General features: G+C 40.3%; 44 protein-coding genes, 25 tRNA genes, 2 rRNA genes, 1 riboswitch and 1 other annotated feature (2 of these 73 only partly in view). Of the genes, 13 read left to right on the forward strand and 58 right to left on the reverse strand.

Features of this window, described 5'->3' with window-relative positions:
• The 4 genes in view from rhaM to rhaB are tightly spaced (at most 54 nt apart) and all read right to left on the reverse strand, a layout consistent with a single transcriptional unit that may run on beyond the window.
• On the reverse strand, positions 1-56 hold the 5' end (the start) of the coding sequence (rhaM, locus tag IGI44_RS14100; protein ID WP_438788393.1) for an L-rhamnose mutarotase. Its footprint begins 256 nt before the window's first position; only the first 56 of its 312 coding nucleotides appear in the window; it begins with the start codon at positions 54-56; the stop codon falls past the left edge of the window.
• Positions 53-886: a rhamnulose-1-phosphate aldolase gene (gene rhaD, locus IGI44_RS14105; protein WP_438788395.1), complete on the reverse strand. Its 834-nt coding sequence runs from the start codon at positions 884-886 to the stop codon at positions 53-55. The genes rhaM and rhaD overlap by 4 nt, the downstream gene beginning before the upstream one ends.
• 54 nt (positions 887-940) lie before the next feature.
• Positions 941-2224 (reverse strand): L-rhamnose isomerase, encoded by a 1284-nt coding sequence (gene rhaA / locus IGI44_RS14110; RefSeq protein WP_438788397.1) that lies wholly within the window; start codon positions 2222-2224, stop codon positions 941-943.
• A gap of 17 nt (positions 2225-2241) precedes the next feature.
• On the reverse strand, positions 2242-3699 hold the full coding sequence (gene rhaB, locus IGI44_RS14115) for a rhamnulokinase (RefSeq protein ID WP_438788398.1): 1458 nt from the start codon (positions 3697-3699) through the stop codon (positions 2242-2244).
• A 301-nt stretch (positions 3700-4000) separates the two neighbouring features.
• Between rhaB and IGI44_RS14120 the strand changes: the two genes are divergently transcribed.
• The gene (locus IGI44_RS14120; protein ID WP_438788399.1) at positions 4001-4996 is read left to right on the forward strand and encodes an AraC family transcriptional regulator; all 996 of its coding nucleotides are present in this window, start codon (positions 4001-4003) and stop codon (positions 4994-4996) included.
• 23 nt (positions 4997-5019) lie between these two features.
• Here IGI44_RS14120 and IGI44_RS14125 read toward each other — a convergent pair whose 3' ends face one another.
• Together IGI44_RS14125 and crcB are read right to left on the reverse strand one after the other, a co-directional pair.
• Complete coding sequence (locus tag IGI44_RS14125) at positions 5020-5373, reverse strand: fluoride efflux transporter FluC (protein WP_438788400.1); 354 nt, start codon at positions 5371-5373, stop codon at positions 5020-5022.
• Positions 5370-5750 carry a fluoride efflux transporter CrcB gene (crcB, locus tag IGI44_RS14130; RefSeq protein ID WP_438788401.1) on the reverse strand — a complete coding sequence of 127 codons (381 nt, stop codon included), beginning with the start codon at positions 5748-5750 and terminating at the stop codon, positions 5370-5372. Before crcB ends, IGI44_RS14125 begins: the two co-directional genes overlap by 4 nt.
• Positions 5751-5886: 136 nt before the next feature.
• On the opposite strand from crcB, the gene IGI44_RS14135 reads away from it, so the two are divergent.
• Complete coding sequence (locus IGI44_RS14135; protein WP_438788402.1) at positions 5887-6561, forward strand: HAD family hydrolase; 675 nt, start codon at positions 5887-5889, stop codon at positions 6559-6561.
• A gap of 49 nt (positions 6562-6610) precedes the next feature.
• Here the strand turns inward: IGI44_RS14135 and IGI44_RS14140 are convergent, their stop codons facing one another.
• From IGI44_RS14140 to IGI44_RS14155, 4 genes are all read right to left on the reverse strand, one after another.
• The gene (locus IGI44_RS14140; protein WP_438788403.1) at positions 6611-7156 is read right to left on the reverse strand and encodes a cysteine hydrolase family protein; all 546 of its coding nucleotides are present in this window, start codon (positions 7154-7156) and stop codon (positions 6611-6613) included.
• A 67-nt stretch (positions 7157-7223) separates the two neighbouring features.
• Positions 7224-7916 carry a 5'-methylthioadenosine/adenosylhomocysteine nucleosidase gene (locus tag IGI44_RS14145; RefSeq protein WP_438788404.1) on the reverse strand — a complete coding sequence of 231 codons (693 nt, stop codon included), beginning with the start codon at positions 7914-7916 and terminating at the stop codon, positions 7224-7226.
• 40 nt (positions 7917-7956) lie between these two features.
• Positions 7957-8241, reverse strand: coding sequence for a cell wall synthase accessory phosphoprotein MacP (gene macP / locus IGI44_RS14150; RefSeq protein WP_438788405.1), 285 nt, complete (start codon positions 8239-8241; stop codon positions 7957-7959).
• Complete coding sequence (locus IGI44_RS14155) at positions 8238-8813, reverse strand: NUDIX hydrolase (RefSeq protein ID WP_438788406.1); 576 nt, start codon at positions 8811-8813, stop codon at positions 8238-8240. The genes macP and IGI44_RS14155 overlap by 4 nt, the downstream gene beginning before the upstream one ends.
• 206 nt (positions 8814-9019) lie before the next feature.
• Here IGI44_RS14155 and IGI44_RS14160 point away from each other — a divergent pair, with 206 nt between their 5' ends.
• Positions 9020-9673: a 5-bromo-4-chloroindolyl phosphate hydrolysis family protein gene (locus IGI44_RS14160; RefSeq protein WP_438788407.1), complete on the forward strand. Its 654-nt coding sequence runs from the start codon at positions 9020-9022 to the stop codon at positions 9671-9673.
• A gap of 184 nt (positions 9674-9857) precedes the next feature.
• Entirely contained in the window at positions 9858-11048 is a 1191-nt protein-coding gene (locus IGI44_RS14165) for a toxic anion resistance protein (RefSeq protein WP_438788408.1), read from the forward strand.
• Between the two features lie 84 nt (positions 11049-11132).
• Here the strand turns inward: IGI44_RS14165 and IGI44_RS14170 are convergent, their stop codons facing one another.
• The 11 genes from IGI44_RS14170 to IGI44_RS14220 form a co-directional block, all read right to left on the reverse strand.
• A complete protein-coding gene (locus IGI44_RS14170; RefSeq protein WP_438787416.1) occupies positions 11133-12578 on the reverse strand; it encodes an IS1182 family transposase in 1446 nt (481 codons plus the stop codon).
• A 149-nt stretch (positions 12579-12727) separates the two neighbouring features.
• Positions 12728-13591 carry a GRP family sugar transporter gene (locus IGI44_RS14175; RefSeq protein ID WP_438788409.1) on the reverse strand — a complete coding sequence of 288 codons (864 nt, stop codon included), beginning with the start codon at positions 13589-13591 and terminating at the stop codon, positions 12728-12730.
• Between the two features lie 75 nt (positions 13592-13666).
• A complete protein-coding gene (gene sapS / locus IGI44_RS14180) occupies positions 13667-14689 on the reverse strand; it encodes a two-component system sensor histidine kinase SapS (protein ID WP_438788410.1) in 1023 nt (340 codons plus the stop codon).
• Positions 14690-14702: 13 nt separating this feature from the next.
• Entirely contained in the window at positions 14703-15374 is a 672-nt protein-coding gene (gene sapR, locus IGI44_RS14185; protein ID WP_438788411.1) for a two-component system response regulator SapR, read from the reverse strand.
• A 97-nt stretch (positions 15375-15471) separates the two neighbouring features.
• Positions 15472-15825, reverse strand: a complete 354-nt coding sequence (locus tag IGI44_RS14190) for an iron-sulfur cluster biosynthesis family protein (protein ID WP_438788412.1) — start codon at positions 15823-15825, stop codon at positions 15472-15474.
• A 94-nt stretch (positions 15826-15919) separates the two neighbouring features.
• Positions 15920-17410 carry a phosphomannomutase/phosphoglucomutase gene (locus IGI44_RS14195; RefSeq protein ID WP_438788413.1) on the reverse strand — a complete coding sequence of 497 codons (1491 nt, stop codon included), beginning with the start codon at positions 17408-17410 and terminating at the stop codon, positions 15920-15922.
• 230 nt (positions 17411-17640) lie between these two features.
• Positions 17641-20061: an HAD-IC family P-type ATPase gene (locus IGI44_RS14200; protein ID WP_438788414.1), complete on the reverse strand. Its 2421-nt coding sequence runs from the start codon at positions 20059-20061 to the stop codon at positions 17641-17643.
• Between the two features lie 305 nt (positions 20062-20366).
• Positions 20367-20876: a GNAT family N-acetyltransferase gene (locus tag IGI44_RS14205; protein ID WP_438788415.1), complete on the reverse strand. Its 510-nt coding sequence runs from the start codon at positions 20874-20876 to the stop codon at positions 20367-20369.
• Positions 20877-20998: 122 nt separating this feature from the next.
• Positions 20999-21943, reverse strand: coding sequence for a 3'-5' exoribonuclease YhaM family protein (locus tag IGI44_RS14210; protein ID WP_438788416.1), 945 nt, complete (start codon positions 21941-21943; stop codon positions 20999-21001).
• On the reverse strand, positions 21940-24570 hold the full coding sequence (locus IGI44_RS14215; protein ID WP_438788417.1) for an AAA family ATPase: 2631 nt from the start codon (positions 24568-24570) through the stop codon (positions 21940-21942). The genes IGI44_RS14210 and IGI44_RS14215 overlap by 4 nt, the downstream gene beginning before the upstream one ends.
• Positions 24560-25741: a metallophosphoesterase family protein gene (locus IGI44_RS14220; RefSeq protein ID WP_438788418.1), complete on the reverse strand. Its 1182-nt coding sequence runs from the start codon at positions 25739-25741 to the stop codon at positions 24560-24562. The genes IGI44_RS14215 and IGI44_RS14220 overlap by 11 nt, the downstream gene beginning before the upstream one ends.
• 274 nt (positions 25742-26015) lie before the next feature.
• Between IGI44_RS14220 and IGI44_RS14225 the strand changes: the two genes are divergently transcribed.
• The 4 genes from IGI44_RS14225 to IGI44_RS14240 all read left to right on the forward strand — a co-directional run bounded on the left by IGI44_RS14225 (position 26016) and on the right by IGI44_RS14240 (position 29859).
• Positions 26016-26720, forward strand: coding sequence for an ABC transporter ATP-binding protein (locus IGI44_RS14225; RefSeq protein WP_438788419.1), 705 nt, complete (start codon positions 26016-26018; stop codon positions 26718-26720).
• Positions 26714-28924, forward strand: coding sequence for an ABC transporter permease (locus IGI44_RS14230; RefSeq protein ID WP_438788420.1), 2211 nt, complete (start codon positions 26714-26716; stop codon positions 28922-28924). Before IGI44_RS14225 ends, IGI44_RS14230 begins: the two co-directional genes overlap by 7 nt.
• A gap of 77 nt (positions 28925-29001) precedes the next feature.
• Complete coding sequence (locus tag IGI44_RS14235; protein ID WP_438788421.1) at positions 29002-29592, forward strand: TetR/AcrR family transcriptional regulator; 591 nt, start codon at positions 29002-29004, stop codon at positions 29590-29592.
• 84 nt (positions 29593-29676) lie between these two features.
• Positions 29677-29859, forward strand: a complete 183-nt coding sequence (locus IGI44_RS14240) for a hypothetical protein (RefSeq protein WP_438788422.1) — start codon at positions 29677-29679, stop codon at positions 29857-29859.
• A 50-nt stretch (positions 29860-29909) separates the two neighbouring features.
• Here IGI44_RS14240 and IGI44_RS14245 read toward each other — a convergent pair whose 3' ends face one another.
• The 3 genes from IGI44_RS14245 to IGI44_RS14255 form a co-directional block, all read right to left on the reverse strand.
• The gene (locus IGI44_RS14245; RefSeq protein ID WP_438788423.1) at positions 29910-31049 is read right to left on the reverse strand and encodes a serine hydrolase domain-containing protein; all 1140 of its coding nucleotides are present in this window, start codon (positions 31047-31049) and stop codon (positions 29910-29912) included.
• 168 nt (positions 31050-31217) lie between these two features.
• Positions 31218-31559 (reverse strand): YlbF family regulator, encoded by a 342-nt coding sequence (locus tag IGI44_RS14250; protein ID WP_438788424.1) that lies wholly within the window; start codon positions 31557-31559, stop codon positions 31218-31220.
• A 68-nt stretch (positions 31560-31627) separates the two neighbouring features.
• Positions 31628-33829, reverse strand: a complete 2202-nt coding sequence (locus tag IGI44_RS14255; protein WP_438788425.1) for a PBP1A family penicillin-binding protein — start codon at positions 33827-33829, stop codon at positions 31628-31630.
• Between the two features lie 282 nt (positions 33830-34111).
• On the opposite strand from IGI44_RS14255, the gene IGI44_RS14260 reads away from it, so the two are divergent.
• Positions 34112-34966: an RluA family pseudouridine synthase gene (locus tag IGI44_RS14260; RefSeq protein ID WP_438788426.1), complete on the forward strand. Its 855-nt coding sequence runs from the start codon at positions 34112-34114 to the stop codon at positions 34964-34966.
• Between the two features lie 124 nt (positions 34967-35090).
• Here the strand turns inward: IGI44_RS14260 and IGI44_RS14265 are convergent, their stop codons facing one another.
• Together IGI44_RS14265 and IGI44_RS14270 are read right to left on the reverse strand one after the other, a co-directional pair.
• Positions 35091-35723 (reverse strand): LysM peptidoglycan-binding domain-containing protein, encoded by a 633-nt coding sequence (locus IGI44_RS14265; protein WP_438788427.1) that lies wholly within the window; start codon positions 35721-35723, stop codon positions 35091-35093.
• A 412-nt stretch (positions 35724-36135) separates the two neighbouring features.
• The gene (locus IGI44_RS14270; RefSeq protein ID WP_438788428.1) at positions 36136-37773 is read right to left on the reverse strand and encodes a putative polysaccharide biosynthesis protein; all 1638 of its coding nucleotides are present in this window, start codon (positions 37771-37773) and stop codon (positions 36136-36138) included.
• 127 nt (positions 37774-37900) lie between these two features.
• Between IGI44_RS14270 and IGI44_RS14275 the strand changes: the two genes are divergently transcribed.
• Positions 37901-39397, forward strand: coding sequence for a UDP-N-acetylmuramoyl-L-alanyl-D-glutamate--L-lysine ligase (locus IGI44_RS14275; protein ID WP_438788430.1), 1497 nt, complete (start codon positions 37901-37903; stop codon positions 39395-39397).
• A 13-nt stretch (positions 39398-39410) separates the two neighbouring features.
• Here the strand turns inward: IGI44_RS14275 and IGI44_RS14280 are convergent, their stop codons facing one another.
• Both IGI44_RS14280 and leuS read right to left on the reverse strand, forming a co-directional pair.
• Positions 39411-40313, reverse strand: coding sequence for a DUF561 domain-containing protein (locus IGI44_RS14280; RefSeq protein WP_438788431.1), 903 nt, complete (start codon positions 40311-40313; stop codon positions 39411-39413).
• Between the two features lie 114 nt (positions 40314-40427).
• Positions 40428-42941, reverse strand: a complete 2514-nt coding sequence (leuS, locus tag IGI44_RS14285) for a leucine--tRNA ligase (protein ID WP_438788432.1) — start codon at positions 42939-42941, stop codon at positions 40428-40430.
• A gap of 67 nt (positions 42942-43008) precedes the next feature.
• Positions 43009-43200: a binding site (T-box leader), on the reverse strand.
• A gap of 137 nt (positions 43201-43337) precedes the next feature.
• Here leuS and IGI44_RS14290 point away from each other — a divergent pair.
• The 3 genes from IGI44_RS14290 to IGI44_RS14300 are packed head-to-tail and all read left to right on the forward strand — an operon-like array spanning position 43338 to position 45513.
• The gene (locus IGI44_RS14290) at positions 43338-43994 is read left to right on the forward strand and encodes a phosphatase PAP2 family protein (RefSeq protein ID WP_438788433.1); all 657 of its coding nucleotides are present in this window, start codon (positions 43338-43340) and stop codon (positions 43992-43994) included.
• Positions 43995-44975, forward strand: coding sequence for a TIGR01212 family radical SAM protein (locus IGI44_RS14295; RefSeq protein WP_438788434.1), 981 nt, complete (start codon positions 43995-43997; stop codon positions 44973-44975). It abuts the gene before it with no gap.
• Positions 44950-45513 carry a class I SAM-dependent methyltransferase gene (locus tag IGI44_RS14300; protein WP_438788435.1) on the forward strand — a complete coding sequence of 188 codons (564 nt, stop codon included), beginning with the start codon at positions 44950-44952 and terminating at the stop codon, positions 45511-45513. The genes IGI44_RS14295 and IGI44_RS14300 overlap by 26 nt, the downstream gene beginning before the upstream one ends.
• 47 nt (positions 45514-45560) lie before the next feature.
• Here the strand turns inward: IGI44_RS14300 and IGI44_RS14305 are convergent, their stop codons facing one another.
• From IGI44_RS14305 to IGI44_RS14450, 30 genes are all read right to left on the reverse strand, one after another.
• Positions 45561-46349 carry an alpha/beta hydrolase gene (locus tag IGI44_RS14305; protein WP_438788436.1) on the reverse strand — a complete coding sequence of 263 codons (789 nt, stop codon included), beginning with the start codon at positions 46347-46349 and terminating at the stop codon, positions 45561-45563.
• Between the two features lie 21 nt (positions 46350-46370).
• Positions 46371-47849 carry an MDR family MFS transporter gene (locus IGI44_RS14310; protein ID WP_438788438.1) on the reverse strand — a complete coding sequence of 493 codons (1479 nt, stop codon included), beginning with the start codon at positions 47847-47849 and terminating at the stop codon, positions 46371-46373.
• Between the two features lie 164 nt (positions 47850-48013).
• Entirely contained in the window at positions 48014-49204 is a 1191-nt protein-coding gene (metK, locus tag IGI44_RS14315; RefSeq protein ID WP_438788439.1) for a methionine adenosyltransferase, read from the reverse strand.
• A riboswitch (SMK box riboswitch) is annotated at positions 49202-49285 on the reverse strand. It overlaps the preceding gene by 3 nt.
• A 110-nt stretch (positions 49286-49395) precedes the next feature.
• Positions 49396-49467: transfer RNA gene (locus tag IGI44_RS14320), tRNA-Glu, on the reverse strand.
• A 13-nt stretch (positions 49468-49480) separates the two neighbouring features.
• Positions 49481-49568, reverse strand: a tRNA-Ser gene (locus IGI44_RS14325).
• A 20-nt stretch (positions 49569-49588) separates the two neighbouring features.
• Positions 49589-49662, reverse strand: a tRNA-Ile gene (locus tag IGI44_RS14330).
• Between the two features lie 14 nt (positions 49663-49676).
• A tRNA-Gly gene (locus IGI44_RS14335) sits at positions 49677-49747 on the reverse strand.
• 1 nt (position 49748) lies between these two features.
• Positions 49749-49824: transfer RNA gene (locus IGI44_RS14340), tRNA-Asp, on the reverse strand.
• 18 nt (positions 49825-49842) lie between these two features.
• Positions 49843-49916, reverse strand: a tRNA-Met gene (locus IGI44_RS14345).
• 15 nt (positions 49917-49931) lie between these two features.
• Positions 49932-50021 (reverse strand) — tRNA-Ser (locus tag IGI44_RS14350).
• Between the two features lie 12 nt (positions 50022-50033).
• Positions 50034-50105: transfer RNA gene (locus IGI44_RS14355), tRNA-Glu, on the reverse strand.
• A gap of 10 nt (positions 50106-50115) precedes the next feature.
• Positions 50116-50189: transfer RNA gene (locus IGI44_RS14360), tRNA-Ile, on the reverse strand.
• A 14-nt stretch (positions 50190-50203) separates the two neighbouring features.
• Positions 50204-50274 (reverse strand) — tRNA-Gly (locus IGI44_RS14365).
• 8 nt (positions 50275-50282) lie between these two features.
• Positions 50283-50355, reverse strand: a tRNA-Phe gene (locus tag IGI44_RS14370).
• Between the two features lie 5 nt (positions 50356-50360).
• A tRNA-Asp gene (locus IGI44_RS14375) sits at positions 50361-50433 on the reverse strand.
• Between the two features lie 18 nt (positions 50434-50451).
• Positions 50452-50525: transfer RNA gene (locus IGI44_RS14380), tRNA-Met, on the reverse strand.
• Positions 50526-50540: 15 nt separating this feature from the next.
• A tRNA-Ser gene (locus tag IGI44_RS14385) sits at positions 50541-50630 on the reverse strand.
• A 15-nt stretch (positions 50631-50645) separates the two neighbouring features.
• Positions 50646-50719 (reverse strand) — tRNA-Ile (locus IGI44_RS14390).
• A gap of 14 nt (positions 50720-50733) precedes the next feature.
• Positions 50734-50807 (reverse strand) — tRNA-Met (locus tag IGI44_RS14395).
• A gap of 14 nt (positions 50808-50821) precedes the next feature.
• A tRNA-Ala gene (locus tag IGI44_RS14400) sits at positions 50822-50894 on the reverse strand.
• 15 nt (positions 50895-50909) lie between these two features.
• A tRNA-Pro gene (locus IGI44_RS14405) sits at positions 50910-50983 on the reverse strand.
• 3 nt (positions 50984-50986) lie between these two features.
• A tRNA-Arg gene (locus IGI44_RS14410) sits at positions 50987-51060 on the reverse strand.
• 13 nt (positions 51061-51073) lie between these two features.
• Positions 51074-51159 (reverse strand) — tRNA-Leu (locus IGI44_RS14415).
• Positions 51160-51181: 22 nt separating this feature from the next.
• Positions 51182-51253: transfer RNA gene (locus tag IGI44_RS14420), tRNA-Gly, on the reverse strand.
• Positions 51254-51257: 4 nt separating this feature from the next.
• Positions 51258-51330, reverse strand: a tRNA-Thr gene (locus tag IGI44_RS14425).
• A gap of 18 nt (positions 51331-51348) precedes the next feature.
• Positions 51349-51430, reverse strand: a tRNA-Leu gene (locus tag IGI44_RS14430).
• 9 nt (positions 51431-51439) lie between these two features.
• Positions 51440-51512, reverse strand: a tRNA-Lys gene (locus IGI44_RS14435).
• A 3-nt stretch (positions 51513-51515) separates the two neighbouring features.
• Positions 51516-51588 (reverse strand) — tRNA-Val (locus IGI44_RS14440).
• An 8-nt stretch (positions 51589-51596) separates the two neighbouring features.
• Positions 51597-51712 (reverse strand): 5S ribosomal RNA (gene rrf, locus IGI44_RS14445).
• Between the two features lie 74 nt (positions 51713-51786).
• Positions 51787-52084 (reverse strand): 23S ribosomal RNA (locus IGI44_RS14450); it runs 2614 nt beyond the window's last position.

The raw sequence follows: 52084 nt of genomic DNA on the forward strand, positions 1-52084 counted from the left end.
GCATAATCCTCTTTTAATCCTGAATAAAGTTTCATTCGTATAGCCTTTTTTATCATACAGTTGGCACCTGCGCTTCAAAAAATTCTGGATTTGGTGTGATGCCAAATTGTTTTGCTAAAGCGATGAAGTTTTCATCGCTAATCGTTTGTCTGATACCGCCTTGGGCCTGCACATAAGTATAGACCTGTGCTGCTTTTTCAGCCGTTTCGATCAAGCCAAAGGTTTCATCCATGGTGCGGCCTGCCCCATAAACGCCATGGAAAGACCAAAGAACCAAACGAGCTTCTCGCATTTTTTCCGCTGTTGCTTCACCGATCTCATTGGACCCAGGAATCAGCCAAGGCAAGACCTGCACCCCTTCAGGGAAAACGACCAGACATTCTGTACACATTTCCCATAGCGTCCGTGTGATTGCCTTTGAGGTCAGTTCGTGGCTGAAAGTCATCGCTAGTAAATGAGTGGCATGACAATGCATCACGACACGATTCTCAGGGTCGACCGTCAATCGAGAGATGTGACTCATTAAATGGGCAGGTAATTCACTCGTTGGCACGCCGCCATCCGTATAGCCCCATAACAAATCCACACTTTGACCATCATCCGCCACTCGTAGCACACCTAAATTATTGGCAGGGGCTTTTGCAACATTTTTAAAATATTTTCCCGACCCAGTAACAATGAAATATCTCCCCTTCAAAGCCGTCCCATCGAAAGCCATGGGAATATTCCGCAACACGTTTGTCGTGTCCAAATATTCACTGACGTCTGCTTCATCTAATAAATAAGAGATGTTGCCGCCATTTCTTTCATCCCAGCCTAAACGATAAAGATTGCTGGTTACTTCCACCATTTCTTCTACAAATGAAGCTTCTAAAATATTTTTCACGATTGATTCCTCCAAAGTTTTATCTAGCAAGGCGGGAAATATCCCGCCAAATCATTAGCCGATTGATGCGATCAATTCTTTTTCACGAGTAGAAAGTACGTCTCTTTCATAATTCATTACTTCGTCATACCAGTTCATACCCACGGGCGTGTTGTTTTGTTCACAGAAGTAGTTCCACACATCGGCATATGGGAAATCCTTCAATTCTTCGGTCAGTGCTAAGCGTTTCGTATAATCGGACGCCAATTCCATTTCTTTTAGGTCAGTGATTGGTTCAAGCATCGCTTTCAATAAAGCTTTTTGTGTATTGCGCGTACCAACGACCCAAGCCGCTATCCGGTTAATGGTTGCATCAAAAAAGTCTAAGCCAATATTGGTTTTACCTAATAGATCATTCCGAACGATTTCTTTGCCGATTTCCTGCAATTCATCGTCCATAATCACTACATGGTCAGAATCCCAACGAACAGGGCGTGAAACATGCAGCATGATGCCTTTAGAAAATAGCGCTAATGAAGACAGTTTGTTCGAAATGACTTCCGTTGGATGAAAATGTCCCGCATCTAAACAAATCAATTTGTCGCGCGTTAGCCCATAACCCATATAAAACTCATGGGAACCAACGGTGTAAGCTTCTGCACCTAGACCGAATAACTTACTTTCAACTGCTTCTTGGGTATATTCTTCGTTTAAATCCTCCGCAAAAATCGCATCTAATGACTCCAGCATACGTTTACGCGGACTGTAACGATCGATGGGATTGTCCTTCATGCCATCTGGCATCCAGAAATTGTTGATACATGTTTGACCTGTTTCTTTTCCTAGATATTCAGCAATCTTGCGGCTGCGTTTGCCATGTTCGATCCAGAAGTCGCGTACAGCTTGATCTGGATGAGCCAAAGTCATGCCGTCTTTCATCATTGGATGAGAGAAGAAGGTTGGGTTGAAGTCCAGACCAACTCCTTGTTCATTTGCCCAGCTAGCCCATTTTTCAAAGTGTTTAGGTTCTATTTCATTCAAATCAACTGCTTCATCCGTATCAAGATAGATCGCATGCAGATTAATTTTGTGACTCCCTGGAATCAATGACAAGGCTTTTTCAATGTCTTGACGTAATTGATCTGGTGTCTGAGCAGCTCCAGGATAATCGCCAGTAGCCATGATCCCGCCGGTCAATTCTCCATCTGGATTTAAGAAGCCTTTTACATCATCACCTTGCCAGCAATGCATCGAGATTTTTACATCCTGTAATTTCTTCAAAGCCGCATCGGTATCGACACCAATCGCTGCGTAGCGTGCTTTTGCTTCTGCGTAGCGTTCCTCAACTGTTTTTGTCATTTTAGTTATCTCCTTTTTCATACAAATAATTTGGTCAATGCTTGATACTTTTCAATTGCCCCATGAGTGTTTGTTTGCGGATGGAACGCTTTCAAGGAGAAGGATTTCTTGATTCCTTCACGTCCTTCTGCAAGTGTTCCGAAGCCCTTTGTCGCCACCATCTGAACGATGATATTGCCGATCGCTGTCGCTTCGCCTGGTCCAGCCAGAACATTGATGCCGCATGCATCAGCGGTTAGTTGGTTCAATAAATCGTTGTTAGATCCCCCGCCAACAATGTGAAGCTGTGTGATCGTGCGTCCAGTGATTCTCTCAAGCTTCTCAAGCTCCACTGCGTAGCATAATGCCAAGCTGTCGTATATGCAGCGAGCTATTTCTCCTGGCGTCTCCGGCACTTTCTGAGTTGTCTCACGACAATAATTTTGAATTTCTGTAATCATATTCTCTGGATTCATAAAACGTTGCTCATTTACATCGATCAGACTGACAAAGGCTTCTTCCTGACTTGCCAATTCAGCAAGCTCAGGATAAGAGTATTGATAATCCTGCATTCGAGCGACTTCTTGGATCAACCACATGCCCATGATGTTCTTCAAGAAACGGATCGTTCCTTGAACGCCCCACTCATTAGTGAAATTGGCATCATAGGCCTCTGAAGTTGAGATGCCTCTCTCAATCTCCACACCCATCAATGACCAAGTTCCTGAACTAATGTATGCCCAATGATCGCCTTCCCCGGGTGTTCCCACGACAGCCGAAGCAGTATCGTGAGACGCAACTGCAATAACTGTGGCATTCGGCAGATCATATTCAGAGAATTTCGATTTAAGAATCGGACCTAAAATCGTCCCCGGTTCAACAGATTTTTGAAACAGGTCTTTATCCACATCAATCGCCGCCAACACAGCTTCATCAATTTTTCGTGTCTCCAAATTCATCAATTGCATAGTTGAAGCGTTGGTTTTTTCTAAGACAGCCTTTCCTGTAAGAACATAGCCTAGGTAATCTGGTATTAGTAACAATTGCTTGGCTTTAGCTAATTTCTCACGATTCTCTCTTAGTAATTGGAAAACCGTGTTGAATGGTTGAAGTTGGATCCCAGTCTTTTCATATAACTGTTGCAATGAAAAGAGTTGGTCAAATTCTTCCATCGCCTGCTCTGTTCGATTATCTCGATAACTAACCGGCTGACTCAATGGCTGGCCTTGTTCGTCGATCAAACAATAATCTACTCCCCAAGTATCAATCCCAACAAAGCATTCTTCTACGCCGCTTTGTTTGATTTTCTCTAAACCAATCAATATTTCTTTGATTAGATGATCCGCATTCCAATAATCCGTCCCATCCATATTTGTAAAACCATTTTTAAAGCGATGAATTTCTTCCAATCCGATTTTACCGCTAGAATCCTTTTCGGAGAGAATCAATCGGCCGCTTGACGCGCCAATGTCTACTGCAATGTATGTTTCCGTCATGTTCAAGCTCCTTGTCTTTGAAAATACTCCAATTGCTACCAAACAAATTTATCAATCATTATTGTGCCAAAATTACATCTAGCAAAAAGAACGAAGATGGTCCCCCATTCAAATAAATCGCTAATAGGTATAAGGACTGCCATTATAAATATTGACTCTTTATGCAGCAGACTTTTTTGGCTATATCATAGCTGGAAACCGCTGCTTTTTTTGTTTACAGACCTATTATCGTAATTTTTGGTTGCGTTCTCAATGACGGGAAGATAGAATGATTGTAACGAATTTACAGGGATGTGTGATTATGCATAAAATTGTCGAAGAGTATCTTCGCCATCATAACCAAATCGAAGAAGCGCAATTAAACAAAAAAGAATTCGTAATGGATATCCCATCCATCTCTTTTCAGACTGCTGAAGAAAGTATGATCTTACTCAAAGAGTATTTTCTAAAAAATAATTCTATTTACATCAGTAAGCATCCTAGGTTTGCATCTTACCCAGAACACAGTCATCATTTCTTAGAATTGAATTATGTTTACTCTGGAAAATCTATCCAATATATAAATGGCCGCCGCGAGATCATTCGTCAAGGCGAAGTATTACTAATGGATCGTGGTTCTTCCCATAGTTTAGGCGAGCATGGTGAAGATGATATCCTCATTAATATTATTTTTCCGAATGACAAAGTCGATATTGATTGGCTCTCTAGTCTGAATGATAAGAATAGCGTGCTCTTTAACTTCTTAGCCCAAACGATGGCCACACGTTCCCGCAAAGAATATCTGATTTTCCGCTGCTCCGAAAACGAGCATGTACAAATGATCCTCGATCAAATGATCGATAAATATTTCATCGAACCCGTCTTCGCTAATGAGATCATCTCCTTATACATTCCAATTCTATTTACGGAGCTGATCGGCAACTGTAAATATGACTTCTATGAGGAGAAAAAAGATAAGACCAACCATCAGGTCGTGATTGATACCTTAAAACTAATTGAGAGGGATTATGCAAATCTGTCTCTGGAAAGTGCCGCTCAACAGCTTGGCTACAATAAAAATTATCTAAGCAATATCATCAAGAAAAAGACCAATGAGACGTTTTCGGAGCTACTAACCAAACAGCGCATGAAGCAAGCGAAATTTTTGATTGAAGGTTCCACGCTTTCGATCAGTTCCATTATTGAAATGGTCGGCCTGAAAAACCGCAGTCATTTCTATAAGCAATTTAAAGAAGCATACGATGCTCTGCCGAATGCTTTCAGAAAAAACAAAAAAGAAGCAGCACCAAAAGTCTAAAAGACTTTTGCGTTGCTTCTTTTCTATAATTTTGAACCAATCACGATGCCGATAAAACTTAACAGCAAGCCTAATCCGTAGGAACCAAAAAAATAGCGGTAAAACATGGAGCGGTCATTTTTCCATAAGACAAACAATTCAAAATTGTAGGTAGAAAATGTGGTATAGCCGCCCATGATTCCTGTACCTAAAAATAAATAGACTGGATCAGATAAGTGCACTCCGAAAAAAATTCCTAATAGAAGACTACCTGTTAAATTAATAAAGAAAGTCGATCTTGGCAGCCGTTTAGTTTGCGGTTCAAAATAATTATTCAGAGTAAAACGCAGCATCGCACCGATCGCTGCACCGCTGCCGACTAATAGTGTTTCGATCATTGATCGGCCACCTTTCTGTGGTAGATCGCTTCACCTAGTACGGTCATAGCTAATCCGCCGATAAACGATAGTATCAAATAAAGAAAAGCCAATCCGATTTTTCCTGACTGCACTAATTTCATCGTATCCAAGGCAAATGATGAAAAGGTCGTCAAAGCACCACAAAAACCAACACCTATCCCTAAAACCAAACGCGCAGAAACATCAATATCACTTAGGATATGCTTGACAATCCAGCTAAAAATAAAGCACCCCAATAAATTTACCAGCAGCGTCCCTAATGGAAAACCACTTACAGCAGGAATCCACACGCCTAACCAATAGCGCGCTGTTCCGCCGATAAAAGCAAAGAGTGCAATGACTAAGTAGTCCAACATGCTTTTCATCTCCATCTTTTTATTCTTACCTACTATAAAACGATTGATTTGAAGTTGCAAATAAACCTATCTTTTTCATCCACAATTTGCAAAACATGCTAAACTAAGGTTATCTTGGAAAAAGTGAGGGTTATTTATGAAAGGCATTATTTTTGATTTTAACGGGACGATGTTCTTGGATTCCGATTTACATGAAGCCGCTTGGCTGAAATTGATCCAGAAATATGCGAATAAAGAAGTGACTGAAGAAGAAATTATGAAAAATTTCCATGGCAAAACCAACGATGTAATTTTGCGTAAGTTCGTCTCGTCGGAGCTGACAAACGAAGAGGTTCAAAAATTATCGGATGAGAAAGAGAGCTATTATCGCGAAGCGCTCATAGCGACTCCCGATCGTAAGCATTTTACGAAAGGCCTCGAGGAAGTCTTGGACTATTTGAAGGTGGAAAAAATCCCAACGACGATCGCGACAGCATCGCCAAAGGTCAATCTGGATTTCTACTATGACTATCTGGACTTAGGGAGATGGTTTGATTATGAAAAAATCGTTTACTTTAATGGAGAATTTCCAGGCAAACCTGCGCCGGATATGTTCTTGATTGCGGCAGAAAAAATCAATACGAAGCCAGAAAATTGTCTCGTGATCGAAGATTCTTATTCAGGCTTGCAGGCAGCTCATAATGCCAAGATCGGCACGATCATAGCGATTGATCCAGATAGGAAAAACCGTGGGGTCTTTGAAGCAGAGGCTTTAGCACAGGATGGGATCATTGAGGATTTCACCACCTTTATAGCAGATTATTTAAAATAGAAAAAAGCCGTAAGAGTAAGATTACAAAATCGAACTCTTGCGGCTTTTATTAAACGATTTTTGCGCCCAAGGTATTTTTGAAATGGCTCAGCGCCCATGTATGCCCCGTTGCATCGAAGCTGGCAACGGCTTTTTCTGGGATCACTAACTGATACCCCAGATTATAAGCATCTACCGCGGTATGCAGGACACAAATATCCGTGCAGACACCTGTTAAACAAAGCTCCGTAATCCCACGTTCCCGCAGACGAATATCCAAATCGGTACCGCTGAAGGCTGAATAATGTCGTTTGTCGATCCAATAGACATTTTTTTCTGCTTTATTTGCTTGATAAAAATCTGCTAACGATCCATATAAATCACGACCACTTGTACCAATCACATTATGAGGTGGAAAAAGCTGGTTTTCAGGATGGTACTGATCACTCGGGTCATGACCATCAATAGCAAAAACAATAAAGTCGCCTTGATCAAAATAATCTTTTGTTACAGACACTAACTCTTTTTCAATCACCTGACCAGCTTTTCCAGTCGTTAATTTCCCGTCAGTGGCAACAAAATCATTCGTATAATCAATCGAAAGTAATGCACGCATAGAACGTTCCCCCTTTAATCCTGGTAGTTCAATTCATTTATATCGTTCTTATAGTCTCATTTTCTTGTTAAACTAAATGATTTACAAATTCAATCACTAATTTCGCTGACAATGTTCCTGTTCGGTTTACAAACTCTTCGTGTGTTTCTGTTGCTTCACTATCAGCAGTATCACTGATAGCTCGGACAATCAAGAAAGGAATACCAAATTGAGCCGCTGTGTGTCCAATCGCAGCACCTTCCATTTCCACCGCTAAAGCATCAGGAAAAGCCGCTTTGATCTCATAAATTTTTGAAGGGCTGCTGACAAAAGTATCCCCTGAAACAATCAAACCAACATGTGCCGTTTGATTCATTTTTTTACTAGCTTCCAGCATTTCACTTTTTAGATACGTCGAGCTTTCAAAATACAATGGCATTCCAGGTACTTGACCAATTTTGTAGCCAAAAGTAGTCGCATCAACATCGAAGTAGGCAACATTATCCGCAATAACCAAATCACCAATTGCTAAGCCAGCACCGATTCCGCCTGCAGTACCGGTATTGATCACCATATTGACTTTATATTGTTGAATCAAAACCGATGTTGTAATCGACGCTAAAACTTTACCGATTCCTGATTGAACAACGATTACTTCATGGTTTCCTAGACTCCCCGAAATAAACAATGCTCCTGATTGCTCCCAAGATAATGGATGTTCAAGACTTTCTCGTAATGCTTTTACTTCTGGTTCCATTGCACCGATAATACCGATTTTCATAATCATTCCTCTATTTCTTAAGAATTTTTTCTTCAATCTGTTAAACAAAAAATACTAACAGCATGACCACGATCAATAGTAATAATACTATAATAATCGCTTTATTCAAAAAGCTGCTGCGCTCTTTCTGTTTTACCCGCTCACTACTTCGAGATTTCGTGACTGGCTTATTCTTTTTTAATTCCTTACGATAAACATTGCTGATTTCTTTTTCTCTTTTCTCATAGGCCCGTTCAGCAGCCTTACGCTGTTCTTCTGCCAAACGTTCCTGCTCTTCTTTTCGCTTCCTTAATTCGCTGCGCGTCACCAAGGGTGATTGGCTCATGCGTGATCTCTCCTTCTAAGTTGCAGCAACTCCCAATAATTGACTGCAAAAATTGTTTTCGCATCACAAATTGATCCGTCTTGGATCGCTTGTTTTGCTTCTTCCATCGTTAGTTCATAAAGTTCTAAAACTTCATCTTCGTCCTGCGGTAGTGGATTTTCAACCTTGACCAGATCAGTTGCAGCGTAGATATACAATTTCTCGTTAGAAAAGCCAGGGGATAGATACATTTCATTTATGTACGATAGTTTTTCAGTGTGATACCCAGTCTCTTCTTCTAACTCTCTTAAAGCCGTTTTTTCTGGATGCTGTCCTTCACCGGGATCTATTTTCCCAGCCGGAATTTCCAGAACAACTTTTTCTAATGGTTTACGGAATTGTTTGACCATAATGATTTTGTTTTCTTTTGTGATTGGAATAATTCCTACGCCACCATGATGGAAAACTAGTTCCCGTTTTGCTGTTCCACCCATCGGTAAAGCAACCTCATCTAAATAGACATCAATGATCTTTCCCTTAAACAATTCTTTACGTTTTATCGTCTTCTCTTCAAAATCTTTATACTCTAACATAGCGACACCTTTCCTCCGAATAGCTTCAATCCAACGGTTCTGCTTTATTGTATCACAGAAAATTCTTATGTTTTTTCTAAATCTGAAAAATCCATCTTTAGTCCGATACTATTTCTATAGAAATTCATGCTATGATGAGCGTGTAAAGAAATCAAGTAATTTGAATAAATAATGTGAAGGGTTATTACTAGACTAGGAGGATTATTATGCGAAGGAAAATATTCCCTATCATCATCGCGGCAATCGGTATTCTCTCCTTTTTTGAAGGAGATTTTGGCGACTATATCGTCTTTTTAATGCTGGTCGTTGGTTTTTGGCTAATCTATCGTGGATTTAAGGGACGAAAGATTAAGCCCCAAAAAGAGGAATTACCATTTCTAACGAAAGAAAAAGAAGCTTACTATAAAAAACTGGGTATGAGCGAACGTGAGATCGAATTGTTCCGTGAAACGATGAATCTCTCTAAACAACAAGTTTTACGTTTGCAACAAAATATCCAAAAAAATGCCAAGCTCAAAGCGATTGACTTACGTCATGAAACATTGAAGGCAGCGAAGGCTTTGTTTAAAGAATTGGTGAAAGATCCAAAACGTTTGCCTGAAGCGAGTCAATTTCTTTATACACACTTACCAAATATCGTAGATTTGACCGACAATTATGTTGAAATCAACGGACATGAGGTCAAGTCAAAAGAAGTTTATGGTAAACTAGAGGAAAGCGCTCAAATCATTGATCAGATGGCAGATTTAATCGTGAAAGACTACCAACAATTCGTTGCCGAAGACTTAGAGGACATGGATGTTGAGCTCTCGATCGCAAGAAAAAATCTTGACCAAGATCCTGATTTGACCACAAAATAAAAAAAAAAGCTAAATAGGAACGGTTAAACGAACTCACTCAGCTTTTGAGCAATAAGACCAACATATTTCTAAATTGCTTTTCAAATTTCGAGATATTTTTGCTTATTGTCGAGAAAGCTAGTTCGTGAAACCAGACAAAAAAATCTAGCTTAAGCTAGATTTTTTTCGAACAGGAGGACACAAAATGGAACCGGAAAATAAACCAGAGACCCAATCGGTCGACAGCACTTTAGATGATCTACTTAGTAATCCCTTTGGCACCGATGCTTTAACCCCCGTTCAACAACAAGAAATTTCTCATTTGCAGTCTCAAGAACAAGCAGACCGCTTAGTTGATAAATTACCCAAAGAACGTCAGGTACAAGCACAAGAACTTGCCAAAAAAATTGATGTAAATGACTCACAGGCCGTAATTAGTTATGGTGCTACAGCGCAAACAAAATTGAGTGAATTCTCGCAATCCATGTTGAACACTGTTTCTTCACAAGACATCGGCCCGATCGGTGATTCATTGAACCAATTAATGTATCGCTTAAACGAAGCCAATCCTGATGAATTACGTGTCGGTGAAGGCAATATTTTCCAAAAAATGTTTGGTAAAGTCAAACAATCGATTTACGAAATTACAACAAAGTACCAAAAAATCGGTGCTCAGATTGATAAGATTGCAACGAAATTAAACGTGGAAAAAGATGGCCTGTTGAGAGACAACCAAATGCTAGAAACTCTTTACAATAAAAATAAAGATTACTTTGATGCGTTAAATATTTATATTGCTGCGGCTGAATTGAAGATGGAAGAAATGAAGCTTACCACCATTCCTGCCGCAACCGAAAAGGCGCAAGCTTCTGGCGATCAAATGGATGTCCAAGTCGTTAATGACTATACACAATTTTTAGATCGTTTAGACAAACGTACTTATGATTTAAAACTTGCCCGTCAAATCACGATTCAACAAGCGCCACAAATTCGTTTGATTCAAAATACGAACCAAGCATTAGCAGAAAAAATTCAGGCTTCGATCAATACCGCTATTCCATTATGGAAAAATCAAGTAGCGATCGCTTTGACATTATTACGCCAAAAAGATGCCGCTACTGCACAACGTCAAGTTTCTGAAACAACCAACGATCTATTGAAGAAAAATTCAGAGATGCTGAAGATTTCAACCATCGAAACCGCCAAAGAAAACGAACGCGGTATCGTCGATCTAGATACGTTGCAACAGACACAAAACGATTTAGTCGAAACCTTAGAAGAAACCTTACGCATCCAAAAAGAAGGACGCGAACGCCGGCAAGCAGCCGAAATCGAGATTGGTCATATGGAAAGCGACTTAAAACAAAAATTAATGGAATTGAATTCTGGACAATAAAAACGTTATCGGATACTTCTTCTGAGGTATCCGATTTTTTTGTCTTTTCGAATAAAAAAGCTTACCCATGTCAATGAGTAAGCTTCAGACTGTAGACAAAAGACGTTCCAAACTCGAAATTTGAGTTTGGGACGTCTTTTTATCTGATTTCTTTCGACATTCAGGACAAAAAAATAAAGGCTTCTTGCCTTTCCATAGCCAAGTGGCTAATTTCTTTAAATTCATTGCAGCAAACACCAGCATCGTATGCGTCGCGACTTTTTCCAAGCCTCGATACTTGGTCCAACGCATCCCATGCTTCTCTTTTGCATCCGCAAATATTCGTTCAATCGTTTGTTTTCGTTTTTTATAAATCGATTTATTCCGATCCGTTAAACGAAGATGTTCCGCTTCATCCATTAAGTCTCCCCAAACATGTCTCGTGATGACTCGTTGATGATTTTTACTTTTGGTACATTGGTTTAGCAGAGGGCAGTGGACACACTCTTTTGGATCAGATTTGTATTCACGATACCCGTCTCGAGTGACTGTTGAAAAATCGAGCATTTGATCCTGCGGACAAATGTAACAATCATAATACTCGTCATAGAGAAACTCGTTTTTTGATAATAGTCCCTTTTTCCCTTTGGGCCTTGAATAAGGCAAACAAGGTCGAAGGTTCAAATGAGTCAAAAAGTGAACAAACTTAGGTGTCTTATACCCGGCATCAGCGACAACACAATTGATTTCAGGAAAAAGTCTCTTCGATTGTTTGACGAGTTGAAAGGCGACTTGACTGTCATGAATATTTCCAGGAGTTATGATGGTGCTGAGAACAAATCCGTTGTCGTCGCATGAAGTATGGGCAGAATAAGCAAATTGTTTTTCTCGTTCACCTTTGACGTAGTAGCCACTTTCCGGATCAGTCTTACTTATTTTTCTTTCTTTCAGCTTCACTTCCTTTTCTAGGTCCAAAGTAAAAGGGCGTTTTCCGGCCTCTATTCGTTGACGATTGATCTCATCTTCTAATTCATCTTGATAGGCTTTCGCTTCATCATGGGTCATTTCCTTCGTAAACTTATGTTTATTGGCGTTGGCTTTGATGTGGGTAGAATCCAGATACAAATTATCCTCTGTTACGAAACCTGCTTTAACTGCTTGTTCTAAAATATAGGCAAAGATATCCTCAAACAACGTCGTTTCTCTAAATCGGCGGACATAATTCTTTCCAAAAGTTGAGAAATGGGGGATTTTCTCCTCGAAGGAATAGCCTAAAAACCAGCGGTAAGCGACATTGGTGTCGACTTCCTTAATGGTTTGGCGCATGGAACGGATGCCGAATAAATACTGGATAAACACTAATTTAATCAGAATGACTGGATCGATACTTGGTCGACCTAAATCGGAGTAAGCGGCTTCGACGATTGGATAAATAAAGTCAAAATCAAGTGCGGCATCAATCTTTCGAACGAGGTGATCTTGAGGAACCAGATCATCAATCGTGAGCATCGCAAATTGATTTCTACCATTCGTATTGTTTTTAGACATCATAACTATCACTCCTTGTATTCGATTTCATAAATCTATTATAAAAGAAAAGACTGTAGACAGCATCCATAAAATGGACTTTGTCTACAGTCTGAAGCTTACCCATGTCAATGAGTAAGCTTTTGATTTACAGGAAAAAATTCGCTGTAAAACTATGATTTCATATATCCTAACACGACACCACCGACAATAATCAACAGACAGCCGATAATAACGTAGTACATTTCTTTCTTGGTTTTGCGTTCGCCTAAAAGGAAAATCCCACCAAGTGTCGAAATGATAATTCCCATTTGCGACAACGAAAAACCTATTGCTAAACCAAGATTTTGAACAGTTAACAACATACAGATATTCCCAATACCCCACAAAAGACCTGAAGCCATATTACGCCACACATAGCGATCAACCTTTGCTTTACGAAAAGCGAAGAAGCTCGCACCAATTAGCATCCCGACACTTTGCGGTAAGATAATTGCTAATGGATCCAGACCCGCCCATGTAATAATAATCGTATAGACACCGTATCCCAGCGTTGAGAAAATTAATGAACGAAATCCCTTCCCAAAATTAAGCATGCTGTCGTCTGATTGGACGCCACTTTCGTCATCTTTGCGCGCCGTTAAATAGGCACCAAAGACAAGTAACGCCAACGCGATGAATCCTAAAACAAAATCCTTCGTCTTGGTCCATTCATGAAAGAATACTGCACCGGCAAGGGTATTCAGAATCAATTGAAACCCTGTTGAAATCGGCAAACCGACAGAAACACCCATGAATTTCATCCCATGAAACTGACCGTTCTGACCAATTGACCAAAAGAGACCTGACAAGAAACCAATTAACAGTATCCAACTATTCATCGCTGGTTGAACAATGAAAAAAGTCACTAATGCAAAAACAAAAGCACCCAGCGTCATTCCTAAGGTTTGCTGGTTGGCGTCCCCGCCTAGCTTTCCGCTCACCAAACCAATACTTCCCCATGCTACCATTGGTATTAGGGCAATTAAAAAACTCATAAACTTACTCCCTTCAATTCACAACTGAAACAGTTTAGCGAAAAAAAGGAAATTTAGCAATCAAAAACAAAAAATTTAACGTTCTTCATGATAATAATCTAATCGTGGGAAAAACAAGGTCATTGTCGTTCCTTCATTCATTGTGGATTCCGCAGTTAAATCGACACCAAGTTTACTAGCTAACGTTTTGGCAAGATACAAGCCAAGCCCTGTAGAATGCTGCTGTGCTTTCCGTCCATTTTCTCCGGTAAAACCTTTATCAAATATTCTTCCTACATCTTCTGGTGGAATACCGATACCGCTATCTTGCAGGATCAAGGCAACTCCCCCATTTCTCACTTCAATCTTAATATTGATTTGGCCATGGTCAGGAGTATACTTGATTGCATTGCTTAAAAGCTGCCGGAAAATAAATTCGATCCACTTTGCATCTGTTAGTACTTTGGCATCCTCTTCGGACAAAGATAACTGTAGATTTTTCTGAATAAAGTAATTGGCTTGGCTACGTATGATTGGTTGAATAATCTTTTTTAATGAATACTCTTGGATCAAATAATCATTTACAAATTCATCTGAACGCGAATAATATAAAATTTGCTCAACATATTCATCGATCTGTTGAATCTCATTTTGCAGCAAAACAAACTTATCATCAGGGATATCAAATTCAATCGAATTCAAAATCAAATCTACAGCTGCTAATGGAACTTTGATTTCATGAATCCAAGAATCCATGTAATCTTTCTGATCTTTTTGACTGGCTAATAACTGTTCCACCATCAAATGATGTTCACGTACTTGCTGGTTCACATATTCCTGAATCAGCTGTTCTTCATTACTAGAAGCCGATTCCACAAAATGCTGAAGATGAGAGTTTTCCTCTTTATCAAAAGATTTAAACCATTTTTTTCTCCGATAAAAATCAATCGTGAAAAAAAGAAAAACTAAAAATAATTGTAAAACCAGTAAATAACTAAGATTATCCCAAAAACCTCGCAAGTCTGGTGTTAACCACACCATAAAAATCAGCAGTAAACTTAATACACCCCAACCCGCTAAAATCAGCAGGCGATCTTTTAAATACTTTGTAAATGTCATAACTGCTCCTTATTTACGGGACGATATACCCTTGCCCGACTTTCGTTTGAATATAATCGTCAATCCCCGCTTGTTCGATCTTGCGACGTAGGCGGTTGATATTAACTGTCAATGTATTATCATCAACAAATCGTTCATCGTCCCAGAGAGCACGCAATAATTTATCACGACTCAGAATTTTTCCATGTTGTTTCATTAAAATAAATAGCAGTCGGTATTCATTTTTACTAAGATCAACCACTTCATCATTGATTGTCATACTGCTATTATCGATATTTAAGATAATTCCATTGTGTTCCAGTTCTTCACCGCTTTCAGTGTAATTATATGACCGACGCAATAAAGCATTAATTTTAGCCACCAAAATATCCACCTGAAAAGGTTTCGTAATGTAATCATCTGCCCCCATATTCATCGCCATAATTTGATCCATATTCGTATTTCTAGAGGAAATGAAAATAATCGGCACCTTAGAAACTTCACGGATTTTTTGACACCAATAGTAGCCATCATAAACTGGCAGGTTAATATCCAATAAAACAAGTTGCGGTGCAATCTCTTCAAATTCTTCAAAAACTTGATTAAAATCGGTTGTCTGGTAAACTTCGAATCTCCATTTTGTTAATTCTTCACCGATCAATTGACGAATTACAGCCTCATCTTCAACGATCATGATTTTTGCCATTCTATTCCCTCACTTCTTGATACTGTCTGATTTTCCTGAACGCTTTTTATCATCATATCAAAGAAACAAAAAAAAATGAAAGACGATCCATCTAAGATTAATTTTTAGTAAAATCCTTAAAGCCTAAATTGTCATCGATCATGCCGCCTTCACCTGACAAGCTAAACGTGCTGAGACGGGAATTAAATTTAATTTTCATCTCCTCTTGCAAATCCTCTTTTGAGTACCCTTTGATCCAAAAATCACCAATCTCAGATGTAATTTTTTCATCATAATCAGACTTGTCCATCTCTGTCGAAATAATATTGATTGAAAATTGTGTTTGCATATGAATCATTGCATGTTGGGAATAAGGCCCAACTCCATCCTCGAATGTTAACAACAATTGTTTGTTTGCTCCTAAATATACTGAAAGTTTTTCTTTAGCTGCTTCATCAAGTGTGATTTTCATAGTGTCTTCTCTCCTCTTTTTCTATTTAACAATAAAGCCCCTTTATCTGACTCTTATCATCAGACGAAGGGGCTTATTTTGCAAGGATTCTTACTTAATTTAATTGTTGATCGAGTTTTGTTAAATCAATTTGTGGATTTTGAGAAAGAATTTCACGGAAAATCGGCAATTGTTTGTTGATTTGACCGGCGTTGTCATTTTCAACTTGCATGACTAATAATGGTTCATGTAAGCTTAAGCGCAGCAGCATCCAGCCTTTTCCAAAGGGGGCTGAAACTGAAAAACGAACACCCTCTTGATTTTCTGAATTTTCTGCAAATCCTTCCTGTTTTGGAAGCTCACTGCGAAATTTCTCGATCATTTGCTGACCGACCTCTTTATAATTTTCACCACTGATAGTATAACGAATTTCCAATGTTTCTACTGGCTGTTCTAACTCAGCCATCAAATCAGTCAGCTCGCGATGTTCTTTCTGCAATTTTGGCAGTAGCATTAACACCTTGGCAATGACATAAGCACCATCATCTAAAAAGTAGTTTTCTTTAAATGCGGCATGGGAACTAGTTTCGATTGCCAATTGGCAATCAATTCCTTCTTCATTCAACTCGATTGCTTTATTGATGACATTTCGGTAGCCAGAAATATAGCGGTATTGTTTGCCACCATTTTCTTCAATGAATTTTTTCAAATGGTCCGATGTAGGGGAATTAGTTACGATTGTGCTGCCAGGATGTTCCTGTAAAACAATCGCAGACAGCACAGCGATCAAGTTATTGCGATTGATCATTTGTCCATCTTTCGAAACAATCGCAGAACGATCAACATCCGTATCAAAGATCACACCCAGATCGGCATTATTATCCAACACCGCCTGTTTAATGCTTGCCATCGCTTCTTTATTATCGGGATTTGGAATATGATTTGGAAAATTACCATCAGGGTCCAAGAATTGAGAACCGCTAGTATCAGCACCGAGTACCGCTAAAACTTTATCCGCAAAGTAACCACCAGCACCATTGCCAGCATCAACAATGATTTTCAACCCCTGCAATGGCCGTTCACTGCCACTGCCGCGTTGAATCTTTTCAACTAAGTCAGCCGCATAACGCGAGAGCAAATCCGCCTGCTTCACGCTCCCTACCGCTACTTCACTAGCTTCGGTATGCGTCAAAATGTAGGCGATGTCGCTTTTCTCTGCCCCGCCTGATTGGCTGAAGATCTTAATGCCATTAAAATAGAATGGCAGATGACTCGCTGTCAGCATGATCCCTGCATCACATGTAAATTCTTCAAATTGCGTCGCCATAAACAAGGCTGGTGTGGTGGCTAAACCAAAATCCAACACCTCACAACCTGCTGCCTCAAAGACTGCATTCATTGCGTCCTTTAGCTCTGGTCCTGTCAATCTACTATCATGACCGATCCCAATTTTAAAAGGTTTCTTTTTCCCTTTTTCCGATAACCAATTAAGAATCCCATTGGCTATCAAACGCGCTTCTTCTACACCCAAGTTTTTAATTTTGTCCTCAGCATTGATAGCGATTCCACGAATGTCTGAACCATTTTGCAATTTTGCCAACTCCATTGATGTACTCCTCCTCATTTCTACTTATGTATTCCTTTTACCAGCTAAAAAAAGAAGTGCCTTTTCATGCTGTCTATCATCCAATATAAAATAGTTGCGTTTCCTAATTAGGCTAAATCGACATACTCAATTAATAGCTTATTACGCTACTTTTAGTTTATTATACCAAAAATCCCGAAAAAGAAAGCCTTTTCCGGGAAATTTTATCAATTTAAGTAATTCCTACTCTTTTAAATGACACGAGATTTAGGATTCTTTTTGGCTTGACGTTTCTCTTGCCAATGAATACGCCAACTAACTAATTTGTCCATTATGAAAGTTAACCCTTTAAACAACCAATAAATACCGAAGGTCAAGGGAATCACAAAGAAGAGATTTCGATTCCATAGTTTATCAAAATCAAAAAATTCTCTTAAAAATAGATAACAACTTAAATAAGCAGTGCTCAAAATTGCAATCAAAGCAATTTTCTTCTTATCCAATGGAAAAGAGACTTTGTACAAGACCAAGAGTCCCACGCAGCCTGTTAGAAAGACGGACATCGTTGAGGTTGCTTGATAGTCCAGTTCAAACAACACATTGGCCAGCTGGATAACCATCACCGCACTAATCACTGTCAAAGCGCCTGGCAGAGAAACTCGTAAAATATTGTTTAAAAAATCCCCTTTTATCCGTTCATAGCTTGGTTTTAAGGCTAAAAAGAAGGACGGGATTCCTACGGTCAGTGCATTGATCGGTGTTAACTGGACTGGCTCGAAGGGGTATGGATTTGATAGAATCATAAAGATTACGGCCAAAATCAAAGAATAGATTGTTTTTACCAAATACATTGACGCGACTCGCTCGATATTGTTGATTACACGTCGGCCTTCATTTAATACGTTCTGCATTCGCGCAAAATCCGAATCTAATAGTATTACATCTGAAGCAGCTCGTGCCGCACTGCTTCCCTTTGCCATCGCAACGCCAATATCCGCTTCACGTAAAGCCAGCACATCATTAACTCCATCACCTGTCATACAAACAGTATGGGTCTCTTTCAGTGCTCGAATCAATGATTGTTTTTGCTTTGGGGTCACCCGTCCAAAAACAGTAGTATTATTTACTAAGGCTTTATAATCAATCGGTTCGGTTAAACTGGACATATCAATAAATGCTTCCGCGTTTTGGATGCCAGCTTTTTGAGCGATTTTCGAAACAGTCACCGGATGATCTCCCGAGATGACTTTTAATTGTACCTCTTGCTTAGCAAAGTAGCCAAAAGTCTCCCGTGCATTTTCTCGCAAATTATCAGAAATGATCAACGTTGCTAACAAATGCGGTTCATACATCATTTCCTCTGCTAATACTCCAGGATATTCGACTAGGACTAAAACACGTTGTCCTTCTTCTAAATAAGGCTGAATCTTATGTTGCATATCAGAAGACATATTGCTAAAAATAAATTCTGGTGCTCCAAAAGCAAAACTTCCTTCGTCTTTAAAGGTGACACCACTCCATTTTCGAGCAGAAGAGAAGGGAATAATCTTTTCTGCTTGCCAATCGTCCACAATTGGAAAAGCCTCGCGCAACGCTTTGGCAGTCGCATTTTGATCTTTTAATTGAGCCAGCAATGCCCCCATAATGGTGTTTAAGCGATGGTCAGAAATCTCTTCTAACAAAGCTGTTTCAAACTTTAATGTTCCATCCGTAATCGTCCCTGTTTTATCCAAGCAAATGACATCTACCCGTGCTAACGTTTCAATGGAGGGAAGGGCTTGAACCAACACCTTTTTTCGTGCTAGGTTTGCCGCACCTACAGCAAACGCAACACTCGTCAACAGCATCAGCCCTTCAGGAATCATACTGACTAATGCCGCTACCGTTCCTAAAACTGCTTGCTTGATTGAAGCTGAGGCTTGGTATTGACTATAAAACAATCCTAATCCTACCGGAATGATAACAATCGTTAAAACAGTAATCATTCTGCTTAAAACTTTGGTCAATTCGGAGCTACCCGTTTTTTTCATTTTTGCCTCACTCGTTAACTGCTCGGCAAAATTGTCTTTTCCGACCGCTGTCCCTTGATAAAAACATTCGCCAGCTGTTACAAAACTACCGCTAAACAATTTATCGTGCGTCTCTTTTTGGACGCGATCAGCTTCTCCGGTAAGTAATGATTCATCCACTTCTATACCTTCGCCAGCTAACAATTGACCATCTACCGGGACTTGATCACCATTACGTAAATAGAGAATATCTCCCAAAACAATCATTTCTTGGTCGATCTGCTTTAATTTTCCCTCCCGTAAAACGACTGCTTTTGTCTTTGCTAAAACCGATAATTTATCGATTGTATGTTTTGCTCGTAATTCTTGAATAATTCCAATCAAAGTGTTGATAATCACTACACCAAAAAACAATGTATTCTTCGGCGATCCAACCAATAATACGAATAAAGCTAAGACAAGATTAAGAATATTAAAGATATTGATTGTATTTTCTTTGATAATCTCCTTGTCTGACTTTAGTAAATTCTCTTCCACTTGGTTCGTTTGACCTTGTTCAATTTTCGTTTGGACCTCAGAATTTGATAGCCCATATAGCTCTGTTGGAATTTCAACGTCATCAAAATTTTCTTCCACCGTTTGAATTTCTTCCTTTTTCTTCATCCGGTTTCACCTCATCTCATTTAAAGCAATTAATTTCTTTTTCTGTATTTATCTTACCACGACTTCCATTTTTAATCGGGACTGAGCATTTCCCTTAAACAACTCATAATTAATGAGAACCAGAATATAAGAAAGGTTTCATGAATTCTCATAGCTTTTGAACATCAGGTGGATACTTGTTCCACCTTAGCTCCGCAAGCAGTCATTGTATGCGTAGAAAAGCTCGTTCGTGAAGCCGGATATAGCTATCCCTACTGTCTTTAACCTTTTCTGATAGTCAAAAAAAAGCCGCAGTAATCTGCGACTTATCTTCGTATCGAATAAACGTAATGGGGCATATCTATCCCGCGGTAATGTTTAGTGAACTTACCACATCGTATCATGCCGTTTCTTTTAGCCACTTTTTGGGAAGCCAAATTTGTATCACGAATGATTGAAAAGACCTCATCAGCCTTTAACTGTGCAAACGCATAGTCTCTACAAGCCATAGCAGCTTCGATGGCATACCCATTCTTCCAAAATAATCGTTGGAATAAATAGCCAATCTCTAAAACTTGCTGTCCAGAAAAATCTTGCCGAGTTAATCCACATTGACCAATCATTTCACCGGTTTCTTTCAATACAACCGCCCACAAGCCGAATCCATCACGCCGATAGTTATCGATTTGCTTTTCAAGCCAGTTTTGAACTTCGTGATCATCAAAGGCTCCTTCATATGCATACATCGTCTGTTCATCTTGTAAAATCTTACTTAATGCACTCATATCTGATAACCGTAATTCACGCAGATAGAGCCTTTTCGTTTCGATTATCATCGTTTCTCCCTTCGTAACAAACTCCGGTTAAAAAATTATCTTCGCACTAAATTTTCCCATTCCTACTTTTAAGCGCACTAACCTCAAACTGCAACAAGCCGCGAATCATCGCGGCTTGTTTATTAAATATCCTTAGGTACATAAAAACTGCGGTTATCCATTCCAAAAAGCCGTTCCGTATAGGTTCCTGGTTCTGCATTTTTCACAGCACTGGACATCATCTGCATCGAGGCATCAATGTTATCAATTTGGTGCAGAATCTCAGCTTCCATAATTCTTGGCCGCACAGGCGACCCATACTCTAACAGTCCGTGATGGGAAAGCACCATGTGACGCAAAACCACGATATCTTCATCGGCGTCATTGATTTTCAACTCCGCACAGGCTTTAGTAATTTCTTCATCAACTAGCACCAAATGCCCTACCAAATTGCCTACAACCGTATATTCAGTTGAAGAAGGTCCCGTCAGCTCGATCACTTTCCCCAAGTCATGAATAATGATTCCCGCGTATAGCAATGAGGCATTCAACTGCGGATATTCCTTAACAATCGCCTTGCCTAAACGCAACATCGTCAACGTATGGAAGGCTAATCCACCGGCAAAAGCATGGTGATTTCGTTTGGCTGCCGGAAATTCAAAAAATTCCTTTTGATATTTATTTAATAAGAAGCGAACGATTCGATTCCAATGAGCGTTCGTGATCTCAAACAACGTTTTGTTGATCTCTTCTTCCATTTCCTCACGCTTGATTGGAGCACGTTCCATATAAAGAGCAGGATCATTAGGTTCCTCTGGTTTTGTTGTACGCAGGTGCATAATTTTTACCTGTGGATTCCCTTGATAGATTTCTCGTTTGCCGTTAAGAAAAACGACTTGTCCAGCTTTATAGCGCTTGATTTCCTCTTCCGACGCATCCCAAAATTTCCCATCAACCGTTCCAGAAGTATCCTGAAAGGTAAAAGCGATAAATTTTTTCCCGTTTTTTGCTAAACGAACATCGGCATTTTTGATCAATACATACATTTCAAACTGCTCATCGACTGTTAATTCTTTGATTTTTTTCATCGTTGGACTCCCTTCAATTCCCAGACTGGCTGGTGAAGCTCTTGGTAATAGCTTACCATTTCTTGATCAGATGACAAACAAATGACTTGATATTTTTCACTGAATTGCCGTAATAATTTGGCAAATTGGTATTTTCGCTGGTGATCGTAATGCAGCCAGCCATCATCAATGATTACTGGACATAATGGATGCTTTTGCTGCAAAGCCAAATAGGCAAAACGAAAGGCCATCATCACCTGATCTTTCGTTCCAGTCGAAAGATTGTATAGGCTCAATTGATCGACCGTTAGAAGACCCTCTGAAAAATTCAAACGACTATGGGCATTGTTCGTCAATAATTGGAAATAATCGGTTGCTTGCTTTAATAACTCCGGCAATTGTTGTTCTGATAATTCTGTCGCAAGATCTTGTAATAGCTGATTCTCTAATTTTGCTGTCGCATACTCGGTCGTTAATCGCTCTACCAATGCTCGTTGTTGGCTCGCCTGCTGATATAAACTATCCAATGTGCCATCCGCTTGCATTTGTTGAATCTGCAAACGTGAACGCTGTTCCTGCTCTTGTAGCTGATGAAGCTGCTGTTCACCAGTCTGAATCTCTTGCTGTAACATACGCAAAGAATCCTCAATTTCTGCACGTGTCGTCTCCTGTTTAAACAATGGCGCAACGCTCTTCGTTAATTCTTTTAACCGGGTTCGCTTTTGGAGTATTTCTGCCTCACGTTGTAAAAAGGCAGGAATCTCTGAAGGATATGCCAAATCTAAATGGCTTAACAAGGACTGATACTGATCTAAAAGTTGCTGCTGCTGTTTTTGCGTTTCGTGTATGCGTTGCTGCAAGACAGTATTTTCTTGGTAGGTTTGAGCAAAACGAATCTGCTCCATTTCCTTCGCAAATTGTTCCAATACTGATAGCTTTTCTGTTAAATTTTTCTCGTGTAATGGCAGCCATTCAGTCAAAAACTCGAAACGTTGTTCTTGCTGCAGCAACTGTTGTCGTAAAATTGATTGTCGTTGCTGTAATTCTTTACTTGTTTGAAGCTGCTTCAAATAATTTTGTGCCTGTTGATTTTCTTGAATAACTGCAAACACATTCTCTTCACTGGACAAATTTCTTTGACGCAATTCATGATGAATACGGTCAAACAAACGTTGGATTTTTTGCTGATTCTGAAGGACTTTTTCTCCCATTTCGGCTACTTGACCTTCATATATATCGAGTTGTCCTAATTTTTCCTGCCACGTATCTTTATTAGCTGGTTTATTTTGTTTCAGGACACCAGCTATTCCGGATATTGCCGCAGCTGCAATCACCATGTATCGCAATGGTGTCGGCAAGAAGAACGCTAGAGCAAGACCTACCCCAGCGACAATAAACAACCAAGGTGGATTTTTCTTCTTATTGAACAGTTCAGGGTGTTTCTGTTCGTAATCATTCAAACTAGCCTCTGCCTGATTCCGTTGTTCTTTAACTAATCCTAGGCGGATTTTTTGTTCTTCCAGTTCTTTCTGCTGAGTCTGCAACGGAGCAAAAAGCTGATGAATTTCAGTCTCCTCATCAAACGGTTGTGGCGGTTGTTCTTGCCACTGTGCTGAAATGGTATCGGCTCGAGCTAGCTTAACTGCGATTCGCTGCTCTTCATCCAGCATGCGAGTAATCATAATTTTTTCCTCAAGCAGTTGCTGGATACGTGTTTCATTCTCCAAATAGAAGTAATAACGAGCGGTTTCCTGATTTCCGCTATGCTGCTGCAACGCTGCATGTAATTTTTCTTGTTCTTTCATTAATTGCTGATATTCCTGATAGAAGGTTTGAAGCTCGGTCTGCTCTGCTTCAGTAGCTGAGGACTCAAGAGACATTTTTTGCAATTCTAAAAATTCGGCATAGCTAGACCAATTCATCCGCTGCTGCTCTATGACTAATTGACGCTCTTGCAGCTTGCGGTTTCTCACCGTCTGTTGCGTGACCTGTTGTCTCTCCTCATCGGCTTGACGCACAAGCTGCTGAAAACCTGCTTCTTGCGCTTCTTTTTCTTTGATCTTTTGCTGCAGATTCTGATACTTCTCAAGCGCTTGATTCAACGGTTGTTTACGCCCGCGGGGACGATAAATATTCTCGTATTGATTTTTCAGTTGGATTCTTTGCTCGAATAATTCATTACTGCCGGATAGTCCTAAAGAAATCAACGCCTCATGTAAATTTTCTTCACTTAATGTATCTAATTGCTGAAGCTGTTCCTGTTGGAAGGTGAATACTTGACGAAACAGCTGTTGGTTCAAGGGATAAAGAAGTTTTTCCAACAAATCTTCTTCTCCTTGCTGTCCATCTTCTAGCAAAACCTTGGCCTTCCCTTTATTTTTTGCCTTATAACGCTCAATCGTCACTGTCCCATAGGTTGGATGAATAATTAATAAGCGCCCACCAAATCCACTGCCATCGTTGGGAGTATAATCTTGGCCTTTTTTACGCTTTGCAGGAAAGCCAAAAAGAACCGCTTGAATAAATTGGTATAAAGTTGATTTACCTGCTTCATTCAACCCATAGACTAGCTGATTTTTCGCCTCAAACAGAAATGTTTGCTGACGCCATTTCCCAAAGCTAGTAATTTCTGCTTTTTTAATCCACATCGGCATGCCCCCTAAAACGATAACTTTGTCGCATTTTTTCCTTTAACGATGCTACCGTATCAACTCGAAATTCTTGATTCATTAACGAATGAAGCTGTGGATTTTGTGCTAGTTCGCTCAGCAAATCCTCAAAAACTTCGGATGTTTGGTAGGTCATAATAAGCTGATCCACCAGCTTTTCCTCAACAGCGAGATACGGTTTTTCTTGTGGTGAATCAGCTAACAATAGCTGCCATAAACAAATTTCTTTCGGCACTTCTTCTTGTAGAGCCTCCAACAACTCTCCTGAAAAGAGTTGATACGCCAACTCTTCCCCTAAATTCTCCGTATCGCAGAACTCCAACTGCATGAGTGTCGGCACATTCACCGTTAATCTTCGAACCAACGGAAATAGCTCTCGTGGCTGGCGAACGGACGCCAAAGAAAGTGTTCGTTTTTCCCACCGAATTTCTTCAACTGGGATCGCTTTGGGAACCAATTGATTCCCTTGACTCTCCACTAGAACAACACCAGCTAGATTCATTTCTTTTTGAGTATGTCCTTGAGGAGTACCTGGATAGATTACATAAGGCTGTTCTGATAAAATTTGCGGTACATGAATGTGACCAAGGGCCCAATAATCATATCCCTTTGTTGTCAATTCTGTTAATTGAAAAGGGGCATAGGGCATCTGTCCTCCATGATACATACCAATTTGATAATCTGCTGTTCCTTTGCGAGGAAAGCCCTCGATCATCGCTGCATTAATCGTAGGATGCTGATAACTAAAACTTGTGATGGCGACCTTCTCACCAGCATTTGTCGAAAATTCTTTTGTTTCGACTTGCTCTTTGTCAAATAACTGGATATTCTCTGGAAAAGCAAACCAATAACGGTCTGCTTGATAAAAATCATGATTGCCAAAATTCATAAAAACCGGAATAGCCGCAGCCGCTAGACGTTCCATTTCTTGGAAAAAATACCTCTGTGTTTTTAAAGTAGGTCGATGTTGATGAAACGTATCTCCAGCTAACAAAACAAAGTCCACCGAATGATCAATCGCTGTATCAACAATCTTTTTCAGTACTTTTTGGTTAGCCATCGCCAATTGTTCTTGAAAATATTCTGGCACACTTGTTAAGCCTTCAAAAGAACGATCTAAGTGAAGATCAGCTGTGTGTAAAAATTTCATTTTTCCCCTCCTCATCCTAGAATCGGATGAACTACCATACAATTTAATCTTATTTATTTTACCATAAAAAAACGAAAACTTGTTCGTATTACATCAAATCTACTAATCACTGTTCAAAAAAATACTATGCAGATTTCTAAAACCATAGTATTATGACTGTAATACATAAAATAGTCATTATGGACAAAAGTATATTTAAACAAGTATTTCTTTTTTTGATCGCATAATGACTATTAATACATTTTTAGTCAAAATATAAAATGGAGGGATAATCATGACCACGTTTCAAATTAGGAATTTATCAAAAATCTATGGAACAGATAATTCAAAAGTTGTTGCATTGGATGATGTCACATTAACGATTCCCAAAAATCAATTTGTAGTGATCTTGGGAGAAAGCGGATCAGGAAAATCAACACTCTTGAATATGATCGGCTGCATGGATAAACCCAGTACGGGAAAAATTTTATTCGAAGGACAAGATCTGACGAAGCTTTCTAAAGCTCAAATGACTGAATTTCGAAAAAATAAAATTGGTTTTGTTTTTCAAAGTTACAATTTGCTCCCAGACTTGAGTGCCTTAGAAAATGTGAAATTTTCGACTGAACTAATTCATCAATCTCCAGAAGGAGCAGAGCAGGCTTTAAGCGCGGTTGGTTTAAAAGATCGAGCCACTCACTTTCCCGGCGAACTTTCTGGTGGGGAACAACAACGGGTCTCGATTGCACGTGCGATTGCCAAAAAACCAGAAATTTTACTCTGCGATGAACCGACCGGAGCCTTGGACTTTGAGACAGGAATCAAAATTCTAGAAGTCTTAAAAGAAATTCAAGTAACCACTGAAAACACCGTCATCTTTATTACTCATAATAAAGAAATCGCAAAAATTGCAGATAGGATTATCCGATTACGGAGCGGAAAAATTTTATCCGTTGAGGAAAATCTTTCACCTTTGGCTCCTAAGGAGGTGGAATGGTAATGAAGTTACTGACAGTCTTTTCATTGCGTAAAATGAAAAGGAATGTTGCGCAAATGGTGGGAATGGGGTTACTGATTGCCATAGCAGCGATGTTCTTTACTACTCTGTTTACCTTTAAAACAAGCTATGAAAAAGAAATGACCACCCTTTTTCATCAACAGAACTATGCGGATGTTACGCTAACGGGTCATTTTACAGAAGAGATGGAAGACCGTCTGACGAATGATCGACACTTTTCTAGCGTCGAAGGACGGACCGTTCAGGACTTTAGAAGTGGGGAAAATACCGTTCGGTTGATTTCTATTTCCCAAAAACTAAATCGAGTCATTTTAGAAAAAGGACGCCTACCAAAAAACAAGACAGAATGTGTACTAATCAGTCAATACGCTCGTAAAAAAAATGTGCAATTGAATGATACCTTGACCGTCAATCAGCAAAAATTGAAAATCGTCGGCATTGTCCGCTCTCCAGAATATGTTTATTACGCTCAAAATGAACGTTCTTTTTCCGCAGATGCTAAGAAGTTTGCAGTGGCTTTTGTCCCTCGAGAGTTCTTTCCTTTCATGAATCAACTTTTGCTGTCTAGCCCGAAAAAGATAGAAGAAAAACACCTTCAAAAGTTGTTAAATTATCAAGCATTCACGGATCAAAAAGATCAAATCAATTATCAAATGTATGAAGGCGACTTAGACCAGTTCGTTTCTTTTGCCTATATCTTTCCTACCATCTTTTGGTTGCTGTCTTTTGGAATCATTTTTATCATCCTAAGACGAACGTTACTGAAAGAACATAAACAAATCGGTATTTTGAAAGCTTTAGGAACTAATAATTTTTCTATCATTTCAATCTACACTCGGCAGTTTGTCCTGTTAGGCTTCTTCAGCTCATTGATCGGCTGCTTATTCAGCTATCCCATTACTGAACTACTTTTTCGTGTCTTCAGTTCAATGATTGAATTGCCGACATTAACCTATCATTTTGAATTTCGTTATTGGGCTATTACGATCTTAATCTCAACTATTGGTTGCGGAGTATTTGCTTTAAGTTCAGTGCTTGATATTTTAAAGGAATATCCAGCAATTTCTATGAAGCAACGCGTCCCGAAGGTCAAAAAGAAAAGAAAGAAATCTCGTGTCCTTCAGTTCTTATCTTTTAACACTCGCTATGCGTTTGCAACCTCTTTAAGAAATAAAGGGAGATTCGTTCTAATGGTTCTAGGAATGGCTGCTTCAACAGGTTTGCTACTCTTTTCACTGGGATTTAATGACTCCATCAATGGAGTAGCAGATAGTTATTTTAAAACATTCGCCGATTATGATATAGCTGTCCAACTCGCCGAACCTGTGCCCTCCGAACAAAAAGTCCTAAAGAATATTAGTGACATTAAAGAACAGGATCCTACTCTTCAATTGACTGGAAAAGTTAAGGGAGATGAGTATCCATTGGTTCTCACAAATCCAACGATTTCCACTTTAGCTTTGCCCGCAAAAAAAATGGAACAAGGACTAGTGATTCCCGAATATTACGCAAAGAAATGGCAAGTAAGTGTGGGGGATTCGTTAACCATCAACGATCGCAAAGCGACAATTTCAGCGATTCTTCCTCTGAGTATGGGGTTAGCTGTTTATACCTCTTATGACTATGCTCATTCCCTGTTTAAAGATTTGCCAGCAGTCTACAACATGATTTATTTGACCTCTAATCAGCCAAATAAGGTTATTGAACAATTAAATGAAAAAAATCTTTTTTATACGACAGTTAAGGAAGATCGCCAATCCTTTCAATCACTATTGGAAAACATGGGGGTATTGATTCTCTTGCTAGTGATTTGTTCCGTTACTTTAGGAGCAACGGTGATTTTCTGTCTGAATTTAATGAACTTAACGATTCGAGAGTTTGAGTATATGTTCATGAACATCATGGGCTATTCTAAAAAAATGCTCCTAAGAACTATCAATATAGAAAATCTACTGCAACTCTTTTTGGCACTTCCATTAGGTTTTGTAATCGGCAGCCAATTATTGGAAATTATCAAGGAACAATTCTCGCAAAATAGTTTTGCAATGCAACCTCGTATTACAATAGAATCATTTGTTATCACTGCTGGAATTGTCATCTTTATCAGCAGTTTACGCCTACTGATGGCCAATCGATTTATTGATCGACTAGAAATTGTTGAAGGCTTAAAAATCCAAGATGAATAGCCCATTCCTGTTTTTTTGTATATAATTGACTTCAGTAGAATACCTATTATGGTTCTTTAGTGAAGGGGTGTTAGCAGTTGCCACGAGAATTAACATCAGATGAAAAAGCGCGAAATAAACAAGTGCTGTTAGATAAAGGACGGACTTTAGTTTATCAATATGGTATTAGAAAAGTCAGCGTAGATGATGTAGTCGCTTCCGCTGGTATAGCAAAGGGATCATTTTACCACTATTTTTCTTCTAAGGACGACTTTATTTATGAAATTGTCTACCAGATCCATCGTGAATTATTTGGTGGGCTGAAAATCATTGCCGAACGTATAAAACCTTTAGCTTCAAACGAACGTCGAAAAATGATTAAGGAATTTTCCGATCACTTTTTTGCTTCTAAAGACATGTTCTTTTTCGTTAAGGAGCAGCAAGAAGTTCAAAACTTTCTCTTTCGCTATTCAAAAGAAAAAATGGCAGAATTAGAAGCTTTTGAGGCACAAAATTATCGTGAGTTCTTTGATATTTTAGACATTAAAGACAAGCAGCCGGAAATTGTTCAAAATTATGTCCACGTTCTAGGCTTTGGTATGTTTCACCAAGAGGTAATGATCGAAACGTATTTGACCGAAACCATCCATATCATGTTGGACGGTTTGATGGACTATTTGGAGCTTTAAAATGAACATTGAAGCAAGCAGTATTTCTCGTCAAAACAGCGTGAAACGTTTAAACTATAGCTGTAAATAAGGAGGCTGCTACAAATGACCAAAGAGGAACTGATCAAAAAAGCGAAAGAGCTCTTGCATGAAGGAAATATTGAAAAGGCGAAAACTTTTATTGATGAGCACAAAGATGATCTGGGAGACTACTATGAGAAAGCAAAAATTTTAGTAACGTCTGAAAAGATTGATGATTTAAAAGAACGACTCAAAAAGTTTTTTTAGCAAAAAAAGTTAGAAATGCTGCTTTTTCAAGTCGGCATTTCTAACTTTTTCTATTCCATCTGGTTCAATAGTCCATAAATATAATCAGCCGTTTGTCCCAACGATTGTACTTGATTCGTATTTGCCAATAAAATGATATAAGTTAAACCAGTATGTGTAAAGGTATTGATTGTATTAAAACCGCCCAAAACACCATGACTCGAATAGCTTCCCGGATTAACGTAAAAGCCCATTCCATACGTAGATGAACTACCACTGGTAAACATCTTCATTTTTTCATTGTCGTTAATCAGTTTTCCCTGCATCAACGCTTGATCAAATAGATAAAAATCGGTCGCTGTAGTATAGATATCACCAGCTCCAAATAATTGGGAAAGATTCGGCAACTGGGCCTTTTCAACTTGTCCATTCTTCTCCTTATAGCTTTCAGCTAAATCGGTTATTGCCGTTTTGCTTTGATAAAACCCTGTATTTTGCATATTTGCGGGTTTGAAAATCTTTTCCTTAATATACTCTTGCGCCTTTTGCCCACTAATCAATTGTAGGATGTAGGCTAGTACTGCATAATTACTATCTGAATAATGCCACGTTCCTACTGCTGAATCACTGCTAGCTGCCTCAATTTCCTGAATGATCTGCTGCGGTAAGATTTCCTTACTACCTTCTGTTCGTCCAGTTAATCCACTTGTGTGATTAAGCAAATTTTTCACTGTTATCTGCTGTCCATTAGGGAAATCTTTGATATATTTAGCAACTGGATCTTCAATTTTCAATTTTCCTGATTGTTCCAACTGTAGTATCGCTGTTGCAATAATTGCTTTTTGTGCTGAACCAATGTAATACCGTGTAGTCGGTGTATTTTTGATCTGCTTTTCCTGATTTGCCAAACCATAGGATTGGTTTAAAATCACTTTTCCCTTGCGAACTACTAAAGCGGTTCCTGAAAAACGTTGACTAGTTAAATAGTTATCTAGTTCCTGATTCGCGGTCACTGGTAAAACAACGGCTGCTTTCTCTTCAGGTTTTACTTTGATTTCTTCCTTAGATGACATCGTAGAAGTTCCAGTTGATTCGATTTTTGATTCTTTTGTTTTAGTAGCATGAAAATCTAGAGAGTGTGCCTGCCAAGCCAATAGGCAACCTACAACTAAAAACAGTATTGCGCTGCCTCCAATAACAATCTTTTTCATTCTATTCTCGCCATCCTTATGACTTAAAGTATAGCAATTTTCTAGAAAAAAAACGTTCATTTGCTCTCATCTATCAATTTTATTCGTTTCTTGTAAGATGACTGTAAGATGCTTCCTCTCTATAAAAAAAGTTGCGACGCAGATTCACGTCGCAACTTCTATTTCTGATTAACCTTCGTACAATTCACGAATTGGTGTCATAATGATGCGGTTCAAGTCATTGATAATTACGCTGAAAGCTTGTTCTTTCACCATTAATTCATTAATCAATTCTTCTTGTTGAACCTTTTCAGCTAGTGCTTGCGCCTTTTCTGCATCTTCATCGCTGAAGTCTTCGCCGCGCATTTGTTTCTCCTGTAAACTTTGTTGGAATGCTTGGAAATCCTTAAATGCTGCGTATGCTGTTTCGTTTTTCTTCAATTCTGCAAAAGCTGCTTCTAAAGATTTAAATTCCGGTAGCTCACGAATTTCGCGTTCTAGCCCGTTTGCTGAATCATAAATGTTTGCCATTTTGTATTCCCTCATTTTCTATAAAAGTTACTTTTCTATTGTAACATGAATGGAAACGGGTTCACACCCTAATTTCCTGGTTGATACTGTTGCCACAATTCTTGGGCTTTATCCTTCAACTTATTTGCACCTTCTTTGGCCTTCTCAAAGAAGTTCGCTGCTCCTTCGCTAGCCTTGCCGCCGATGTCTTTTAGCTCATCTCGCCATTTACTTGCATCACCATTTGCTTCTCCTTGGTTGACTTGATCCGCTGCCACGACTTTTCCACCCGTCGCATAGGCATCTGCAACATCAAACGAGTACTGCCCAGCATAAGGTAAGATCGACTCAGCCTCTGCTTTAAAGACCTGTCCGACCTCTGATCCACTTGTCCCGCTTAAGTAATGTGTTTCACTCACTTTTTCGAAACCTAGCCAAGTAGAAATTACGACATTCGGCGTATAGCCAATGATCCATTGATCATTTACTTTATTCGCATCGAAATTGGTTTCTGTCGTTCCTGTTTTACCAGCAACGGTAAATCCTGCTGGAGCTGCTTGCGCCGCCGTTCCGTTAGAAAATGTTCCTAATAGCATACTGGTCATTTCATTGGCTACTTCTTTTGAGATTACTTGGTCATACTTAGGCGAACTATTATCCTCTACCACAGCACCTGTGGAATCAATAATTTTCGTAATTAAATGAGGATCGTAAACTTTTCCTTCGTTTGCAAATGCGCCATAAGCTGCCGCCATCCTCAATGGTGACGTCCCTTTTTCTAAACCACCTAGCGCCAATCCGTAATATTTATCTGACTTGCTCAAAGGAATTCCAAATTCTTCAGCTTTATTATAGCCCTTACTCAAGCCCATCTCATGCAATAACCAAACTGCGGGCAAATTCAAGCTTTGTGCTACAGCCTGATACATTGGTACTTCACCTTGGTAGGTTCCATCATAATTCTTCGCTTTGTAATATGTTTGCGGTTCATCTTTTAGAATACTATCCGGTTTGTACCCAGATTCTAAAGCAGAGGAATAGACACTTAATGGTTTCATCGTCGATCCTGGGGACCGTTGCATTTGTGTTGCAAAGTTATAGCTCCGGAAAATATGTTCGCCGCGTCTTCCTACTAACGCTTGAACCCCACCCGTCTTTGGATCCAGAGCAACTGATGCTGATTGAGGCATCGCTCCATCCGCTGCATTTGCAGGGAAGTTCGCATTATTCTCATAAACAGCTTCCATTTGTTTTTGATAGTCTTGATCCAATGAAGTATAAATTTTGTATCCTTTATTTAGTAAGTCTTTTTCAGACATGCCATACCGTTCCACTGCCTCATCGATCACCGCATCAAAATAGGATGGGTAGCGATAACCTGCATCTGCTGAAGAATACGTGTCATTCAACTCTGATCCCAAGTCAATCGCTTTTTCTTGAGCTTCTTGTTCTTTAGAAAGCTTCCCATTTTCCACCATCACAGAAAGCACAGTATTACGGCGATTCACCGCATTTTCTAAATTATCGATCGGATTATAGATGCTTGGCCCCTTCAACATTCCAACGATCGTTGCTGCTTCGCCAATCGTTAGTTGATTAGCATCGACACCAAAATATTTTCTTGCAGCATCTTGCACTCCCCAAACACCATTACCAAAATAGGCATTATTCAAGTACATCGTCAAAATCTGATCTTTGCTATATTTCTTTTCAATTTCAATCGCCATAAAGATTTCTTTGGCTTTTCGCTCTAGCGTCTGATCGAGCGTTAAATACGCATTTTTGGCTAATTGCTGCGTTAAGGTACTTCCTCCACCAGTGATGTGACCAGCAGTTATTCGACCTACAACCGCCCGTGCGATCCCTTTAATATCAAATCCATGATGTTTATAAAAATTTCGATCCTCTGTCGAGACCACCGCATCTTTTAGGTACGGAGAAATCTGATCACTCTCAACATAGGTTCCTTTCTGTCCGTAAAGAGAACCCGCCTGTTCATTTTTTTCATCATAAATGACTGTCGACTGTTTCAAACTAGATTGCAATGTCTCTACATTGACCGACTTTGCTAAGAAAAATAGATAGACACTCATAACTAAAACAACGACAAGCGTTAATAAGAGCAAGATTTTATTGATATGATATTTTTTCCAAATACGTTTGCGCCAATGATGAAAACGAATCAAGTAGGGCTTGATCCATTGCCAAAAAGTCTTTGTACCACTTCGAAACTTTTGCCAAAAAACTTTTGCACCATCTTTAAATTTGCGCCAAATTTCCTGAAAATCCATTTTTTGATCTCCATTCTATACAAAATTCAGACACAGTGTATCATAAAGCTCCTACCTAATGCTTGGGTCTTGAGACTGATACACACTTGGATGTATTCTAGCATGGGATCCCAAGGAAAAGCTGATTTTTTTCTTAAATATCCTTTAAAAGTGATACAATTAGCCAGATCATTCCTTTTCGAAAGCCGATAATTCGATAAATTAAACGATTTACGATTTATAGCCCGACCAAAATAATATCCGGCTCGAAAATGAAGATATTGAAAAAAAAGGAGCAATGAAATGAAATTCACTATGACTTTGCCCGAGCAAACGACGAAAATGACGGTCAAAGATTTGTTAGAGCAAGAGTGGCTAGTTCCACGAAAAGTCCGTCATTTTATTCGAACGCGTAAAGGAATCTTAATCAATGGAGAAAACTGTCATTTTCAAACATTCGTCCAGTCTGGAGATGTCATCACCCTTATGCTCGAAGCAAGCGATTATCCCGAACGAAATATCTTACTCGGCGACGAAAAAATGATCCATGTTCTGTATGAAGACGAGCATATAATCATTGTGAATAAACCTTATGGCATGAAGACGCATCCCAACCAGCCAGACGAAAAAGACACTTTAGTTAATCATTTAGCTGCTTATTTAGCACCTGATTTTCAACCTCATGTCGTCCATCGTTTAGATAAAGAAACCAGCGGTGCGATCCTGTTTGCAAAGAACCCTTTTGTCTTGCCAATTTTAGGTCGTCTGTTAGAACAGAAGAAAATCTATCGCCGCTATCAGGCAGTCGTTCATGGTACGTTAAAAAAAGATCTGACAATCAATCAAAAAATTGGGCGTGATCGTCATGATCGTCGAAAACGACGGATTGATCCCAAAGGTGGTAAACCCGCGATTACTCATATAACCGTTGCAAAACAGACTGGCAAACAAACATCCGTCTATTGCCAACTAGATACAGGCAGAACTCATCAAATTCGAGTACACCTAGCCAGTATTGGACACCCATTAGTTGGCGATCCTCTGTATAGCAGAAATCCCAGCGGTCGCTTGATGTTACATGCTTATGAACTTCATCTCCATCATCCATTTACCAATCAGGAAATATCTGTTCAAGCATTACCTGGATTATGGAAATAAAACAAAAACCAGTCAAAACAAAGCGAAACCTGTTTTGACTGGTTTTTTACTAAACTTAGAAAATTAGTTCGAAAAAAAGAGAGGACCTTGGTTTCGATCCTCTCTGTTATTACTATCTTAACTCTTAGTACCAGCCGTTTGCTTGCCAGAATGATTGTGCGCCTTCCCATGAACCGTAACGAGAAGTTACATATTGGTCCGCAACACGTTCTTGGTTTTCTGCAGAGTAGTCACCGTTTAAATATGAAGCGGATAATTGGTAACGTCCAATGTATTGACCGTTTGTTGCTGAGTATGAACCGCCTGATTCACGTTGTGCAATCCATTCTTTCGCTGAAGAAGTACCTGTCGCTGCTGCAGGAGCTGCTGCTTGTGCAACTGGAGCTGCTTGTTGTTGAACTGGAGCCGCTTCTTGTACTGCAGGAGCTGCTTGTTGTTGAACCGGAGCAGCTTGTGCTTGTTGTGCTGGAGCTGCTGCTTGAGTCGAAGCAGGTTCTGCTGTTTTTTCAGCTTTTGCATCGCCGTCAATTGTTAATTCTTGACCTGCAAAAATCATATCTACGTTAGAAATTTTATTTGCTTTCGCAATTGATTCTACTAAACTATCGTTACCAGCAAACTTATGAGAAATTTTTGATAAAGTATCTCCTGATTCTACAGTATAAGTTTCTGACGCATGCGCATCTGTAGCTCCCATCGCCAAACCTGCACCTGCTGCTAATACTGTACTAAAAAGAACTGTTTTCCCTAATTTCATTATGTAACTTCCTCCGATTTTTCTTATGTGTTTTTTCTTCTGTCTTATTGACTACGAGAGATACTTTACCATCCTTTTGTGTTTCATGGGTAATATTAATGTAACAGTTCATTACAATAACATAAAACTATGTAACAAAACCTCCATCAGTGTGTCACTTTGAAATATATCACTTTTATTCTTATCAAGAAAATCCCTTGCTATAGAGCTAATTCCAAGAATGTAACTGTTTTATTCTTGTATTACAAAAATTATCTTTAGAAACATTGACATCTTTTTGTAAAGAAAGTCGTATTCATATTTTTATTCTTTTTGAATTACTTTGAAAATAATTTTTATAGATTTTGAATTTTAATTATAGTTTATAACAAAAAAATACTTCTACTCTATCGATAAAGAGTAGAAGTATTTTTCACTTAATTCTTAGATGCCGCCGCCATTTTCTTGCTTGCGGTCCGACTAATTTATCAACTAAACGAATTTTCAAGCTAAGATAAAAATACACGAATCCGCCCGTCCCTGCTGTTAATAAACAAATAACTAGAGCAGAAAATCGTGAATCTGGATCAAATGCAAGATAGCTCAATTGTCTTACGATCACAGCTACAATCAGCATTATCAGCGTTAAAAGTAAAATCAAAACACACCGGCGAAAGGCCAACTGATAATTTGCATGAACCACTCTTCGCAACTTCCAGAGGCACAAACCACAGGTTAAGCTTAATCCGATAAAAGTAGCTGCTAGTGGTCCGTAAACCTCCAACAGTTCAATTAGCGGTACTTGAATAAGCCCTTTTAGTACCAGTCCTACGAACCAATATTTCACTGCAACACGGCTATGAGAAATTCCTTGCAGTGTTGTTGAAAGCATCATAGACAATGCTGAAACTAGCCCCGCCCAACAGGCGGCAACAAGCACACGACTGCCTAAAACATCGGCTGAATAAAAAACCGTATTCAAAGGATAAGCTAGTAAAATCATCCCAAAAACAGCTGGCAGCATGATGAAAGCAAAAAGCTGGATATTCGTATTTACTAGTTTTGCTAGCTCTGGACGACGTTTTTGAGTAAAAAGTTCCGTCAGCATCGGCAGGCTGGTTAATGCTAGCGAGGTTCCTAGAGCAACTACGACCATCGTCAGTTTATCTGGATTCGCACTGAATAAGGCGTACAAATCCACCAGCTGATCATGGCTGTAATTTGTATTGGCATTCATTGTATGGATGAAGGTCACTTGATCAATCAATTTATAAAAAGTGATTCCAGCACCAAGTAAAATAAACGGAATCGCTTGTCTAATGGTTTCTAGTAATAATTTTTTCGTATCAATCGTCACTTTGTTTAAACTGCGTTCAAGTTGCAGATCACTCTTTTTACGATCCTTAAACCAATAAAAAAGCAAGACTCCATAGGAACCAATCATTCCGACAGATGCTGCGAAGGTTGATTGGATCACCGCATTCAAATAGTCACCCTTCATGACCTTCATAATAATAAAGACACTTAAGAGCATATACAAAACACGTAGCGCCTGTTCAACCAGTTGTGAGACGGCAGAAGGTCGCATATCCTGCTGGCCTTGAAAATAGCCCCGTAAGACACTCATACAAGGAAAAGCAATAACCGCAATGCTTAACGCTTGAATCACTGGAATCAACGACCGCCCGCCACCTGATATTCCAGCTAATAGCGGTGCCATGAAAAACATCAAACCGCCGAAGAAAATGCCTAAAATTGCCGTAGCCTGCAAGGCCTTGATAAATAGACGACGACTCGTCCGGTATTCCCCCATCGAATTATACCGAGCAATCTGCTTGGCAATCGCACCTGGTAACCCAGCTGTTGAGATCATCATAAACAATGCATAAAACGTGTAACCCATATTAAATAATCCGTTGGCCGCGCGGGCATTTTCTCCCATCCAGGCGTACCATGGAATAATGTAGATCGCTCCTAACAGCCGTGAAAAAATATTCCCCACTGACAGCCAAGCTGACCCTTGGATCATTTTTTCCTGATAAGTCAGATCACTCGGTCGTGTCTCTTTCATGGTCTCCTCCTTCAAAAAATCGCTACCCTTATAGTAAAGCTAAATCGCGCTCCTGACAATCACTCTTTACTTTTTCTCTTACTAAGCTATGCTATAATAGCCTAGACTATAAATTGGAGGTCTCAACATGCTGACACTTACCCAAATTCAACAAATACTTGAACAAGAAAACCTTTTAAGAGAGTTCATTACGCCCACACGTTGGTCGCTGACTGCTCCTTTTGACAAAAGCTTTCAAAAAATTTCTTATGACTCACGTGAAGTCGATGCGGATACCCTTTTTTTCTGTAAAGGAAATAACTTTCAACAACGGTTTTTAGAACAGGCCTTATCAGAAGGGTTAACTTGCTACATCGCCGAACAGCCCTATGAAGTTCCAGCAGAGCTGGCAATCATCGTAACGGATATCCGGAAAGCTTTGGCCGTTTTAAGTATGGCCTTTTATGATTATCCGCAAGAAAAATTAAAGCTAGTGGGGATCACCGGAACAAAGGGCAAAACAACCGTCGCCTATTTCACGAAAAAAATCTTAGACATTACGACGAATAAAAAGACCGCTCTTCTATCTACTTTAAATACCACATTAGATGGCGTGAGTTTCTTTAAATCAAAACTTACGACGCCAGAATCATTGGATTTATATCGGATGATGGCAGAAGCTGTAGCCAATGGTATGACACATCTGGTAATGGAAGTCTCTTCTCAAGCGTATAAAGTAGCGCGTGTTTATGGTTTAACCTTTGATGTAGGGATTTTTCTCAATATCTCTCCCGACCATATCGGACCGATTGAGCATCCGACATTTGAAGATTACTTCTATTGTAAACGGCAATTAGTTGCTAATTCTCGTCAAGTCATCCTACAGCACGAGATTGATCACTTTGATCTTTTACAAGAATTAGCCGAAAAACAAAATATTCCCATCATTACATATGGGAATAAACAAGCAGATTATCACGTACAGCCAGCTGAACATCCGCTAGCCTTTGACTTAATCGGCGCGCAGGATATTTTTGGCTTAAATGGTAACTACTCTATTTTGTTAGCTGGCGATTTTAATAAAGAAAATGCTGCTGCTGCTTTACTTGCCAGTGCGCTCGTTGGTTCTGACCAAGAAGCCGGACGTCAAGGGCTCGCTGAAGCATTAGTTCCGGGACGCATGAATCTTTTATTGAAATCAAATGGCGCCCACATTTATGTAGACTATGCACATAATTATTTAAGTATGAAATCATTGCTCGCTTTTGCTAAAGAACAGCATCCAGATGGTAAACTCCTTGTCATTACCGGTTCAACTGGCAATAAAGCAGAATCACGCCGTGAAGGCTTAGGTCAAGCAATTGGTGAATATGCCGATGTGGCGATTTTGACCAGTGACGATCCCAACTTTGAGGATCCTAAAAAAATCGCAGACGAGATCAAAGAAAGCATTAAAAATGATCATGTACGTGTACAGTTTGAAATTGATCGCAAAAAAGCGATCAAAGATGCGATTCAACAAGCCGGACCAAATGATGCCATCGTTTTAGCAGGTAAAGGAACCGACAAATATATGACGGTTAACGGCGAAGATCTCCCTTATGAAGGTGATTATCATTTAGCAGAAGAGTTTATTAAAGACTAACGGAACATTCCCGTTAGTCTATTTTTATGTTCTGACAGATCGTTGCTGCCTTCATATATACCTCTTCAATCAACGCTTTAGCTGTCTTCACCTCCGAAAATAGCCCCGCAATTTGTCCAGCCATCACAGCCCCGTTTTCTGTATCGCCGATATCTGTAGCACGTTTCAAGACTTCTAGAGAGAACACTTCATTTGGTTTTTCCCTCTCAGTCAATTTATTTTTTAGCCCACGGATCGCACCACCCTTAGTTTTATGCAGCACTACGGTTGCTGTATCATCTGCTTGTAGAATCGCTTGCTGATAATTTTCATGAATTGGACACTCCGCAACTGTTAAAAAGGCCGTCCCCATTTGGACACCCTGTGCCCCTAATGCAAAAGCTGCTGCCATTCCACGACCATCACCGATTCCTCCAGCCGCAATTACAGGAATAGCCACCGCTTGAGAGACTTGTGGTATCAATGCCATAGAAGTCGTTTCACCAATATGTCCGCCTGCTTCCATCCCTTCTGCGATAATACCATCTACACCTAACTGCTCCATTTTTTGTGCCAGCTTCACTGAAGGAACCACAGGAAACACTTTGATTTCGGCCTGCTTCAAACGTTTCAAATAAGGCTTAGGTGTTCCAGCTCCAGTGGTCACGATCTTAACCCCTTCTTCAATCAACACCTCAACTTGCTCTGGAATATTGTCCATCTGCAACATCAAATTAACGGCGAACGGTTTCTTTGTTCGTTCTTTAGTCCTACGAATTTGTTCCCGCAATTCCTCGCTGCTTAACCCGCCAGCAGCGAGGATTCCCAAACCTCCAGCTTCTGAGACTGCACTAGCTAATGGATAGCGAGCAATATGGGCCATTGCTCCTTGAAAAATCGGATACTGGATATCTAACAGTTCAGCGATTGCGTTCATTTAAGCCCCTCATTTCCTTTTTTACCTTATCCTAGCATAGTTCTCATGTCAGCTCATTATTTCTTTATCTGCATACAAAAAAATACTCCGCAATTACATGCGGAGCATCAAAAATTAATTTGCTACAATATTGACTAACTTATTCGGTACAACAATCACTTTGCGAACCGTTTTCCCTTCGATGTTGCGTTGGATATGTTCATCCTCTATCGCCAATTTCTCTAGTTCATCTTTCGCTAAATCAACAGCTACCATCACTTTAGAACGGACCTTCCCATTGACTTGCAGGATGACTTCGATCTCATTTTCGATCAACGCTTCTTCATCATATACCGGCCAAGCTACGTGAGAAATACCGCCTTCGTGTCCCAAGATCGCCCAAAGTTCTTCTGCGATATGCGGTGCGATCGGTGCTAATAATTGCACAAAGCCTTCGACATATTCATACGTCAAAGCTTCCGCTTTATAGGCGTCGTTTACGAAGACCATCAATTGAGAAATTGCGGTGTTCAAATGCAGATTCTCCATGTCTTCTGTCACTTTTTTGACCGTTTGATTGTAAACTTTTGTCAATGAGCCATCGTTAAGAGTCGTAATATGATCACGCATCTTCCCTTCTTCATCCACAATCAAACGCCAGACGCGATCCAAGAATTTACGAGAACCCTCAAGTCCATTTTCACTCCAAGGAATCTGAGCGTCCAATGGCCCCATGAACATTTCATACATCCGTAAGGTATCAGCACCATATTTATCTACGACATCATCAGGATTTACAACATTTTTCAATGATTTACTCATTTTTGCAGGTGCTTCTTCTAGCTCTTCGCCACTTTCAATGCTAAACCATTTACCATCACGTTTTTCTACCATATTTGTTGGTACCAGCGCACCACGACTATCACGGAAGCTTTGGCCCAAGATCATCCCTTGATTATACAATTTTTGGAATGGTTCGTTGGTTGGTACAACACCGATATCGTACAAGAATTTATGCCAGAAACGAACATACAACAAATGCAATACTGCATGCTCGGCACCACCAATATAAAGATCCACGGGCATCCAACGTTTTAATTTATCGTAATCCGCCAGCGCTTCTTTATTATGAGGATCAATAAAGCGCAAGTAATACCAAGAGCTTCCTGCCCATTGCGGCATTGTATTAGTTTCACGACGTCCTTTTTTACCAGTGATTGGATCAACGACATTGACCCACTCTTCAATATTTGCTAGTGGAGATTCACCCGTTCCACTTGGTTTGATATCTGTCGTTTTCGGTAATTCCAATGGCAATTCATAATCAGGAACTAAGCCAGTTGTCCCGTCTTCCCAATGGATAACAGGAATCGGCTCGCCCCAATAGCGTTGACGTGAGAACAACCAGTCACGCAATCGATAGCTGATTTCTTTTTTCCCGCATTCATGTTCTTCTAGCCAAGCCACCATTTGATCGATCGCATCCTGTTTGTTTAGTCCATCCAGGAATTCAGAATTAATATGCGGACCATCGCCGGTGAACGCTTCATTATCTACGTCGCCACCTTCAAGTACAGGAATGATCGGCAAACCAAACGTTTTCGCGAATTCATAATCTCGTTCATCGTGAGCCGGAACCGCCATAATCGCACCAGTTCCGTAAGAAGCTAAGACATAATCTCCAATCCAGATCGGCATTTTTTCCTCGTTTGCTGGATTAATGGCATAAGCGCCTGTGAAAACTCCGGTTTTTTCTTTCGCTAAATCGGTTCGATTCAATTCTGATTTTTTAGACGCTTCTTCAATATAAGCATCCACTGCGGCTTTTTGTTCAGGTGTCGTAATTTTTTGTACCAAATCTAATTCTGGAGCCAGCACTGCATAGGTTGCTCCAAACAACGTATCCGGACGCGTAGTGAAGACAGTAAATGTTTCCTCGCTATTTTCAATTTTAAAACGTACATTTGCACCAATTGAACGACCGATCCAGTTACGCTGCATCTCTTTGATACTTTCTGGCCAATCAAGTTCTTCCAAATCATCCAGCAAGCGATCCGCGTAGGCGGTGATTTTCAGCATCCATTGACGCATTGGTTTACGGATGACATCATAGCCGCCACGTTCACTTTTCCCATCAATAACTTCTTCATTAGAAATAACCGTACCTAATTCTGGTACCCAGTTGACTGGCACTTCCGCTTCATAAGCCAATCCTTTTTCATACATTTGTTCAAAAATCCATTGTGTCCATTTATAGTAATCAGGATCTGTGGTATTTAATTCCCGATTCCAGTCATAACTGAAGCCCAACGCATTAATTTGACGTTTGAATGTCTCGATATTTTTCTTGGTAAATTCTGCAGGGTCATTTCCTGTATCTAGCGCGTATTGTTCCGCCGGCAGACCAAAGGCATCCCAGCCCATTGGGTGCAACACATTGTAGCCTTGCGCCCTTTTCATCCGTGAAATGACATCCGTCGCTGTATAGCCCTCCGGATGTCCTACGTGTAAGCCTTGTCCAGATGGATAAGGAAACATATCTAAGGCATAAAATTTTGGTTTTTCAGGATCATCTGTGGTATTAAAAACATTGTGCTTCGCCCAATATTTTTGCCATTTTTTCTCAATCGCTTTGTGATCGTAACTCATGTTGTTCCTCCTAAATTGAATTATTCGTTTTAGATACAAAAAAATCCCATGAAAGTTCTCAAAACTCTCATAGGACGTTATCAACGTGGTACCACCTATTTTTATCTGTCCAACGACAGACCTCAAAAGAAATAACGGTCTTTAACCGGATCATTCGATCATGCTCCGAGGTAAGTTCGAATGTCTCGCATACACACTCTCAGCACCGTGCGCTCTCTGAAATGCGTTCGTTTCTACTACTCCTCTTCCAAGCAACAATATTCAAAGTAGTTTCATCTTAGCAGATTCCAAAACAATATTCAATTGAATTCCCCTTAAGAAATCACTGAAAAAATTGTCCATTAGTCGAAACATGATATAATACTTCTGTTTAGAAAGGATGAATCAGAGAAAACAATGAAAAATAAATCAATCTATCAATTAATCGGCAGCTTTACCCTGCTGTTTTTTGCGGCACTGTGTTACATCGTCCGTTTTTATCCAGAAACGTTAAATGGTTTTGACCGCGGCATCATCTATGCGGTCCATCAACTCTATCCGCAAATGAACGGCTACTTTTTATGGGTGACAAAATTTGCTAATCCAATTACTGTTGTCATTCTATCAGTTGTCTTTGTCGGTTTATTTTATTTCAATAAGCAAAAAATTACTGCTCTTTGGCTGGCTGTTAATATGGCGTTAATTAGTGGCATTGGCAATCATTTATTGAAACTTTTCTTCCATCGTGCGCGTCCGACACTCTTACCTCATATGGTGACGGAACACAGTTTTAGTTTTCCTAGTGGACACGCAACAGCAAGCACTTTATTATATGGCACATTAATTTTTGTCATGGCTTTATTCTTTAAAGAAAAAAAATCCTGCTTGATTGCTCAGATCATTGTTGGCATATTGATCTTAAGTATTGTAATCAGTCGCGTCTATCTCGGAGTTCATTATCCTAGTGATGTTCTTGCTGGTGTACTTTTAGGGAGCAGCTGGCTGTTATTCACCTATCCTTACTACAAAGAGAAAAAAATCGTTTATGATTTAAAAGCGATTAGGAGAAATTAAATGACCTTTCAATATACTGATGACCCAACCAAACGTTACCATTCATGGAATTACGCCTTACGCCAGCAATTTGGCGGAAAAATTTTTAAAGTTCCAGTCGACGGCGGTTTTGATTGTCCCAATCGTGATGGTACGGTTGCCCATGGCGGCTGTACCTTCTGCAGCGTATCTGGTTCTGGCGATATGATTGTTGCGCCAAGCGATCCGCTGCCTCAACAGTTCCATAAAGAAATCGACATGATGCATCAAAAATGGCCGCACGTCGATCAATACATCGTCTATTTTCAGAATTTTACTAATACCCACGCACCTGTAGAAATCATCCGTGAACGTTTTGAACAAGTTGTCAATCTTCCCGGTGTAGTCGGTCTCTCGGTCGGTACTCGTCCCGACTGTTTGCCGCCAGAAGTGGTGGACTATTTAGCAGAATTGAATCAACGCTTGTATTTATGGGTTGAATTAGGGCTGCAAACAACTTATGAAAGCACTAGTGAGACAATCAATCGCGCTCATGATTATCCAACCTACGTAGATGCAGTAGCACGTTTGCGCAAACATAATATCAATGTCTGCACCCATTTAATCAACGGCTTGCCTGGTGAGTCTTTAGAGATGATGCGGGAAAATGTTCGCCGGACGATTTTAGATTCCGATATCCAAGGGATCAAGTTGCATCTCCTGCATTTGATGCGCAATACTAAAATGCTTAGAGACTATGCAGAAGGACGTTTACAGCTGATGAGTAAAGACGATTATGTCTCTGTCATTTGCGATCAATTGGAGATGATTCCTCAAGAAATTATCATTCATCGTTTGACTGGTGATGCTCCATGGGATTCATTAATCGGTCCCATGTGGAGTTTAAAAAAATGGGAAGTCTTAAACGCGATCGATCAAGAATTGATTCGTCGTGATTCTTATCAAGGAAAATTTGCTTTGAGAGGAGCGTTCAAGCATGCTGCTAACTGCTCTGAGGTATAGTCATCAATTGCTAAAGGAAATAGTAACTGAAGGCGATCACGTGATCGACGCAACCATGGGCAATGGCAACGACACGTTTTTTTTAGCTGAATTAGTTGGATCAACTGGCCATGTTTATGCTTTTGATATTCAAGAGCAGGCGTTACAAAATACCCGTGATAAAACTTCTGACTATAGCGAACGTACAACGCTATATCTTGCTGGACATGAAACGATTGAAGAAAAAATTTCCCCTGATCAACCCATTAAGGCTGCAATTTTTAATCTTGGTTATCTGCCAAAAAGTGATAAGCAAATCGTCACCTTGCCCGAAACTACCAAGCAAGCTATGTCGGCCATTCTAAAACGATTGACCATTGGTGGACGGATGATTATTGTCATTTACTATGGTCATGAAGGTGGAGAAGCTGAAAAAAATGAGGTTCTTCGCTATTGCCAAGCTTTATCCCAAGAAAAATTTAGCGTTCTGAACTATCAATTTATCAATCAAAAGAATAATCCACCGATTTTATTGTGTGTAGAAGCTATTTCTGATTAATTGCTACGCAAAATAGATAATGAAAAGAGTGACTGATCAAAAAACGATCAGTCACTCTTTTCATTCAACCATTCTAGCACACGTTTAATCCAAGTATCCCAGAATACCCAATCATGTTTACCTGGCCCCTCTTCGAAGGTGACATCTAGATTCTTTTGTTCCATCTTATGGGCCATGTATTGACTCGCTGGATACAAATCATCCTCTGTGCCACAAGCTAAGAAGAAGCGCGGTGTAGCTTTCCCGCTTTCTACTAGTTCATCTAATAAACGAAGCGGGTCATTTTTCGAACCCTGTAGCTGATCCAGCGGTCCAAAAATCCCTTGCCAGTAAGCTTCATTTCGCACCAATAATAAACTTTCTACATCGGACAAAACAACCGCACCTGATAAAGAAGCCACCGCTGCGAAATTTTCTGGCTTCGCTAAGCCTAGCTTCAAGGCACCATATCCTCCCATCGACAAACCAGCTGCAAAAGTTCTCTCACGTTTATGAGTCAATTGAGGAAAAAGTTCGTGCACAATCGTTGGTAATTCCTCTGAAACAAACGTCCAATAATTCATATCATACGTTGTATCTGTATAAAATCCTAAATCGGTCGAAGGCATCACTACAGCCATTTGATAGTCGGCCACATAACGTTCAATCGACGTTCTCCGTTCCCAAACACTATGGTTTCCACCCATTCCGTGTAGTAAATATAAAACAGGAACATCTTCTGTTACACCAGTGGTTTCTGTTCCAATTTTCTTGTGTGTTGTTTGCGGCAAAATCACGTTCATTGCTACTTCCATTTGTAAAACATTCGAATAAACATTCACTTGTAAAAAAGCCATTCAGCTAGAGCCTCCAGTTCTTTATTCTCCATTCAGTTTAACACTTCTTGATTGTTTGCCAACCATAAAGCTAAAAATCAATGCAAAAATAACCAGTAGCAATCCGGCAAAATAAACCCAATGGAGACTGTCAAAAAGAATCTTGCGTAATTCTCTTCGCAATCCTGCCTCAATCTGTAAAGCCGTGTGAGGATTAATCAAGCGATTCATAATATCTAAATCAGTGATTCCAGCTTTCGCTAATTGTTGGCCATTTGCAACATTCAAGATAATTCCAAAAAGCGAAACCATAACGGTCTGACCAATCGTACGCGACAACGTATTAAATGAGGTAGCCACACCGATTTCTTCTTTTGGTACACTAGCTTGAGCTTCTACCGTTGTTGTTGTAACAGACAATCCGTAGCCGATTCCTAAAATACCCATAATAATGAAAAATACCCAAAAAGGACTTTGTTGAGGCAGTACTACTAATGTTCCACCCCCTGCAAGAATGATGAGCAAACCGACAGCGATAATCCTTTTGGCTGCATATTTACGCAATAGCTGGCCTGACAAAAAGGAGCCATACATCCACACGATTGACATCGGGGCTAAGACTAAACCACCAATACCTGCTGGCTTACCTAAAACACCCTGCATCCACATTGGAATATACACATCCAAGCCCATCAAAAATCCGCTAATCAGAGCAGCAACAATATTCACACTCGCAAAGGTTTTATTATTGAATAACTTCAAATTGATTACAGGATCTTCAGCACGCTTTTCTGTTCGAATAAAGAAGATCAGTGAAAAAATACTTACTGCAAATAATGCAACAACAGATAATGACAAGCCTTCGTCTCCCAATAACTGAAAACCAAGTAATAGGCTTAAGAGCGTTACTACTAAGAATAAACTGCCCAAAATATCCATTTTCTTCGCTTGATGTTCCTTTTTCTCTTCAATAAAGAAATATTGCAGCAAGCCGATCAAAGCCAAGCCAATTGGCACATTAATAAAGAAAATCCAATGCCAACCGACCGTATCCACAATCAAGCCACCAGCTAAAGGCCCAAACACACTAGCAACACCCCAAGCCGCACTCGTTAACCCTAAAACTTTGGCCCGCTTTTCAATATCATAAAGATCCGCAATAATCGTTAAGGATACTGGCATGATCGCACCAGCACCAATACCTTGAATTCCTCGAGCAATGATCAATGTCAACATCTCATTAGACATCCCGCATAAGGCAGAACCTAAGACAAATAACAGGATTCCAACAATAAAAATCGGTTTTCTACCAATTTTATCTGCTAACTTTCCATAAATCGGTGTAATCATTGCATTAGTTAATAAGTAAATAGAGAATACCCAATTCATAATCTCAATTCCGTGCAAACTACCCACGATCGTGGGCATTGCAGTAGTCACAATCGTTCCTTCAATCGCCGACATAAACGTCGCAATAAATATTCCTGCCGTCACAACCTTCACATTTGTTTTTCTATTCATTTTTTCCTCCTATTTCTTCTCTAAAATTTTTCTATACTACTCAAAGTTGCCTAGTTTATCAAAACACTAAGCAAAATCGCTTAGAAAAAGAGACGGTCCTATCGATCAATGATCAATAGAAACCGCCTCGTGAACTCCATAAAAAAATTATGTCTGTACGATTTTTATTCCAAATTCAAAGTTTTTTTCAATGCATCTACTTTATCAGTATGCTCCCATGGCAAATCGACATCTGTCCGTCCAAAATGACCATAAGCAGCTGTATCACTATAAATTGGACGCAATAGATCAAGCATCTCAATAATTCCCGCAGGACGCAGATCAAAGTTTTCACGAATTGCACCAATCAATGCTTCTTCTGTTACCTTCGCTGTGCCAAAAGTATTTACTGAAATAGAAACAGGTTGGGCTACACCAATCGCATAAGCAAGCTGTACTTCAACTTTATCAGCTAAACCAGCAGCGACAATGTTTTTCGCGATATATCGCACTGCATAAGAAGCAGAACGGTCAACTTTGGTTGCATCCTTCCCAGAGAAGGCACCACCGCCATGACGTGAATAACCGCCATACGTATCAACGATAATTTTACGTCCTGTCAATCCAGCATCCCCTTGAGGTCCGCCAATTACAAAACGGCCGGTCGGATTGATAAAGTACTTTGTTTTCTCATCTAATAATTCAGCAGGAATTTCGTGTCTGATCACTTTTTCCATTACATCTTTTTGAATCGTCTCATTATCAACAGCATCACTATGTTGCGTACTGATAACAACCGTATCTACGCGTAATGGTTTCCCGTTTTCATCGTATTCAACTGTTACCTGAGATTTTGCATCCGGTCCAAAGTATGCTACTTCACCAGATTTACGCAAATCCGCCAAGCGTTTCACTAAATGATGACTCAATGAAATAGGTAACGGCATCAATTCAGGCGTTTCGTTCACCGCAAAACCAAACATTAAACCTTGGTCTCCAGCACCGATATCATCCAATAACTCTTCCTTACCGCGTGTTTCTAACGCATCATCCACACCTTGAGCGATGTCCGGTGATTGTTCATCAATTGCGACCAAAACCGCTACATTGTCTCCATCAAACCCAAATCTTGATTCTGTATAACCAATGCGTTTGATCGTTTCACGTACTACTTTTTGGATATCTACATATGCCGAAGTAGAGATTTCTCCAAAAACTAAAACAAGCCCAGTCGTTACAGACGTTTCACATGCAACTCTGGCTTTCGGATCCTTTTCTAAAATTGCATCCAAAATAGCATCACTGATTTGATCAGCAACCTTATCTGGATGTCCTTCTGAAACTGATTCAGATGTAAATAAACGACGTTCTTCCATTATAACTATTCCCCCTAATTTTTATTCGGTTACAAGGAATCTCTGAGCTTTTTCAGAGCCTATCGGGAACTTGCAACGACTCGATTATAACAGAAAAATAGCTCCTGTCACTAATAAACCAGCAATAAACCTGAAAACTTATAGAAAATCGTTCCAAAACAAAAAAAAGAGACGTATAAAACGTCTCAGAATGACCCGTACGGGACTCGAACCCGTGTTACCGCCGTGAAAGGGCGGTGTCTTAACCGCTTGACCAACGGGCCATAAATTAAAAAACGGAGAAGGAGGGATTTGAACCCTCGCGCCGGTTTCCCGACCTACACCCTTAGCAGGGGCGCCTCTTCAGCCACTTGAGTACTTCCCCAAAAACCAAAAAGATTTTAATGGGCCTAAATGGACTCGAACCATCGACCTCACGCTTATCAGGCGTGCGCTCTAACCAGCTGAGCTATAGGCCCTTCATAAAAACTAAAGCGGGTGACGAGAATCGAACTCGCGACAACAGCTTGGAAGGCTGTGGTTTTACCACTAAACTACACCCGCATGGCGGTCCCGACGGGATTTGAACCCGCGATCTCCTGCGTGACAGGCAGGCATGTTAACCCCTACACCACGGAACCGTAATTTTTAGTTTTTAATTGCGGGAGCAGGATTTGAACCTACGACCTTCGGGTTATGAGCCCGACGAGCTACCAGACTGCTCCATCCCGCGATAATAATATTAAAAAGGAGGATAAGGGATTCGAACCCTTGCACGGTTTTACCCGCCTGACGGTTTTCAAGACCGTTCCCTTCAGCCGGACTTGGGTAATCCTCCGAATAAAAATAATGACCCGTACGGGACTCGAACCCGTGTTACCGCCGTGAAAGGGCGGTGTCTTAACCGCTTGACCAACGGGCCATAATTTTAATGGGCCTAAATGGACTCGAACCATCGACCTCACGCTTATCAGGCGTGCGCTCTAACCAGCTGAGCTATAGGCCCTTCATAAAAACTAAAGCGGGTGACGAGAATCGAACTCGCGACAACAGCTTGGAAGGCTGTGGTTTTACCACTAAACTACACCCGCAACTCTGATGGCGCGGGACAGAATCGAACTGCCGACACATGGAGCTTCAATCCATTGCTCTACCAACTGAGCTACCGAGCCAGAAACGGTCCCGACGGGATTTGAACCCGCGATCTCCTGCGTGACAGGCAGGCATGTTAACCCCTACACCACGGAACCGTAATTTTTAGTTTTTAATTGCGGGAGCAGGATTTGAACCTACGACCTTCGGGTTATGAGCCCGACGAGCTACCAGACTGCTCCATCCCGCGATAATAATATTAAAAAGGAGGATAAGGGATTCGAACCCTTGCACGGTTTTACCCGCCTGACGGTTTTCAAGACCGTTCCCTTCAGCCGGACTTGGGTAATCCTCCATGAAAGAGTCACTATGGACCTTGTAGGACTCGAACCTACGACCGGACGGTTATGAGCCGTCTGCTCTAACCAACTGAGCTAAAGGTCCTGGCTCGAATAAAATCGCGGCGGAGGGGATCGAACCCCCGACCTCCCGGGTATGAACCGGACGCTCTAGCCAGCTGAGCTACACCGCGTTATTAATAAAAAATGGAGCCTAGCGGGATCGAACCGCTGACCTCCTGCGTGCAAAGCAGGCGCTCTCCCAGCTGAGCTAAGGCCCCAAAATTTTATTGCTATCGGGAAGACAGGATTCGAACCTGCGACCCCTTGGTCCCAAACCAAGTGCTCTACCAAGCTGAGCTACTTCCCGAAATGCACCCGAGAGGACTCGAACCTCTAACCCCTTGATTCGTAGTCAAGTACTCTATCCAATTGAGCTACGGGTGCGTTATTTAGTTAATGCCGAGGACCGGAATCGAACCGGTACGGTGATCACTCACCGCAGGATTTTAAGTCCTGTGCGTCTGCCAGTTCCGCCACCCCGGCGTTTTTCCCTGGTCTTCAGGAAAGCGGAAAACGGGGTTCGAACCCGCGACCCCCACCTTGGCAAGGTGGTGCTCTACCACTGAGCTATTTCCGCACGATGCCGGCTAAAGGACTTGAACCCTCGACCCTCTGATTACAAATCAGATGCTCTACCAACTGAGCTAAGCCGGCAACTACAAAAAAATAAAATGCGGGTGAAGGGACTTGAACCCCCACGCCGTAAGGCGCTAGATCCTAAATCTAGTGCGTCTGCCAATTCCGCCACACCCGCATATACTTATGAGCCGTACTGGGCTCGAACCAGTGACCCTCTGATTAAAAGTCAGATGCTCTACCAACTGAGCTAACGGCTCAAATGGAGGTTAACGGGATCGAACCGCTGACCCTCTGCTTGTAAGGCAGATGCTCTCCCAGCTGAGCTAAACCTCCATGAGTTCGCGTGGCGACGTCCTAATCTCACAAGGGGCAACCCCTCACTACAATCGGCGCTAAGAAGCTTAACTTCTGTGTTCGACATGGGAACAGGTGTATCCTTCTCGCTATCGCCACCACACTATGTTTTTTTGAGTAAACGTCGTTCACTCAAAACTGGATCAGAAACAGTTAAACAACCGTGAATCAATTTTATTGGTTAAGTCCTCGATCGATTAGTATCAGTCCGCTCCGTACATCACTGCACTTCCACTCCTGACCTATCTACCTGATCATCTCTCAGGGATCTTACTTTCTTAAAGAAATGGGAAATCTCATCTTGAGGTGGGCTTCACACTTAGATGCTTTCAGCGTTTATCCCTTCCCTACATAGCTACCCAGCGATGCCTCTGGCGAGACAACTGGTACACCAGCGGTAAGTCCATCCCGGTCCTCTCGTACTAAGGACAGATCCTCTCAAATTTCCAACGCCCGCGACGGATAGGGACCGAAC

Origin of the sequence: Enterococcus sp. DIV0756 (genome assembly GCF_051710745.1) — a bacterium.
Lineage (GTDB): Bacteria > Bacillota > Bacilli > Lactobacillales > Enterococcaceae > Enterococcus_A.

Coding starts and splice junctions, on each gene's coding strand:
- IGI44_RS14145 (WP_438788404.1), bottom strand. CDS start 7,916: ATGAAAATCGGTATTATCGGTGCAATGGAACCAGAAGTAAAAGCATTA.
- IGI44_RS14220 (WP_438788418.1), bottom strand. CDS start 25,741: ATGAAATTTTTACACACAGCTGATCTTCACTTAGATCGTTCTTTTGAA.
- IGI44_RS14290 (WP_438788433.1), top strand. CDS start 43,338: ATGAAAAATAAATCAATCTATCAATTAATCGGCAGCTTTACCCTGCTG.
- IGI44_RS14280 (WP_438788431.1), bottom strand. CDS start 40,313: ATGAACGCAATCGCTGAACTGTTAGATATCCAGTATCCGATTTTTCAA.
- IGI44_RS14305 (WP_438788436.1), bottom strand. CDS start 46,349: ATGGCTTTTTTACAAGTGAATGTTTATTCGAATGTTTTACAAATGGAA.
- rhaB (WP_438788398.1), bottom strand. CDS start 3,699: ATGACGGAAACATACATTGCAGTAGACATTGGCGCGTCAAGCGGCCGA.
- rhaA (WP_438788397.1), bottom strand. CDS start 2,224: ATGACAAAAACAGTTGAGGAACGCTACGCAGAAGCAAAAGCACGCTAC.
- IGI44_RS14205 (WP_438788415.1), bottom strand. CDS start 20,876: ATGATAATCGAAACGAAAAGGCTCTATCTGCGTGAATTACGGTTATCA.
- leuS (WP_438788432.1), bottom strand. CDS start 42,941: ATGAGTTACGATCACAAAGCGATTGAGAAAAAATGGCAAAAATATTGG.
- IGI44_RS14200 (WP_438788414.1), bottom strand. CDS start 20,061: ATGAAGAAAAAGGAAGAAATTCAAACGGTGGAAGAAAATTTTGATGAC.
- IGI44_RS14135 (WP_438788402.1), top strand. CDS start 5,887: ATGAAAGGCATTATTTTTGATTTTAACGGGACGATGTTCTTGGATTCC.
- IGI44_RS14255 (WP_438788425.1), bottom strand. CDS start 33,829: ATGGATTTTCAGGAAATTTGGCGCAAATTTAAAGATGGTGCAAAAGTT.
- IGI44_RS14175 (WP_438788409.1), bottom strand. CDS start 13,591: ATGAGTTTTTTAATTGCCCTAATACCAATGGTAGCATGGGGAAGTATT.
- IGI44_RS14120 (WP_438788399.1), top strand. CDS start 4,001: ATGCATAAAATTGTCGAAGAGTATCTTCGCCATCATAACCAAATCGAA.
- IGI44_RS14310 (WP_438788438.1), bottom strand. CDS start 47,849: ATGAATAGAAAAACAAATGTGAAGGTTGTGACGGCAGGAATATTTATT.
- IGI44_RS14195 (WP_438788413.1), bottom strand. CDS start 17,410: ATGGAGTTGGCAAAATTGCAAAATGGTTCAGACATTCGTGGAATCGCT.
- IGI44_RS14270 (WP_438788428.1), bottom strand. CDS start 37,773: ATGAAAGAGACACGACCGAGTGATCTGACTTATCAGGAAAAAATGATC.
- IGI44_RS14265 (WP_438788427.1), bottom strand. CDS start 35,723: ATGAAATTAGGGAAAACAGTTCTTTTTAGTACAGTATTAGCAGCAGGT.
- IGI44_RS14300 (WP_438788435.1), top strand. CDS start 44,950: ATGCTGCTAACTGCTCTGAGGTATAGTCATCAATTGCTAAAGGAAATA.
- IGI44_RS14160 (WP_438788407.1), top strand. CDS start 9,020: ATGCGAAGGAAAATATTCCCTATCATCATCGCGGCAATCGGTATTCTC.
- IGI44_RS14275 (WP_438788430.1), top strand. CDS start 37,901: ATGCTGACACTTACCCAAATTCAACAAATACTTGAACAAGAAAACCTT.
- IGI44_RS14190 (WP_438788412.1), bottom strand. CDS start 15,825: ATGAAAATCACACTTGATGAAGCAGCTAAAGAAAAACTTTCAGTATAT.
- crcB (WP_438788401.1), bottom strand. CDS start 5,750: ATGTTGGACTACTTAGTCATTGCACTCTTTGCTTTTATCGGCGGAACA.
- metK (WP_438788439.1), bottom strand. CDS start 49,204: ATGGAAGAACGTCGTTTATTTACATCTGAATCAGTTTCAGAAGGACAT.
- IGI44_RS14210 (WP_438788416.1), bottom strand. CDS start 21,943: ATGAAAAAAATCAAAGAATTAACAGTCGATGAGCAGTTTGAAATGTAT.
- sapR (WP_438788411.1), bottom strand. CDS start 15,374: ATGGCAAAAATCATGATCGTTGAAGATGAGGCTGTAATTCGTCAATTG.
- IGI44_RS14240 (WP_438788422.1), top strand. CDS start 29,677: ATGACCAAAGAGGAACTGATCAAAAAAGCGAAAGAGCTCTTGCATGAA.
- macP (WP_438788405.1), bottom strand. CDS start 8,241: ATGAGCCAATCACCCTTGGTGACGCGCAGCGAATTAAGGAAGCGAAAA.
- IGI44_RS14215 (WP_438788417.1), bottom strand. CDS start 24,570: ATGTGGATTAAAAAAGCAGAAATTACTAGCTTTGGGAAATGGCGTCAG.
- IGI44_RS14250 (WP_438788424.1), bottom strand. CDS start 31,559: ATGGCAAACATTTATGATTCAGCAAACGGGCTAGAACGCGAAATTCGT.
- IGI44_RS14125 (WP_438788400.1), bottom strand. CDS start 5,373: ATGATCGAAACACTATTAGTCGGCAGCGGTGCAGCGATCGGTGCGATG.
- IGI44_RS14295 (WP_438788434.1), top strand. CDS start 43,995: ATGACCTTTCAATATACTGATGACCCAACCAAACGTTACCATTCATGG.
- IGI44_RS14225 (WP_438788419.1), top strand. CDS start 26,016: ATGACCACGTTTCAAATTAGGAATTTATCAAAAATCTATGGAACAGAT.
- sapS (WP_438788410.1), bottom strand. CDS start 14,689: ATGACATTTACAAAGTATTTAAAAGATCGCCTGCTGATTTTAGCGGGT.
- IGI44_RS14170 (WP_438787416.1), bottom strand. CDS start 12,578: ATGATGTCTAAAAACAATACGAATGGTAGAAATCAATTTGCGATGCTC.
- IGI44_RS14260 (WP_438788426.1), top strand. CDS start 34,112: ATGAAATTCACTATGACTTTGCCCGAGCAAACGACGAAAATGACGGTC.
- IGI44_RS14230 (WP_438788420.1), top strand. CDS start 26,714: ATGGTAATGAAGTTACTGACAGTCTTTTCATTGCGTAAAATGAAAAGG.
- IGI44_RS14245 (WP_438788423.1), bottom strand. CDS start 31,049: ATGAAAAAGATTGTTATTGGAGGCAGCGCAATACTGTTTTTAGTTGTA.
- IGI44_RS14155 (WP_438788406.1), bottom strand. CDS start 8,813: ATGTTAGAGTATAAAGATTTTGAAGAGAAGACGATAAAACGTAAAGAA.
- IGI44_RS14140 (WP_438788403.1), bottom strand. CDS start 7,156: ATGCGTGCATTACTTTCGATTGATTATACGAATGATTTTGTTGCCACT.
- IGI44_RS14165 (WP_438788408.1), top strand. CDS start 9,858: ATGGAACCGGAAAATAAACCAGAGACCCAATCGGTCGACAGCACTTTA.